At 45.0% G+C, this 57,671-nt stretch carries 50 protein-coding genes (2 of these 50 cut by a window edge); 19 read left to right on the top strand and 31 right to left on the bottom strand.

Annotation, left to right across the window (positions count from 1 at the left end; all coding sequences use genetic code 11):
- Positions 1-535, top strand: the 3' portion of a protein-coding gene (gene frr, locus CLV31_RS09860; protein WP_111392730.1) for a ribosome recycling factor. 26 nt of this gene lie to the left of the window's left edge; only the last 535 of its 561 coding nucleotides appear in the window; its start codon lies off the left edge, out of view; its stop codon occupies positions 533-535.
- 47 nt (positions 536-582) lie between these two features.
- On the opposite strand, the gene CLV31_RS09855 is transcribed toward frr, so the two are convergent.
- Both CLV31_RS09855 and clpB read right to left on the bottom strand, forming a co-directional pair.
- Complete coding sequence (locus CLV31_RS09855; protein WP_111392729.1) at positions 583-1,143, bottom strand: pyridoxamine 5'-phosphate oxidase family protein; 561 nt, start codon at positions 1,141-1,143, stop codon at positions 583-585.
- A 183-nt stretch (positions 1,144-1,326) separates the two neighbouring features.
- Entirely contained in the window at positions 1,327-3,948 is a 2,622-nt protein-coding gene (clpB, locus tag CLV31_RS09850; protein WP_111392728.1) for an ATP-dependent chaperone ClpB, read from the bottom strand.
- 230 nt (positions 3,949-4,178) lie between these two features.
- Between clpB and CLV31_RS09845 the strand changes: the two genes are divergently transcribed.
- From CLV31_RS09845 to CLV31_RS09835, 3 genes are all read left to right on the top strand, one after another.
- Positions 4,179-4,445, top strand: coding sequence for an ORF6N domain-containing protein (locus CLV31_RS09845; protein WP_111392727.1), 267 nt, complete (start codon positions 4,179-4,181; stop codon positions 4,443-4,445).
- A 79-nt stretch (positions 4,446-4,524) separates the two neighbouring features.
- A complete protein-coding gene (locus CLV31_RS09840) occupies positions 4,525-4,782 on the top strand; it encodes a DUF6364 family protein (protein WP_111392860.1) in 258 nt (85 codons plus the stop codon).
- Positions 4,779-5,207, top strand: a complete 429-nt coding sequence (locus CLV31_RS09835; protein WP_111392726.1) for a type II toxin-antitoxin system VapC family toxin — start codon at positions 4,779-4,781, stop codon at positions 5,205-5,207. The genes CLV31_RS09840 and CLV31_RS09835 overlap by 4 nt, the downstream gene beginning before the upstream one ends.
- 45 nt (positions 5,208-5,252) lie before the next feature.
- On the opposite strand, the gene CLV31_RS09830 is transcribed toward CLV31_RS09835, so the two are convergent.
- Positions 5,253-6,503 carry a dipeptidase gene (locus CLV31_RS09830; protein ID WP_111392725.1) on the bottom strand — a complete coding sequence of 417 codons (1,251 nt, stop codon included), beginning with the start codon at positions 6,501-6,503 and terminating at the stop codon, positions 5,253-5,255.
- Between the two features lie 258 nt (positions 6,504-6,761).
- Between CLV31_RS09830 and CLV31_RS09825 the strand changes: the two genes are divergently transcribed.
- The 4 genes from CLV31_RS09825 to CLV31_RS09810 all read left to right on the top strand — a co-directional run bounded on the left by CLV31_RS09825 (position 6,762) and on the right by CLV31_RS09810 (position 11,103).
- Positions 6,762-7,640 (top strand): SMP-30/gluconolactonase/LRE family protein, encoded by an 879-nt coding sequence (locus CLV31_RS09825; protein ID WP_111392724.1) that lies wholly within the window; start codon positions 6,762-6,764, stop codon positions 7,638-7,640.
- Positions 7,641-7,830: 190 nt separating this feature from the next.
- Positions 7,831-8,829 (top strand): acyl-ACP desaturase, encoded by a 999-nt coding sequence (locus CLV31_RS09820; RefSeq protein ID WP_111392723.1) that lies wholly within the window; start codon positions 7,831-7,833, stop codon positions 8,827-8,829.
- A gap of 59 nt (positions 8,830-8,888) precedes the next feature.
- The gene (locus tag CLV31_RS09815) at positions 8,889-10,181 is read left to right on the top strand and encodes a Zn-dependent hydrolase (protein ID WP_111392722.1); all 1,293 of its coding nucleotides are present in this window, start codon (positions 8,889-8,891) and stop codon (positions 10,179-10,181) included.
- A gap of 67 nt (positions 10,182-10,248) precedes the next feature.
- On the top strand, positions 10,249-11,103 hold the full coding sequence (locus tag CLV31_RS09810; RefSeq protein ID WP_111392721.1) for a pirin family protein: 855 nt from the start codon (positions 10,249-10,251) through the stop codon (positions 11,101-11,103).
- On the opposite strand, the gene CLV31_RS09805 is transcribed toward CLV31_RS09810, so the two are convergent.
- The 10 genes from CLV31_RS09805 to bshC form a co-directional block, all read right to left on the bottom strand.
- Positions 11,100-11,873, bottom strand: a complete 774-nt coding sequence (locus CLV31_RS09805) for a Rossmann-like and DUF2520 domain-containing protein (protein ID WP_111392720.1) — start codon at positions 11,871-11,873, stop codon at positions 11,100-11,102. The genes CLV31_RS09810 and CLV31_RS09805 overlap by 4 nt on opposite strands.
- An 86-nt stretch (positions 11,874-11,959) precedes the next feature.
- Entirely contained in the window at positions 11,960-13,357 is a 1,398-nt protein-coding gene (gene lpdA, locus CLV31_RS09800) for a dihydrolipoyl dehydrogenase (RefSeq protein WP_111392719.1), read from the bottom strand.
- Positions 13,358-13,487: 130 nt separating this feature from the next.
- Positions 13,488-15,005: a 2-oxoglutarate dehydrogenase complex dihydrolipoyllysine-residue succinyltransferase gene (gene odhB / locus CLV31_RS09795; RefSeq protein ID WP_111392718.1), complete on the bottom strand. Its 1,518-nt coding sequence runs from the start codon at positions 15,003-15,005 to the stop codon at positions 13,488-13,490.
- A 101-nt stretch (positions 15,006-15,106) separates the two neighbouring features.
- On the bottom strand, positions 15,107-17,896 hold the full coding sequence (locus CLV31_RS09790; RefSeq protein ID WP_111392717.1) for a 2-oxoglutarate dehydrogenase E1 component: 2,790 nt from the start codon (positions 17,894-17,896) through the stop codon (positions 15,107-15,109).
- A 153-nt stretch (positions 17,897-18,049) separates the two neighbouring features.
- Positions 18,050-18,982 (bottom strand): hypothetical protein, encoded by a 933-nt coding sequence (locus CLV31_RS09785; protein WP_111392716.1) that lies wholly within the window; start codon positions 18,980-18,982, stop codon positions 18,050-18,052.
- Between the two features lie 18 nt (positions 18,983-19,000).
- Positions 19,001-20,653 carry a SusD/RagB family nutrient-binding outer membrane lipoprotein gene (locus CLV31_RS09780; protein ID WP_111392859.1) on the bottom strand — a complete coding sequence of 551 codons (1,653 nt, stop codon included), beginning with the start codon at positions 20,651-20,653 and terminating at the stop codon, positions 19,001-19,003.
- Positions 20,654-20,671: 18 nt separating this feature from the next.
- A complete protein-coding gene (locus CLV31_RS09775; RefSeq protein WP_111392715.1) occupies positions 20,672-23,908 on the bottom strand; it encodes a SusC/RagA family TonB-linked outer membrane protein in 3,237 nt (1,078 codons plus the stop codon).
- 445 nt (positions 23,909-24,353) lie between these two features.
- The gene (locus tag CLV31_RS09770) at positions 24,354-24,851 is read right to left on the bottom strand and encodes a hypothetical protein (protein ID WP_181452602.1); all 498 of its coding nucleotides are present in this window, start codon (positions 24,849-24,851) and stop codon (positions 24,354-24,356) included.
- A 115-nt stretch (positions 24,852-24,966) separates the two neighbouring features.
- Positions 24,967-25,536: a 5-formyltetrahydrofolate cyclo-ligase gene (locus CLV31_RS09765; RefSeq protein WP_111392713.1), complete on the bottom strand. Its 570-nt coding sequence runs from the start codon at positions 25,534-25,536 to the stop codon at positions 24,967-24,969.
- Positions 25,537-25,641: 105 nt separating this feature from the next.
- Positions 25,642-27,204 carry a bacillithiol biosynthesis cysteine-adding enzyme BshC gene (gene bshC / locus CLV31_RS09760; protein WP_111392712.1) on the bottom strand — a complete coding sequence of 521 codons (1,563 nt, stop codon included), beginning with the start codon at positions 27,202-27,204 and terminating at the stop codon, positions 25,642-25,644.
- Positions 27,205-27,392: 188 nt separating this feature from the next.
- Here bshC and CLV31_RS09755 point away from each other — a divergent pair, with 188 nt between their 5' ends.
- The 4 genes from CLV31_RS09755 (at position 27,393) to CLV31_RS09740 (ending at position 30,384) form a co-directional block, all read left to right on the top strand.
- Positions 27,393-28,634 carry a M16 family metallopeptidase gene (locus CLV31_RS09755; protein ID WP_111392711.1) on the top strand — a complete coding sequence of 414 codons (1,242 nt, stop codon included), beginning with the start codon at positions 27,393-27,395 and terminating at the stop codon, positions 28,632-28,634.
- Positions 28,631-29,113, top strand: coding sequence for a 2-C-methyl-D-erythritol 2,4-cyclodiphosphate synthase (ispF, locus tag CLV31_RS09750; protein ID WP_111392710.1), 483 nt, complete (start codon positions 28,631-28,633; stop codon positions 29,111-29,113). Before CLV31_RS09755 ends, ispF begins: the two co-directional genes overlap by 4 nt.
- The gene (gene mnmD / locus CLV31_RS09745; protein WP_111392709.1) at positions 29,110-29,805 is read left to right on the top strand and encodes a tRNA (5-methylaminomethyl-2-thiouridine)(34)-methyltransferase MnmD; all 696 of its coding nucleotides are present in this window, start codon (positions 29,110-29,112) and stop codon (positions 29,803-29,805) included. The genes ispF and mnmD overlap by 4 nt, the downstream gene beginning before the upstream one ends.
- Before the next feature lie 108 nt (positions 29,806-29,913).
- Positions 29,914-30,384 carry a Clp protease ClpB gene (locus tag CLV31_RS09740; RefSeq protein ID WP_111392708.1) on the top strand — a complete coding sequence of 157 codons (471 nt, stop codon included), beginning with the start codon at positions 29,914-29,916 and terminating at the stop codon, positions 30,382-30,384.
- A gap of 20 nt (positions 30,385-30,404) precedes the next feature.
- Here the strand turns inward: CLV31_RS09740 and CLV31_RS09735 are convergent, their stop codons facing one another.
- The 6 genes from CLV31_RS09735 to CLV31_RS09710 all read right to left on the bottom strand — a co-directional run bounded on the left by CLV31_RS09735 (position 30,405) and on the right by CLV31_RS09710 (position 35,021).
- A complete protein-coding gene (locus tag CLV31_RS09735; protein ID WP_111392707.1) occupies positions 30,405-30,911 on the bottom strand; it encodes a hypothetical protein in 507 nt (168 codons plus the stop codon).
- 67 nt (positions 30,912-30,978) lie between these two features.
- The gene (locus tag CLV31_RS09730) at positions 30,979-31,641 is read right to left on the bottom strand and encodes a phosphatidylserine decarboxylase family protein (RefSeq protein WP_111392858.1); all 663 of its coding nucleotides are present in this window, start codon (positions 31,639-31,641) and stop codon (positions 30,979-30,981) included.
- A gap of 75 nt (positions 31,642-31,716) precedes the next feature.
- Positions 31,717-32,994, bottom strand: coding sequence for a Glu/Leu/Phe/Val family dehydrogenase (locus CLV31_RS09725; protein ID WP_111392706.1), 1,278 nt, complete (start codon positions 32,992-32,994; stop codon positions 31,717-31,719).
- Positions 32,995-33,063: 69 nt separating this feature from the next.
- The gene (locus CLV31_RS09720; protein ID WP_111392705.1) at positions 33,064-33,903 is read right to left on the bottom strand and encodes a phosphatidate cytidylyltransferase; all 840 of its coding nucleotides are present in this window, start codon (positions 33,901-33,903) and stop codon (positions 33,064-33,066) included.
- A complete protein-coding gene (locus CLV31_RS09715; RefSeq protein WP_111392704.1) occupies positions 33,887-34,093 on the bottom strand; it encodes a putative signal transducing protein in 207 nt (68 codons plus the stop codon). The genes CLV31_RS09720 and CLV31_RS09715 overlap by 17 nt, the downstream gene beginning before the upstream one ends.
- The gene (locus CLV31_RS09710) at positions 34,068-35,021 is read right to left on the bottom strand and encodes a CPBP family intramembrane glutamic endopeptidase (RefSeq protein ID WP_111392703.1); all 954 of its coding nucleotides are present in this window, start codon (positions 35,019-35,021) and stop codon (positions 34,068-34,070) included. The genes CLV31_RS09715 and CLV31_RS09710 overlap by 26 nt, the downstream gene beginning before the upstream one ends.
- 37 nt (positions 35,022-35,058) lie before the next feature.
- On the opposite strand from CLV31_RS09710, the gene dusB reads away from it, so the two are divergent.
- Positions 35,059-36,054 carry a tRNA dihydrouridine synthase DusB gene (gene dusB, locus CLV31_RS09705; RefSeq protein WP_111392702.1) on the top strand — a complete coding sequence of 332 codons (996 nt, stop codon included), beginning with the start codon at positions 35,059-35,061 and terminating at the stop codon, positions 36,052-36,054.
- Positions 36,055-36,154: 100 nt separating this feature from the next.
- On the top strand, positions 36,155-37,051 hold the full coding sequence (locus tag CLV31_RS09700; RefSeq protein WP_111392701.1) for a DMT family transporter: 897 nt from the start codon (positions 36,155-36,157) through the stop codon (positions 37,049-37,051).
- Positions 37,052-37,067: 16 nt separating this feature from the next.
- Here CLV31_RS09700 and CLV31_RS09695 read toward each other — a convergent pair whose 3' ends face one another.
- From CLV31_RS09695 to CLV31_RS09665, 7 genes are all read right to left on the bottom strand, one after another.
- Positions 37,068-37,964 carry a M23 family metallopeptidase gene (locus CLV31_RS09695; RefSeq protein WP_111392700.1) on the bottom strand — a complete coding sequence of 299 codons (897 nt, stop codon included), beginning with the start codon at positions 37,962-37,964 and terminating at the stop codon, positions 37,068-37,070.
- 53 nt (positions 37,965-38,017) lie between these two features.
- Positions 38,018-39,094 carry a DUF3810 domain-containing protein gene (locus CLV31_RS09690; RefSeq protein ID WP_111392699.1) on the bottom strand — a complete coding sequence of 359 codons (1,077 nt, stop codon included), beginning with the start codon at positions 39,092-39,094 and terminating at the stop codon, positions 38,018-38,020.
- 12 nt (positions 39,095-39,106) lie between these two features.
- Positions 39,107-39,688 carry a NifU family protein gene (locus tag CLV31_RS09685; RefSeq protein WP_111392857.1) on the bottom strand — a complete coding sequence of 194 codons (582 nt, stop codon included), beginning with the start codon at positions 39,686-39,688 and terminating at the stop codon, positions 39,107-39,109.
- 76 nt (positions 39,689-39,764) lie between these two features.
- On the bottom strand, positions 39,765-40,508 hold the full coding sequence (locus CLV31_RS09680) for a ThuA domain-containing protein (RefSeq protein ID WP_111392698.1): 744 nt from the start codon (positions 40,506-40,508) through the stop codon (positions 39,765-39,767).
- Between the two features lie 87 nt (positions 40,509-40,595).
- A complete protein-coding gene (locus tag CLV31_RS09675; protein ID WP_111392697.1) occupies positions 40,596-41,348 on the bottom strand; it encodes a M15 family metallopeptidase in 753 nt (250 codons plus the stop codon).
- A complete protein-coding gene (locus CLV31_RS09670; RefSeq protein WP_111392696.1) occupies positions 41,345-42,109 on the bottom strand; it encodes an SDR family NAD(P)-dependent oxidoreductase in 765 nt (254 codons plus the stop codon). Before CLV31_RS09670 ends, CLV31_RS09675 begins: the two co-directional genes overlap by 4 nt.
- A gap of 231 nt (positions 42,110-42,340) precedes the next feature.
- Complete coding sequence (locus CLV31_RS09665; RefSeq protein WP_111392695.1) at positions 42,341-43,006, bottom strand: heme exporter protein CcmB; 666 nt, start codon at positions 43,004-43,006, stop codon at positions 42,341-42,343.
- Positions 43,007-43,208: 202 nt separating this feature from the next.
- Between CLV31_RS09665 and CLV31_RS09660 the strand changes: the two genes are divergently transcribed.
- The 4 genes from CLV31_RS09660 to CLV31_RS09645 all read left to right on the top strand — a co-directional run bounded on the left by CLV31_RS09660 (position 43,209) and on the right by CLV31_RS09645 (position 48,459).
- Entirely contained in the window at positions 43,209-44,009 is an 801-nt protein-coding gene (locus CLV31_RS09660; RefSeq protein WP_245943375.1) for a sterol desaturase family protein, read from the top strand.
- Positions 44,010-44,036: 27 nt separating this feature from the next.
- Positions 44,037-46,166 (top strand): outer membrane protein assembly factor BamB family protein, encoded by a 2,130-nt coding sequence (locus tag CLV31_RS09655; RefSeq protein ID WP_111392694.1) that lies wholly within the window; start codon positions 44,037-44,039, stop codon positions 46,164-46,166.
- Positions 46,163-47,017: a glycoside hydrolase family 16 protein gene (locus CLV31_RS09650; RefSeq protein ID WP_111392693.1), complete on the top strand. Its 855-nt coding sequence runs from the start codon at positions 46,163-46,165 to the stop codon at positions 47,015-47,017. The genes CLV31_RS09655 and CLV31_RS09650 overlap by 4 nt, the downstream gene beginning before the upstream one ends.
- Before the next feature lie 131 nt (positions 47,018-47,148).
- Positions 47,149-48,459 carry a DEAD/DEAH box helicase gene (locus tag CLV31_RS09645; RefSeq protein ID WP_111392692.1) on the top strand — a complete coding sequence of 437 codons (1,311 nt, stop codon included), beginning with the start codon at positions 47,149-47,151 and terminating at the stop codon, positions 48,457-48,459.
- Positions 48,460-48,481: 22 nt separating this feature from the next.
- Here the strand turns inward: CLV31_RS09645 and CLV31_RS09640 are convergent, their stop codons facing one another.
- Positions 48,482-48,772, bottom strand: a complete 291-nt coding sequence (locus CLV31_RS09640) for a hypothetical protein (protein ID WP_111392691.1) — start codon at positions 48,770-48,772, stop codon at positions 48,482-48,484.
- A 93-nt stretch (positions 48,773-48,865) separates the two neighbouring features.
- Complete coding sequence (locus CLV31_RS09635) at positions 48,866-50,806, bottom strand: tetratricopeptide repeat-containing sensor histidine kinase (protein WP_146250882.1); 1,941 nt, start codon at positions 50,804-50,806, stop codon at positions 48,866-48,868.
- 217 nt (positions 50,807-51,023) lie between these two features.
- Between CLV31_RS09635 and CLV31_RS09630 the strand changes: the two genes are divergently transcribed.
- Positions 51,024-52,166, top strand: a complete 1,143-nt coding sequence (locus CLV31_RS09630; RefSeq protein WP_111392689.1) for an acyl-CoA dehydrogenase family protein — start codon at positions 51,024-51,026, stop codon at positions 52,164-52,166.
- 220 nt (positions 52,167-52,386) lie between these two features.
- Here the strand turns inward: CLV31_RS09630 and CLV31_RS09625 are convergent, their stop codons facing one another.
- The 3 genes from CLV31_RS09625 to CLV31_RS09615 all read right to left on the bottom strand — a co-directional run.
- On the bottom strand, positions 52,387-53,706 hold the full coding sequence (locus CLV31_RS09625) for an ATP-binding protein (protein ID WP_111392688.1): 1,320 nt from the start codon (positions 53,704-53,706) through the stop codon (positions 52,387-52,389).
- 169 nt (positions 53,707-53,875) lie between these two features.
- A complete protein-coding gene (locus CLV31_RS09620; protein WP_111392687.1) occupies positions 53,876-56,800 on the bottom strand; it encodes a S9 family peptidase in 2,925 nt (974 codons plus the stop codon).
- A 117-nt stretch (positions 56,801-56,917) separates the two neighbouring features.
- Positions 56,918-57,671 carry the final stretch of an amidohydrolase gene (locus tag CLV31_RS09615; RefSeq protein WP_111392686.1) on the bottom strand. 953 nt of this gene lie beyond the right edge of the window, so the window shows 754 of its 1,707 coding nt (coding positions 954-1,707); its start codon lies off the right edge, out of view; it ends in the stop codon at positions 56,918-56,920.

The raw sequence follows: 57,671 nt of genomic DNA, 5'->3' as shown, positions 1-57,671 counted from the left end.
CGAAGCCAAAGAACTCATGCAGAAAGCGGTGGATCATACCGCTGCAGAGTTGGTAAAAATCAGAGCCGGTAAAGCTATGCCCAACCTACTCGACGGAATCATGGTGCAATACTACGGCGCGCCTACTCCGCTCAATCAGGTATCTTCGGTCACCACCCCGGATGCACGAACTTTGGCCATCAAGCCTTTTGAGCGAAACCTGATCTCTGAGATCGAGAAGGCCATCATCAACTCTGATCTTGGTCTAGCTCCTCAAAACAATGGAGAAATCATCATTTTGACTATTCCAGCATTGACCGAAGAGCGAAGAGTTCAACTCGTAAAGCAGGCAAAATCTGAATGTGAAACCGGTAAAATTTCTATCCGCTCCGTCAGAAAAGAAACTAACGAGTCCCTGAGAAAACTTCAAAAAGAAGGCGTTTCCGAAGACGCGATCAAACGTGCCGAAGAGCAAGTTCAAAAATTCACGGACAATTACTCCGCTAAAATCGATGAGCTTCTGGTCAAAAAAGAAGCCGACATCATGAAAGTCTGAAACCACAAGCTCTGGAGAAATTCAGAGCTTTTTTTATTGAAAATAGGTCAGGGAACCAACCATTGACCTTGCCAGTCTTTTTCTTTTTCAAATTGGATTCGGAGGTGACCTTCTTTGCTCAATTGAAGGGCCTCGATTCGTTGAGGACTGATTTTCAATAGGGTGAAAAAGGATTTGTCATTTGTCTCCCAGCCCAAATCAGGATTAGAAATCTTATTTCCAGGTGGCAACATTCCCGTGTATTCTGACCTGCGGGCCTCAGGAATTCCTCTCCAATAACGATCTGCTAACTCATCTTGAAAATGAATCTCTGCCAAGGCCTCCACTCGGACTTGAAGCATTTTTTTGGGATGATAAAAATGTAGCGTCACCTGAGGAGAGTTCTGTACTTCTTTCACTTTCTCAGAACGGAAATCTGTAAAGACTAAAAAATTCAACCCCTGATTCACTTCACGCAATACCACCGTGCGAACCTGTGGAAAGCCTTTTCCTATAGTCCCCAAATTCACATACCGAAACGGATGCTTGGGATCGGAAGCTCCACGATGGAGTTCGTGCTTTATAGACTGCCAAATTTCAGTTGGACTTTCCGAATTTGAAAAGAGCATTTCGGTTGGAATTTTTGAAATAACTCCATTTAAGAAATAGAGTTTAAGAAGAGTCAACTGACGGAATTAACATTAATTCCGTCAGCGGGAATTATGAACAACTAGTAATTCTTCTATTGGGAGCGAAAAAAATTACCCTCGAATTCAAAGAACTCGAGGGTAATGGGCGAAATCTTAAATTGGTTACACTTCTACCGTCGCATCAATATTTTTGAAATACACTTGCTTGTCTGCATCCAAGTCTACCAAAACTGCCGAATCATTTTTGATATAGCCTGCCAAGATCTGCTTGGAAAGTTCATTCAAGATCAACCGCTGCATGGTTCGCTTCAGCGGTCTGGCACCAAAGTTTGGATCAAAGCCCACTTCGCCAAGGTAATCCAGGACTTCTGTGGTTGCTTCGATCTCAATGTTGGATTCAGAAAGACGCTTTTGGATTTCTTTCCACTGAATATCCACGATCTTTCTAATGATCTGCTTATTCAGCGGCTCAAACATGATCGTTTCGTCGATACGGTTCAGGAATTCTGGACGGACTGATTTTTTGAGCAACTCAAATACTTCCGCTTTGGTCTTTTCCAAAATCTCCTCCTTATTCCACTCTTCCATCTCGGCAAATCGCTCCTGAATCAGGTGTGAACCGATATTCGTGGTCAGAATGATAATCGTATTCTTGAAATTGGCGATTCGGCCTTTATTGTCGGTCAAACGACCATCATCCAAGACCTGAAGTAAGATGTTGAACACATCCGGGTGAGCCTTTTCAATTTCATCCAAAAGGATCACTGAGTAAGGCTTTCTTCTCACGGCCTCGGTCAACTGACCGCCTTCATCATAACCCACATAGCCTGGAGGTGCTCCCACCAATCGGCTGACGGAGTGACGCTCTTGGTACTCGGACATATCGATCCGCACCATGGCGTTATCGTCATTGAAGAGGTATTCGGCGAGTGCCTTGGCCAATTCAGTCTTACCCACACCGGTCGTACCCATGAAGATAAAGCTCCCGATCGGACGCTTAGGGTCCTGCAATCCGGCACGGCTTCTTCTCACCGCATCCGAAAGTGCGGCAATCGCTTCCTGCTGACCTGCTACTCTTCGACCCAATTCGTCTTCGAGATGAAGTAATTTTTCACGCTCGGATTGGATCATTTTGATGACCGGAATACCTGTCCATTTAGATACCACCGCAGCGATGTCTTCAGTATCCACTTCCTCTTTGAGTAGCGGCGAACCAGCCTGCATTTCTGCCAATTGGGATTTGAAGGATTCCAGCTTCTTCTCCGATTCGCCGATTTTTCCATATCGGATCTCAGCTACTTTCCCAAAGTCGCCGGCACGTTCTGCCTGTTCAGCTTCAAGTTTCAGCTTTTCGATAGCTTCTTTTTCCCGCTGAATACCCATGATCACGGCCTTTTCGCTTTCCCATTTGGCTTTGACGGACTGTCTTTTTTCACCCAATTCAGCGATCTCTTTACTCAAAATCGCTTCCTTGTCTTTGTTGTTTTCTCTGCGAATCGCTTCCCGTTCGATTTCAAGCTGCATGATTCTACGATTCAGCTCGTCTAGTTCTTGAGGAAGGGAGTCGATCTCCATTCTCAGTTTGGCAGCTGCCTCGTCCATCAAGTCAATGGCTTTATCCGGTAGAAAACGGTCAGAAATGTATCGCTGCGAAAGCTCGACCGCTGCAATGACCGCATCGTCCTTGATTCTTACTCCATGGTGAAGTTCATACTTGTCTTTAATTCCCCGAAGGATAGAAATCGCATCGGCAGCATCGGGTTCATCCACGATGACAGCCTGGAATCGGCGCTCGAGGGCCTTGTCCTTCTCAATGTACTTTTGGTATTCCTTCAGCGTCGTCGCACCGATCGCATGGAGTTCGCCACGTGCCAAGGCTGGTTTGAGCAAGTTGGCAGCATCCATAGCTCCTTCTCCTCCACCTCCGGCTCCGATCAGTGTATGGATTTCATCGATAAAGAGGATGATTTCTCCATCCGAGTCCGTCACCTCTTTGATTACCGCTTTGAGTCGCTCCTCAAATTCCCCCTTGTACTTGGCGCCTGCCACGAGCAAGCCCATATCCAGGGAAATCAAAGTTTTTGACTTTAGGTTTTCCGGCACGTCACCGGAGACAATTCGCTGAGCCAAACCTTCGACAATGGCAGTTTTACCCACACCAGGCTCTCCGAGCAAAATGGGGTTGTTTTTGGTACGCCTCGCGAGGATTTGCAGCACTCGTCTGATTTCTTCATCACGGCCGATGACGGGGTCGATTTTACCCTTTTTGGCCAAGTCGTTCAGGTTTTTGGAATACTTTTCCAAAGCCCTGTACTTGCTTTCTGCGTTGGGATCAGTCACTTTATTTCCTTTTCTTAGTTCCTTGATAGCTTCGATCAGTGGCTTCTCGGCCAATCGCTGATCTTTCAACAGCTGGGCAATCGAATCACTGCCAGCTAAAATTCCCAAGAGCAAATGCTCAATGGCGACGTATTCATCCCCAAAAGTCTTGAGGTAATCCTTGGCCTTAATCAAGGCTTGATTGGTCGCGCCTGAAAGGTATGGCTGCTGATTAGCGCCACTGACTTTGGGAAGCTTGGCGAGTTGCTCGTCCAGCTTTTGCTCGATCAACTGTTTATTTGCTCCGAGTTTCTTGAAAATAAAGTCGGTTACATTTTCATCCTCAGCGAAAATACCTTTGAGTAAATGAGCTGTCTCGATATTGGGCTGACCTGCACTGGTGGCGAGTTCGGCAGCCTTTTGAATCGCCTCTTGAGACTTGATGGTGAATTGTTTAAAATCCATAGTGGTTGTTAGTGGTTAGTTGGTCTTTTCCTCTTGGATCAAATGCTTAGCCAAGGCGGTTTCTAAGTCAGAATGGCTGGAAACCAGGTTGAAATAGGGAGGAAATGGAAATTTTGGCAGGAAAGAGAGGGGTTCCGCGGATAAAAACTGGCCAAAAATTCAGGCCCTGAATTTCAGAAAAAGGAACAAATCAAGTAGTTTAGACCGGCAACTTTTCAACTTTACCGCTTATGAATGAGCTTTTAACTGAGGAACGGGTTTTACAATTGATTCATAAAATCAGAAACCAAAAAGTGATGCTGGATAGTAAACTTGCAGAGATGTACGGTATCCCGACCAAGAGACTGAATGAACAAGTAAAACAAAATCTGGATCGTTTTCCGATAGATTTTATACTGCAGTTGAATCAGGAAAAAGGGGAAAACTTGAAGTCGCAATTTTCAACCGCAAGTTGGGTCAGAACTTTAAAAACAGAAGCGAATCCAAGGATAGACTGAATATAATTTCAGTTTTTTGGAACAGATCATTTCTCTTGCCGTACAATTTTTTAAATTCGATACGTCAAATATTTCTCAAATGGACACCAAACTCACGATTCGATTAAACGCTGAGGTTATTGAAAGGGCAAAGATCTATGCGTCAGAGCAAAAAATCAGTCTTTCAAAACTAGTTGAAAGCTATTTGGACAATATTTCAAAGCCCAAAACAGAAATATCAGAGGATATCCAAATAACTCCCTTTGTCAAAAGCCTTATGGGCGCAGCTGGCTCTTTACCAGATAATTACGACTACAAAAAAGAATACAGGGATTATCTTGAAAAGAAGTATCAATGAAGAATGTGTTTATTGATACCAATATCCTTATCGACTTTTTGACTAACAGAAAGCCATTCGATTTGAAGGCGGGTAAAATTTTTTCACTTTCCGAACAAAAAATCCTGAACTGCGGAGTTTCCTCTCTTTCCATTGCCAATACTCATTATCATCTACTCAAGCTATTAAAAACTGAAGCCGCCAATGAATTGCTTCGAAAATTCAAGATTCTTTTAGTGGTTCATCCTTTGAATGAAAAATTGATCGATTTGGCGTTGAACACTTCCGATTTCACCGATTTTGAAGATGCGCTTCAGTATTTCACAGCACTGGAATTTGGGTACGAAGCAATTTTAACACGAAATCAAAAAGACTTTAAAAATTCGACTATCCCAATCTTAACTCCTGACCAGTTTCTGGAAATCTATAAAAAGTCAGAGCCCTGACCAAAAGACATCAGGGCTCCGATTAAGAGGATTTTTTTGATTGGTTTACTTCTGACTAGCCGCATAATCCTCCACAGCCTTCCAGACTCGGAACACATTTTTGTAGCAGATCTTTTCAATATCCTCTCTAGAATATCCCCGCTTCAATAATTCCGCAATCAGATTAGGAAACATAGAAACGTCCTTCAGTCCAGTGGGAAGTGAATCCCCCACTCCATCAAAGTCCGAACCCAATCCTACATAATCAATCCCAACTAACTTGACCACATGATCAAAATGATCAGCCACGCGCTGAACAGTCGGGAATGGATTATTTTTTTCTGAATATTCTTTGATATACGCCTGCGCAGCAGAATCACTTCGGGAAAGATTGTTTTCAGCCAACCAATTCACGATGTGCTCACGCACTTTTGCCGAACCAGCCGCATACGCTGAATCAATAAAAGAACCACCGAAATTGATCATCATCACCCCTCCGTTTTTTGCCATGGCCTGAATCAGTTCATCACTCATATTTCGCTCAAAGCCCGGAGTGAATTTTCGGACAGAAGAATGCGAAGCGATCACTGGAACTTTGGTTATCGCCAAAGCATCGCGAAAGGTATTGTCAGAGACATGGCTCAAATCGACCATAATTCCCACTCGATTCATTTCAGCCACTACTTTTTCCCCAAACTCACTTAATCCCCCATAGGTACCCATGGTATCATAACTCGCATCTCCGATCAGGTTGTCCTTGCCATGAGTCAGCGTGATGTATCGGATTCCTCTTTTGTGGAAATATTCCACATTGGCCAAATCATCCTCGATACCGGCACCGTTTTCCATACCCATCGGCAATGAAATCAATCCTTTGTTGAAATTGGCTTCAATATCTGCCGGGCTGTATGCCATGGCAAACTTATCCGTAAACGTACTTGCCAAGCGCTCGGTCATCAAAATCAAGGAATCAGCCAACGCTTTGGACGCACCCGGAATCGCCTGATTGCCTGCTGGAATGTAGATGGACATAAAAGGCGCATCGAGGCCGCCTTCTTTGGAGCGGGGATAGTCGAAATTTCCGTCAGGAGTCCTTACAGAAACATCCAGAATTTCTCGCTGAAGTGTAAATCCACCCACTTTCATCCGATACGGCAGATCTACGTGACCATCTACCATGATGGTGGATTGGGCGATTTCCGTAGCGGCTTTAAGACGCTCTTCATCGGACATTTGAGTGTAATCTACGGTGGAGCCTGGATCAGCACAGGCTAAAAACAACCAAACAGGTACCGAGGCAAACAGAAGTTTTTTCATGAACTGGGCTAAATTTAATTTGGGTCAATTTAAGTTCTAATTCGGATTTGATCTGTAAAAATCCATCAATGGCAAATCGAATCTATAAGGCTATAAAAATCAACAGGCGAAATTTTTGATGGAAACCATCAATTAAAAAAAATGATAAGCCTGTTTTGGATAAACAATTCCTTGAAAAACAGATTTTATTTGGAAAGGAAAAATAACCAACTTTAAAGTCCGATTATAAAACAAACCATAACAACACCTTTATCAACTATGAAAAATCTACTCAAGTACTCCCTTCTTGGGATTTCAGCCACACTTCTTTTCTCAAACTGCGGACCTCAAAAGACCGAAGAGGTCGTAGAAGAAGTGGTAGAAGTAAAAACTCCGACCTTGACACTTCTTTGGGAAACAGCAGATTCGCTGATGACCAATGAATCTGTCCTTTTTGACGATGCTACAGGTACTATTTTTGTTTCAAATATCGAAGGCCAAGATCCACTTGGTAAAGACGGCAAAGGTTCAATTGGAATCATTTCCAAAGAAGGCAAAATCGTAAATCCAGCTTGGGTTTCTGGCTTGAATGCTCCTAAAGGAATGGCTATTTCCAATGGAAAATTGTATGTGACCGACATCGACGAATTCGTGGAAATCGACATTGCTACAGCCAAAGTTTCCAACAAATGGAAAGTAGAAGGTGCCCAATTCCTTAACGACGTTGCTGCTCACAACGGAACCGTTTATTTCACAGACATGACCACCGGAAAAGTACACGCCTACGCGGACGGGGCTATTTCCACCATTTCTGAAGGAAACGAATCAATCAACGGTATTGCAGTCGCCACTGATGGAACAATCTACGGACTTGATGCTTCAGGTTTGAAAAAATGGAACGCTGATGGAACAACTACTGTACTCAACACGAACGTAACAGGCGGTGACGGATTGGTAATTCTTGGTGACGGAAATTTTATAGCATCTAGATGGCAAGGAGAAATCTGGTTTGCCAATGACTCTACACAAACCTTAATGCTGGATACCAAAGCCGCAGAGTCCAATACAGCTGATATCGGATACAATGCTGCTGAAATGGTTGTCTATGTCCCTACTTTCTTCAAGAACAAAGTAGCTGCCTATAAACTCGATTATTGATTTTAAACCAGACACTTCAGTTTAGCCTCCTTCTGGAGGCTAAATTTTTTCTGTCAGAAATTGCCACTCGTGGAAACCCATATCCGAAATTGAGTTTTTCTATCACTTATCCGCGGATTTGTCCGTACCTTTCCCCTCAGTAACAATCAACTATCCAAAAGTTTTCCTTTTGGAATTATAAAGTACCCGAATGAAATCAGGAGAAATCAATTACGAATTAGAAAAAAACATGGAGGTCATCTCACAACTGGATGAACTCGTAGGTCACGCTGTGGACAATGTTTTAGTAGATCCGGACGAATGCTGGCAGCCGTCTGATTTTTTACCTGACCTTTCCAATCCTGAGGCGTTGGAAGACATCAAACTTTTGCAAAAAAGAGCAGAAGGAATTCCTGACACCGTGTTGACCTCGTTGGTCGGAAACATGATCACCGAAGAAGCTCTTCCTTCCTATCAAACTTATTTCAATCTGTTAGAAGGAATCAATGAGGAGCGAAGCCTTCTCTCTCCTTCGGGATGGGTAAGATGGTCCAAAGCTTGGACAGCAGAAGAAAACCGCCATGGAGACTTATTGAATAAGTACCTTTACCTTACCGGGCGAGTTGATATGCGAGCAGTTGAGCAGACCATCCATAGACTCATCTCCAATGGATTTGATCCTAAATCAGAATCAGATCCTTACCAGGCGATGATCTATACTTCTTTTCAGGAAAGAGCTACCAAGATTTCCCATGTAAATACCGGAAAACTAGCTGATAAAGCAGGCGACCATGTACTTTCCCGGATTTGTAAAACCATTGCAGGTGACGAAGCCCGACATGAAAAAGCGTATAAATCTTTCATGTCCCGCATCTTTGAGATCGATCCAAGCGGTGCAATCACTGCTTTCGAGAAAATGATGCGAAAGCAAATTGTCATGCCTGCCGTTTTGATGGGTGAAGGAGGAAACAGACCAAATCTGTATAAGGATTTTTCGGAAATCACTCAGAAAGTTGGGATTTATACCGGTTGGGATTATGCCCGGATTATCGAACACCTAGTGGAATTCTGGAAAATAGAAACACTAACGGGATTGGATGCCATGGCAGCAAAAGCTCAGGATTACCTTTCCAACCTTGCCGATCGATACATGAGACTGGCTGACCGAATGAAAGCACCAGATGAAGTTCGGCTCGCATGGCTTAAATAAATACACCAAGTCCTTCTCCAAAGAGGGACTTTTTTTGTGCATTCACCCAAAAAATCAAAATGAAAAACCTAATCCTAATATCGGCTTGCCTTCTTTTCTATCAATCCCTAATTTTTGCTCAAACGCCCCAAGTCAACGCAGATCGACTTCATGGGAACTTGATGACTTTAGCCACTTTTGGAAAAAATGCGCAAGGAGGATCAGATCGAGTTGCTTTTTCGACTCATGATGTGGAAGCCAGAAAGTTTGTCAAATCTCTGATGGAAAAGGCAGGATTAGAAGTTTCCATTGATTTTGCAGGAAATCTGATAGGCAGGAAAGCAGGCAAAAACCCAAATCTCAAACCCATTTCCTTTGGCTCTCATATCGATGAAGTGCCCAACGGAGGAGACTATGATGGGCCTGTTGGCTCTTTAGGTGCCATAGAAGTCGTCCAATCGCTTTCCGAAAACGGATACATCACCGATCATCCATTAGAGGTAATCATTTTCACCAATGAAGAAGGCGGAGTGGTAGGAAGCCGGGCGATAGTGGGAGCGCTGAGTCAAGAAGCCCTTCAGGTCGTCAGCAATGCCGGAGTGACACAAGCCGAAGGAATCAAATTACTCGGCGGAGACCCAGAGAGAATTTCCGAAATGAAGCGAAGTCCAGGTGATGTAGCTGCTTTTCTCGAGCTGCATATCGAGCAGGGAGGTAATTTGTACAATGAAAAGTTGGACATTGGAGTCGTGGAAGGGATTGTGGCTATCGAGTGGTGGGAGATATCTTTCAAAGGCAAAGCGAATCATGCAGGAACGACACCCATGGATTTGCGAAAAGATCCCATGCTACCCGCGGCCGAGTTGATCTTGGAAGTGAATCGAATCGTCAATTCGTATGAGGGTAGACAAGTTGGAACTGTAGGAAAAATCCAAGCTTTCCCCGGTGCGGGAAATGTGATCCCAGGTGAAGTGAAGCTCAATCTGGAAATCCGAGACCTTTCTTCCGAAAAAATCTGGACGATCTATAAAGAAATCGAAGGCAAAGCCAAGGTATTGGCCGAAAAAAGCGGTACTCAATTGGAAATCAAGCATATCGAAGTAGCCAGCAAACCCGCTTTGGCTGACCCAATGATCCGAGAAGTAATCAAAAATCAGGCAGATAAATTGGGATTGACTACCAAAAGTCTTCCAAGCGGAGCCGGACACGATGCGCAGGAAATGGCCCGAATTGCTCCGATGGGAATGATTTTTATCCCCAGTAAAAACGGAATCAGCCATGCGCCTGAGGAGTTTTCGACCAAACAAGACATTGCGAACGGGGCAAATGTTCTACTTCAGACCATCCTGGAATTGGATAAACGACTCAAGTAAAAAACCACTTTCCAGCAAACTTTTTTGATCAGATTTGTATTTAATGTATATACAAACAATTTGAGCTATGCGAACCATCAAACGAATCCATAAAGCCGAATATCGTCCCATCGCCGATTTGGTGACCTACAGTCCGATGCCTACCCGATCTCTTCAACAGATCGATCCTTTCATTTTCCTCAATCATCATGGCTTCCAAACCTATCCCGAGCGAAACCAAGGTTTGCCTTTCGGCCCTCACCCCCATCGGGGAATGGAGACCGTGACTTTTATTCTGGAAGGAGATATCATGCATAAAGACTCTTCAGGACATGAGTCGGTCATTGGGCCTGGTGGAGTACAATACATGACTGCAGGTCGTGGCTTGATTCATGCCGAAGTTTCCAGCACTGAATTCAAGCGAAATGGCGGTGACTTGGAGATATTGCAGCTTTGGCTTAATCTGCCTGCTGCAAAAAAAATGATCACTCCAAACTATGTTGGATTGCAAAAAGAGGAAATTCCGGCATTTGACTTAGATGGAGGGAAAATAAAAGTCCAGCAATTATTCGGAGAATGGAATGGAGTCCAGGGTGCTTTTGAAGGAACTTTTCCCTTGACCATGAGCACGATTTATCAGGAAAAAGGAGGAAAATTTGAAAAGGTAATCCCTAGTGAGGAGAATATCTTTTTCTATATCGTCCGAGGAGAACTTAAGGTTAATGGTGAAGAAATTCAGTTTAGAAACCTGGTAGAATTCACCAATTCTGGAGAAAAAATCGCAGTGGAAGCACTCGAAGATGCAATTTTAATTTTGGGTCACGCCAAGCCTTTCAATGAACCCATGGTAGCTCAAGGACCATTTGTGATGAATACGCAACAACAGATCTACGAAGCCTATCAAGATTATCAAGCCGGGAAATTTGGCTCTTGGGATCATTAACTGTCAATAATATCCTGGGAGACCAGCCGGTAGATTTCAGCGACTTGCTCGTTGTAGTTCAAAAATCGGTGATGATCTTCCAGTGTTTCGTAATCCTCTCGAATTGCAGGCCCAGTTTGGGCCTTTTTTGCGCCCAATTGAAGACTTTTGGAAATGGTCTCGATGATGAGTGGCTTCAGCATTTCAAAATCCAAGCCTTGGCGTCGCATGATTTCTTCCGCAATCCGGATCATGTGATTGGTGAAATTACTGGCGAAAACTGCAGCAATATGAACAGCTTTTCGGTCTTTGGATCGTACGGTATAGACCAAAGGAGATAAGCTTTTAGCCAATTTTTTCAGTTTTTGCAGCGTCTCTTCATCCTCTGCTTCGAGCAAAAAAGGAACCTCATCCAATTCGATTTTCTTTCCCTTGGTAAACGATTGTAAGGGATAAAAAATCCCTGTGTAACTCGCCGAACTGTACCCCAAAATATCCAAGGACATGGTTCCGGAGGTATGAACCAAAATGCTGTTTTCGGGCAAAATCACCGAATCTGCCACTTCAGGAATCGCCGAATCTTTCACTGCCAAAATGAAAATCTGAGCCTTGCTTTCCGAAAAATCCAAGTCATCCTTTGGCTCGGCACTGTAAACCCGTTCGGTAATTTCCTGTGCTTTTTCTAGATCCCTGGCATAAATCTCCGTGATCTCATGTCCGGCATCTTCCAATGCCGGAGCCAAATGCCAAGCGACATTTCCCGCACCCAAAATGGCTATTTTGAACTTCATGAGGGAAGTAAGCTATTTTTTAAAGAAAATGAAAAAGCCACTCTCTGAGAAAGAGAATGGCCTTATGAAATTAAGAGCATTTCCGCTTATACGTGTAGTGCACGATTATCTGTAGCAGCAAGACAAGCTTCTTTGAATGCCTCAGTATAGGTCGGATGCGCATGAGACATTCTGGAAATATCTTCGGCAGAAGCTCGATACTCCATCGCAACGACCGCTTCGGCGATCATATCAGCGGTCCGCGGACCGATCATATGGACACCCAAGATTTCATCGGTCTCGGCATCAGCCAAAACTTTCACCAATCCATCGGTATCCATGGAAGCTCGAGCTCGACCCGAAGCCAAGAATGGAAATTTGCCCACTTTATATTTTCTTCCTTGTTCTTTCAATTGCTCCTCGGTATATCCTACTGCAGCCACTTCCGGCCAAGTGTAAACTACACCAGGAATAAGCAGGTAATTGATATGCGGCTTTTGACCAGCGATAGTTTCAGCTACGTACACACCTTCTTCCTCTGCTTTGTGGGCCAGCATGGCACCTTTCACCACATCACCGATTGCATAGATATGTGGTACGGAGGTTTGAAGGTGATCATTGACTTCGACTTGTCCACGATCGGTTAGCTTCACACCAGCGGCTTCAGCATTGAGTCCATCGGTATAGGGCTTTCGTCCAATAGAGACCAAGACGTAATCGCCTTTGATCTCGATGGTTTCACCTTTTCCATTATCGGCTTTGACTACCACTTCTTTGCCGGTATTTTCTACCGCAGTTACTTTGTGCTTCAGGTAAAAGTCAAAACCAAGCTTTTTCAAGGACTTCTGAAGCTCCTTGCCCATGGTTTTGTCCATAGTTGGGATAATGGAATCCATAAATTCCACGACAGAAACTTTAGCTCCCAATCGGCCATACACCGATCCGAGTTCCATCCCGATCACACCACCACCGATCACGATGAGATGCTTTGGAATTTCCTTCATCTTGAGCGCTTCCGTGGAAGTGATCACCCGATCTTTGTCCAACTTGATAAATGGAAGTGAGGCCGGTTTGGAACCTGTTGCGATAATGATGTTTTTGCCCTGAATATCCGATGAGGAGCCGTCCTCTTTGGTCACCTTGACGGTATGGGCATCCACGAAAGAACCTAATCCATGGTGCACATCGATCTTGTTCTTTTTCATCAAAAACTGGATCCCGTCCACATTTTGCTTGACCACATCGTCCTTTCGGGAGATCATTTGAGCCAAATCGACCTTTAAATCCTTCAGGTTGATTCCGTGGGTTTTGAAAGTATGGGCAGCATTATGGTAATGCTCGGATGAATCCAAAAGTGCCTTGGAAGGAATACAGCCCACATTGAGACAGGTACCACCCAAGGTGGAATATTTTTCTACGATAGCGGTTTTCATCCCAAGTTGAGCAGCGCGGATGGCAGCCACATATCCACCAGGACCAGAACCGATTACTATGACATCATACATTTTGAATAGAATTTAGTAGCAAGTATCAAGTATCAAGACTTTCACTCACCAATGATTGATAATCTAGTACCAAGAGTGAGTAAATTGGAGTCCTCACTCTTGATACTTATGTCTAGCGACTAGATACTTCTCAGACTCCAAACAAAAGCCTGGTAGGGTCTTCCAACAATTGCTTTACACGTACTAAGAAGCTTACAGATTCCCGACCGTCAATGATTCGGTGATCGTATGAAAGTGCCACATACATCATCGGAAGGATTTTCACTTCACCGTTTACAGCCATTGGACGCTCCACAATATTATGCATACCTAAAATAGCAGACTGTGGAGCATTGATGATCGGTGTGGACATCATGGATCCGAATACACCACCATTGGTGATGGTAAAGGTACCTCCGGTCATTTCTTCGATAGAAAGTTTGTTATCTCTGGCTTTTCCGGCCAATCTGACCACTTCTTTTTCGATCTGGTCAAAAGACATAGCTTCCGCATTCCGGATCACAGGAACTACCAAACCTTTTGGAGCAGATACGGCTATAGAAATATCACAGAAGTCATTGTAAACAATCTCGTTGCCATCGATCATGGCATTTACTGCTGGCCACTCCTGAAGTGCCACACAAACTGCCTTGGTAAAGAAGGACATAAAGCCTAATCCTACCCCGTGTTTTTCTTTAAACTGATCTTTGAATTTAGCTCTCAGATCCATGATTGGCTTCATGTTGACCTCGTTGAACGTAGTCAACATCGCCGTTTCATTTTTCACTGCTACCAATCTTCGGGAAACAGTCTTTCTCAAGGAAGACATTTTCTCTCTTCGTACATTTCTGGATCCGGGAGCGGCTGCAGGGGATGCTGATTCTTGTACTTTAGGTGCAGGCTTTTCAGCCGCAGGTGCTGGAGCAGATTTCTTAGCAGAAAGCGCATCTTCTTTAGTAATTCGGCCATCTTTTCCAGAACCACTCACTGACTCGGGAGAAATTCCCTTTTCCGCCAATATCTTTGAAGCAGCAGGTGACGCATGGCCTGCAGCATAAGAGCTAGAGGCAGAAGAAGAGGAACTTGCTGTTGGCTCGGCAGGGGCTGACTCAGTCTTAGCCGGAGCTTCTTCAGTCACCTCGATCTTGCAGATCAAGCCGCCGATTTCGAGGACATCGCCTTCTTTGGCTACGTGTCGCAAAATACCGGTAGCCTCAGCAGGAAGCTCGAAAGTAGCTTTGTCAGAATCGACTTCTGCAATAATCTCATCCAAAGTCACGAAGTCGCCATCTTTTTTGATCCAATTGGCCAGGGTCACTTCAGTGATTGACTCACCTACTGTAGGAACGATCATTTCCTTAACCTCTCCGCTTGCCGATGCTTTTGCAGCAGGAGCGGGAGGCTTTGATTCCGTGGCTGGCTTACTAGCAGCATCAGCCTCTTCGATCACACAGATCAAACCACCGATTTCGACGGTATCTCCTTCTTGCGCTTTGATTCTCAAGATCCCGGCAGCCTCAGCGGGGAATTCAAAAGTTGCTTTGTCAGATTCCAATTCGCACAACACTTCATCGAGTTGCACTTGGTCGCCGTCTTTTTTAAACCACTGACCTACTGTCACTTCGGATATCGATTCGCCTACAGTAGGCACTCTCATTTCTTTGCTCATGGTTTTATATGTTGTCTTTTCAGGTTGAGGAAAAGAAGATTTTACAATTGATTGAAAATTAAAAACAACCCCGGAATTCTAATCCGGGGTGTAATTTAAGATTAAAGCTTTAAAGCCCGAGAAACAATAGATTTCTGTTCTTCCACGTGAACTTTGTTATATCCGGTCGCTGGAGAAGCACTGGTTTTACGTGCGATTACGTCCATAGGTAGGTCCTTGTAAAGCAATCGAAGCAGGTAATTCCAATAACCCATGTTTTCAGGCTCTTCTTGTACCCATACCACCTCGGCACCTTTGTACTGCTTCAAGATTTCAAGAATCTGATTTTTCGGTAGCGGATGGAGCTGCTCAAGTCGGATGATTGCGACATTTTTAACCTTTTCTTTTTCTCTGGCTTCATCCAGATCATAGAACACCTTACCAGAACAAAGAATCACTCGCTTGACATCTTTTGCCGCAACAGTAGTATCAGGTAATACCTCTCTAAATCGACCTGAAGTAAACTCAGCAAGCGGAGAAACTACCTTGGGATGTCTCAACAGTGACTTTGGAGACATGACGATACATGGCTTTCTGAACTCCCAAGTTAACTGTCTTCTCAGCAAATGGAAGAAATTGGAGGGCTCAGTAATATTCGCGACCACCATGTTGTATTCTGCCGAAAGCTGCAAGAAACGCTCCGGACGGGCATTGGAGTGCTCCGGTCCTTGGCCTTCATAACCGTGAGGAAGTAACATCACCAATCCGTTCATTTTCTGCCACTTGGATTCGCCTGAAGAAATAAACTGGTCAATCATGGTCTGAGCACCGTTGGCAAAATCACCGAACTGGCCTTCCCAAATCGTCAGGGAGTTTGGATTTGCCATGGCATAACCATACTCAAAACCAAGGACCGCATATTCAGATAACAGGGAGTTATAAATATGAAACTGCCCCTTTCTTTCCTTCATTTCTTTCAATGAATTGAAAGGTTGATTGGTGTTGGCATCATGGATGACCGCATGTCGGTGAGAGAAGGTACCTCTTTGTACGTCCTGACCAGTGATACGAACTGTTTTTCCTTCCAAAAGGAGAGAACCGTATGCCAGCAGTTCAGCAGATGCCCAGTTTAGTTCTTTGGTTTCAAAAAACATTTCCTTTCGCTGCTTCATCTGCGCTTCGATCTGCTTGATTGGCTTGAATCCTTTAGGGATAAAAGTCAAGGCCTCCGCAACTTTCTCGATTTTATCTTCAGAAATGAACGTTTCGGGTGACTGTTCAAAATCCTCCGGTGTCGATCTGCGAAGACTTCCCCACTCCCGCTCAAACTTGGTAGCCTGATAAGGCAGCGGCTTCTCCTTCACCATATTCAAGCGATCCTGGAGCAACTGACGGAATTCTTCGTCCATTTGAGCTGCTATTTTTGCATCAAAGTCACCGCGCTCTGTCAAACGCTTCACATAGATCTCTCTAGGATTCGGATGCTTGGAGATGATGTTGTAAAGCTCAGGCTGGGTGAATTTAGGTTCGTCAGACTCGTTGTGTCCGTGTCTTCTGTAGCAAACCATATCCACAAAGATGTCTTTGCTGAACTTCTGACGGAACTCAGCTGCCAACTTCGCTGCAAAAACTACCGCCTCTGCATTGTCCCCGTTGACATGGATCACGGGCGCATCAATGATTTTGGCAACGTCAGTACAATAAATTGAGGTACGGGCGTCATCGAAGTCTGTCGTAAAGCCCACTTGGTTGTTAATAACAAAGTGGATGGTACCTCCGGTATTGTATCCTTTCAGACCAGCCATTTGAGTCACCTCATACACGATCCCCTGACCGGCCACAGCTGCATCTCCATGAATCAGGATTGGTAGTGCTTTCTTGGCATCACCCTTATGTTCGTGGTCGATTTTTGCTCTTACAAATCCTTCCACCACCGGATTTACTGCTTCCAAATGTGAGGGATTAGGAGCGAGTTTGAGGTGAACTTTATTTCCTTCGGGAGTAACGATATCAGAAGAATAGCCCATGTGATACTTCACATCGCCGTCACCCATGGTCAGGTCAGGCTTGGCAGTCCCCTCAAATTCGGAGAAAATCTGTTCATAGGTCTTGCCCATGATGTTGGCAAGTACATTGAGGCGGCCACGGTGCGCCATACCGATCATCACTTCTTCCACGCCATGAACGGCCGAAGTATTAATCACTGCATCTAAAAATGGAATGGTACTTTCACCTCCTTCGAGTGAGAATCGCTTTTGACCAAGATACTTGGTATGTAAAAAGTTTTCAAAAACTACCGCCTGATTAAGCTTAAATAAAATTCTTTTTTTCTCGTCAGTTGACGGGTTGAAGGCTAGCGCCTCTTTTTCCACCTTGGTTTTGAACCAATCCAACATCTCGGGATCACGGATGTAAAGGTATTCGAAACCCATCGGACCTTCATAGATGGTCTTGAGTGCTGAAATGATTTCCGAAAGTTTGGCATTGCCAATTCCAATTTCATGTCCGGCTTGAAAGACCGTATTCATGTCCGCATCTCCCAATCCGAAATCCTGCGGATCGATCAGGGCTTTCCGGTCTCTTCGCTCACGAACAGGGTTAGTTTTGGATCTCAAGTGAGCTCGGGAGCGGTGGGCATGAATCAAAGCGCGAACTTTGATTTCCTTCGGAAGCTGCTCCATATCCATAATGGTACCTGGAGTAGCCAATGAACCATTCGGTGATGGCTTACCGGTCGGAATTTGAGGTGCCGAACCATTTTCTTCCTGACCATAATTTGCCAAAGCAAAGTCGAAACCTTCGAAAAATTCTTTCCAGCTTGGGTCTATTGATGCAGGATCGTTTTTGTAGGAAGCATACAACTCATCAATGTAAGACACGTGAGCGTTTGCGATGTAGGAGAATTTATCCATGGTTAGTTTTTGAGAACAACACAAATCTAAGCCCTATTGTTTGGATTTAAAAATTGCTTATTTGCTTTTCCAAATATGTATTTATTGGCAACCAGTTAAAAAAAAAAGCGACGTCTATGGACGTCGCTTTTTAGGAAAATTATAGGAGATGAATTATCTCAATGATGGCCAAGGTTTGCCAGTATTTGATTTTACTGCCACGGTTCCAAATTCACCGTAAGTGTTTCTCCACTCAAAGGTAAGTACTTGAGGCGTAACACTTTTCACTACCATAGAATAACTATCCCCATACTTATCTGTACCAGTCATGGTCAATCTACCGCAGGCATCATTTATTCTGACATTTCCATTACCCCATGTATCGGGATAACATTGCTGCCAAGAACCAAATGTACCATCTGACACAGTGTAGGAACCAGGGGTGGCAGCAACTGCAGTCCACGTGGTAGAACCTGCGAAGGTCTTGCCACAGAAGGTCTCAATATGATCAAATTGGTAGGTGCCTGCCAAATCCGATGGACAGATCACTGAAACCGGATATTGGAAAGGTGAATCATAGAAAGGCGCACCGGCTACGTTTGTAGTCACGTTGTCGGAGCTGAATCTTCTTCCAAACTTATCATTGAGCACCAATCTGAATTCAAACACATCCCCACCCTCAATTTGTGCAGAAGTCAACCCAACAGCTGCAATTGCCTCAGCTGCAGTAACCTCAAATGAAGCCCTAAGGAATCTGGAGGTTTGGTTTGGCTGAAAATCAGAAGCCTGAAGGGTTTTCACTACTACATCATTCTGAGGAGTGTATCTCAAACCTACACCGGGAATCAATCTTCGGTGACGTACACGGATTTCAACTGTCTGAACAGTTTTACCGTCTTCGATGTCCACTGCCTCAAGGGTAAGGGCAAACTTTGATGCCCCAAGGTTGAAGAAGTTGAACGAAGTACTTGTTCTGGCGATCGTTCTCAAATAAGCACCTGTATCAAAATCTTTGTAAGGCACATTTGGCTCTACAAAATCTCTACAAGAGCTTAGAAAGATGAGTGCACTAGCCAACAAGCCGAAACTATATCTTAGCATTTTCATTTTTTCTAAATTAATTGGTTAATAAATCCAAGGTGAAGCAGGATTTTTATCCCAGAACACTTGTACCGCAAGATTTTGTTTCTGAACCGCATTTGTATTGGTCACCATGTAGTTAACAGGATACAGGAATGATCTTACAAACGGACCTGGAGTAGCCTCAAGTGCAGGCTGCATTCTGGCTGGCTTACCTGTTCTTCTGTAGAGGTTGAAAGCTTCCATACCATTACCATACAATGACAACCAATATTCTCTACCAATCACATTCATTCTTCCATCATTGTTTGCTTGGGCATCATATTGGTTTCCGACAAATGCGAGGTAGTTGGTCACACGGGCAGTAAAGGTAGCCGCCGGTTCGAAAGCAGTGATCACAGCACCTTCAGCACCTGCTACCGCAAATGCTCTCACATAGTTCATATGCTTTTGAATACCTGAAAGCAACAACGCTTTAGCATCGCCGGTTGTACCCAATGTCAAAGCTGCTTCAGCCAACATAAAGTCTACATAGGCAGCCAACATGATTGGGTGAATTCCAGCCCCTCTCATACCCAGGTTGATATTACTTACCGGAGCTCCTGAGTCGTTGTCGAATCTACCCCCAGAAGGGAAAGGACCATAAGCAGTTCTTTTCAAACCATCTGGTGGAATACCGTCGGGATCGAGGTGATCTCTACCCCAGAATCCTCGGTTTCCTGCCGGATTACAGTACGGATAATTTCCTACCAAATAATGCGGAGGAGCAATTTGAGAAATACACTCTTGCTCATCTACATTGGTCGTATTGGTCAACACTTGACGATAGAGGTAATATCTGGTCCTTGGATCATCAAAACCCTTTTCCACGGTCAGGTGATGCATGAAATCCGTAGACTGATAGTCACCGCCACCGTTGGTGTATTGTCCTGCAAATTTAGGATGTCTGGAATCCGGATCCGCGTTGGTAGTACCGAATCGGAATACGAAATCATCTCCGGTACCTAAAAGCGCATTTCCAGAAATCAAGGCATTGATGCCGGTTCTTGACGCGGCCGCATCTACGAGCTTGGTATTGAGGTAATACTTCAACTTGAGCGTATTGACCAATCTTCCCCAACGTCCATAGTTACCTGCGTAGAAGTAATCATTAGGAGCACCGGCTGTGGTAGCGGTAAAGTGCGTAGAAGCTTCGTTCAACAGTGTCAAGGCTGCAGCGTATATGGCCTGACCATTATCAACCTTAGGGTTGAAATTAGCCGCATCCAATGCTTCTGAGAAGGGAACATCACCGTAGGTGTCTACCAAATCCATCAACACCATTGCTTTGATCGTCTTGGCAATCCCTAGGTGTCTTTGAAAGTTGGCGGTTTCTGCCAATGGAATAAGGAAATTGATGTCCGCCAACACGTTTGCGTAAGCGTTTGACCAAGTTCCATTTGTTGCATTGGGAGTATAGGCTGCCTCGTACAATGCAGAACCCTGATTTATCATTCGGGTCAATCTTGCTCCACGATCTGCGATTCCAAACCACAGATCTTTGTAATCCAATTGGATTCTGTTCAGAAGAAAATCAGGAGATGCAGTTTCTGCGTTTACTGCATTTGGGTTTTCCAACAGTTCATCCAATTTATCCGCACAAGACGAGGCCAGAACTAATCCTGCAGCCATCGTCAAGCCATATATAAATCTTTTCATTTTCATTTCTGTTTGGGGTTAGAAAGTAAGAGTCAACGTTCCACCCAATCTCTTAGAGCTAGGTCCAGTTACGAAATCAAATCCGAGACCATTACCCACACCTGTTCCCAACACGTCCACATCGAAGTTCATGTTTGGAGGGAAGTTAAGGGCCAAGAACCACAAGTTGGTACCGCTCAACGCCAAAGAAGCTCTTTTGAATGGAGTCTTAGACATCAGTGTGTTTGGCAAAGCATATGAAAGAGAAACTTCTCTCAACCGTACCATTGATCCATCAAACACGTTAGGTTCATCTGTTGCTCCCTGGTATCCAGAGAAGAAGTAATCAGACGCAGTGATTTGATAGTCATTTGGAATATAACGAGGAGAACCATCTGCGTTGGTACCATCCTGTCTCACACCCGGCATGATGAAGGTCATCTCTCGATCAGCTACTGGATCTTTGGTTACACCCCGTGCAAGGGTTGCAGTTACCGTGTTGGAATAGATCACTCCTTTATGGCGATACTCCATCATGGCACTAAGTGTAAAGCCTTTGAAAGAGAAGCTGTTGATCCAAGAACCTGTCCAAGCCGGATTAGGATCCCCCAAGATCACCAATTCATTGGTTGGCTTATGAACACCATTGGACAAGATAATAGGCTGTCCATCCGGAGCACGGTCAAAACCGGTTCCTTTGATGATGTTAAAAGGCTGTCCCGGAATGGCAAAGTTGGCCACATCATTAGTGAAACCTGCTACAATCACTTCCTCAAGGCCACCACCTAATTCCATTACAATGGATCGGTAGAGACCCCAGTTTACGGTAGAATTCCACTCAAATCCGGAAGCGGTAGAAACCGGAGTCACAGTAGCCTGGAATTCTGCACCACGGGTTCTGATTTTACCAATGTTGATTGCTGTAGAAGTAAATCCGGTTGCAGGGTCAATGGGAGCCTGAGTGATCAAGTCTCTTGTGTTTTTCTCATACAAAGAGAGATCAAATCTCAACTTGTTGTTGAACATGACACCTTCTACACCAAATTCCAATTCTCCGTGAAGCTCTGGCTTCAAGTTTGGATTACCCAAAATGTTTGATACCGAGTGTGTCGTGGTCACCGTACCATCGCGATCAAATGCTCTGGCATTTTGTACCAAAACATTTCGTGTATTGTATGGATTTGGATATCCCGCTGAAGTACCGTAACCCAATCTCAACTTCAAATCATTCAATGTGGAAGATCTCCAATCAAAAGCAGTTGTTGGGATAAAGGATACCGAACCCCCTGGGTAAAGAATACTTCTGTTGGGCTGTTCAACTGTAGAAGTCCAGTCATTTCTGGCTGACAGGTTTAAGAAAAGGAAATCTGAATAATCCAAGGTAACGTTGGTGTAGATACCGTATCTTCTTTCCTGCTGGATGTAGTTGAGTGTCCCACCCGAATAAGCATCCGAACTCGCTGAAGTTCTAAAGTTGGAGTGTCTGAACAATCCAAAAGCCAATTGACCTTGAGACGCGATACCAGACTGTTCGTAATCGTCAAAACGGGAGTTCGCACCCAATAAGGCGCTCATTCCGAATTTTTCAGAGAAGTCCTTCTTCCAATTCAAGATCAAGTCCTGATTCCAGATGGTGTTGTTGATGTTAATGGTTCTATAGTAACCATTTCTTGTCGCCAAGTTAGCTGTAGCACCACCCCTGTTATACATGATTTCTTGAGTCTCTGAATAAGTATCCAAACCCAACCGATACGTCATGGAGAAGTTATCGTTGAAGTCATAGTTCAAAGAAGTCGAGTTGAAGAAACGGTTTACATCAGATGTATTTTTATAATATCTCACCAACCAGTTTGGATTGGTAATATCATTACCACCTCTGAAATAAACTGAGCTTCTGTCTACAGGATTCTCAAACGGAAGATTCTCCAAATCCACAGAACGGGGAGTGAACAACACGTGACCAAAAACCGAAGGAATCGCACTACCTGACCCAAAAGAAGCGTTGGCAGGAGGAGATTGCAGATTGGTAATCGCAAAAGTGAAGGAGGAATTGACAGAAAGTTTATCTGTAATTGCCGAATTCAACCCAAGACCAAAATTGTATTTCTGAAGGTTGTTTCCTGGCACAAAGCCTTCCTCATCGGTGTAACCAAAGCTGGCAGTGTATCCGGTTTTATCAGACCCTCCTGCTACTTGGAGAGAGGTGTTTTTGATCAAACCTGTTCTGAAGAAGATTTCAGAAGGATCCTTATACGCTTTGTATTCATACTGCACAGGAGTTCCACCCACTACACCATTTACCCAAAATTGAGGGAAGGCATTACGGATAGCTGCAACAGAGGATGTCGCATAGGGATGGTTGATCGTCAATCCGGTATCCATTCTAGGACCGAAGTTGGAGAAGAAGAATCCAGGAGCTTGCTGGAAGCCATTACCATAGATCTGCCCATACGTAGGCAATGAAGCTGCCTTATTGGTAAATACAGACTGATTCAAGGTTACTTCAGCAGCCTTTCTTTTGGATGCACCGGACTTGGTTGTAATCAAGATTACCCCATTTCTACCTTGGTCACCATAAAGCACCGTAGCAGAAAGACCTTTCAGTACCGACATACTTTCGATGTTGTTTGGATCAATATCCAAGAATCGGGAAGAAGTAGTCGCACCACCTTGGGTAAATCCGTTCTGGGCATTGGTGTTGGTGTTGAAAGGAACACCGTCTACCACGAACAGGGGCTGGTTGGAACCGGTAGCGGAGGAATAACCTCTGATCACCATGTTGGTACCTGAACCAGACATACCATTGGTTGAAGTAATGTTCACCCCTGGCACTTTGCCCTGAAGTACGCGGGCCACGTCTGCTTCTGGACGGTTTTCCAGTTGCGAGTTGTCCACTGAGGTTACTGCATAACCCAGTGCTTTTTTCTCCCTTTCGATACCAATCGCCGTTACTACCACTTCGGATAGTTGCGACGCGTCGGTCGTCAGGGTGACATTGACTACGGACCGGTTACCGATCACCTCTTCTTTGGCCTTCAGGCCAACAAAAGAGAAAATCAGCACATCGGATCCCGCTGGTACGCTGATGGAGAAATTACCATCCAAATCGGTGGTAGTACCCACTGTCGTACCCTTCACGAGAACCGTTGCACCTGGCAACCCTAGACCGTCTTCCTCGGAAATTACCTTGCCGGTAATTACCCGTTGTTGCGCCGACACCTCATAACTGAGGGCCATGGTGAAAAGCGCAACAACAAAGAGTAAAGCTTTTCTCATAAGGTGTTTAGTTTAGTTGATCCGTAAATAAAATTTATTTGCCAGTAATTTCAAAAGCGGTAAAAAATTCGTTTCAACGGCTCGAAAAGCTTATTATTTGGCGCAAAGTCCGATTATTAACAAATATTAACCCAAAGACCATCCTTTTGACCTCAATACAGAACAAAATTTGGAAAAAAGACTAAAATCATTAATTTCAAAAAATCATTTCTTCTGAAAAAAATATTGAAAACTGTGTCAAAAGGGATTTTCTAACGCTTTTTTAACATAAAATAGAAGGTTTTGGGCATTTTTCATTATAAAATTCTTCACAAAGTGAATTTTAAAAAATCTAAAATCTAAATTTTCAAAAAATCGAAATTATTGGGTCATTTTTTACATTAAAAAGGATAATTTTTTGTCATTAAAACAAAAACCGGTTAATTTTTTAACCGGTTTTTCAAAATCAGAAGGAATATCTTAAGGTAAAGGATGCCTCGTCCCACCATAGTTTTGTAAAATCAACAAAATTATATGCGGGTTTCCAATCAAAACTTAAATAGATGTTTGTATTGTAAAAATTATATTCCAATCCTGCGATAAAATCTATCCCATAAGCTTTATAATCATCCGTTCCTTTATACACCCATGGTGGTTCGGCTTTGGGCTCTTTCCATATTCCATAGTGCGCACCTCCTCCCAGGTACCATTCCATTCCTCTAAATTCCCGGATGTCCATATGATGCTCATAAAGCAATACGGCGTTCCAACCTTTCCAACGGTTGAACGCCATCAGCTCAACTGCAGAATGGTCCGTGACAAATCGCTTGACAGATCCTCCCAAAGAAGTACCCGCACGAACTCCAACCATGGTATTGTAATCCCTCATTTGGAATTGAGCTCGAGCTTCTGACCAAAAGAAAAAACCAATTATGGCCCCAACAAATAACAATCTGTGCTTCATGATACCAATACTTTGCAAACCTGTCTTGAAGGCGGTTACCGCATCCATACTCACCTCTTGAAGTTAGACTTCTTGATTTTTTAAGAAATCAATCCGATTCGAAGGTCCAGACAGATCAAAAAGTAAACACTTTTTCTGGAGTAACGCAAAAATTCAAGGGGATATCATGCATCTCCCTCTTCACTTCCGGCTCTGGCTCAAAAAAACTCAATCCGATTTTTATCACATCAGCATTGAGTTTGGATAAAAAATGATCATAGTATCCTTTGCCAAATCCCACGCGATTCCCCTGACTATCATAAGCCAAAAGGGGAACCAAAACTACTTGGATTTTAGAAGGAGCCACGAGAATGGATTCTTGTGGTACAGGAATCCCCCATTCGTCCAGAAAAAAGGCCGCATCCTTGGGAAGCTTTAATGTATCCATATCCAAGGAATCTTTGCTTACCTGAGAGGTATAGATCACTTTGTCTTTTTGCTCCAAAAGCTCCATGATGTAGAAGGTATTTACCTCATTGAACCGGTCGATTGGGAAAAATAGGTGAAAGTGAGTGAGAGGTTCCCTTTCCGAAAGCCAACTCTCAAACTGTCGACGAATAGCGATTGATTTTTCTTTTACCTGATCTGGGGTGAGTTTTTTTCTCAACTGCCTGTAAGCTGAGCGGAGTTCCTGTTTGGTTTTCATCAACCTTTAATTTGTTTTCAATGGTCTGGTATCCTTCCTAATTTGCTTCTTGTACTTCTCAGACTCTTCATATTCTTCCCTACTGCTTCTTCGATTTGCCTGATTTCAAACAAATTCAAGCACCATCATTTGATATTCGAACGGGTCAAAAATTCCCACCAACTCCTCTACCAACTCCGGACGGGACAAGTAAAACTGCATCATATTGACTACCCTCTCCTGAGGACTTCCTCCGGGAGCCGCATACTCCATCACAGACTGAGCTCTATTCAGCTCGACCTGAAGTCTTCGCTCTTCCGCCTTTCTCAATTTTGCCCCCATTTGATCCAATACTTTGAGGCTTCTGACCTTGCCGGCTTCAAAAGCACTGACCAAACTCGTATCTAAAGAGGATGCTTCACTTGCTTTTCTATCGAATAAATCTTGGATCACCTTTCGCTCCTCTTCCAAATCGAAATCAAATTTCGACACTCCCTGAACAAACTCCTTTTTCCACTCTTTGAAATCCCTGAACAAATCATTGGGAGACCATCCTAGCTGTCCGATTTTTTTCAACACCGGTCTATCCAAAAGCAACGCGAAGTTTCTGGGCATCAACACCGGAAAGGGAGTTTCAAACTGGTCAAACACCCCCTTAAGCTGAAGCCAATAGACTACTTCTGCCGGACCACCTAAATAAGCGAGATTGGGAAGAATCATTTCTTGAAAAAGCGGACGAAGGACCACATTGGGGCTGAATCGCTCCGGGTGATTCTCTACTAAATTCTTCATTTTTTCCTCTGAAAAATTAAGACCGGAATTCACTACCTGAAAACCGTGGGCTGCACGCTCGATTCGCTCTCTGATTCCTTTGTCCAAGTAAAACAGATTGATTTCGCGTGGGAAGATCTGACTTTTATAACCAAGTTGTTCCAAAGCTTGGGTGGCTTCCTGAGCTTTTTGATAAGGAGAATGCTCAAATAAATCGGCCAGTATCACCTCCTTAAACAGGCTTTTCAAAGAGGCATCATTTCCATCCACTACCACCAACCCATAAGAACCAAAAAGGTGATTCACATATTTTCTCACCGCTTCTGCTAAGGTTTTACTGGAAGAGTAAGCCTCTTTGAAAAATAACGGGGTAAAACTTACCGACTTTAGAAATTCTTTAAACGAGGCATCCAACTCAAAATCCCCTACTGCCCCTTTTTGGTTACTTTGCCACTGATACTTTTTCCCATCCAGTTTGAAGTAATTGATTTCGTCAAAGTCGTGGTCTTCCGTTGCCATCCAATAGACAGGAACAAACCTGTATTCTGGATAAAACTCCTGAAGCTTTTTGGCCAGGTTGATGGTGGAGATGATTTTATATATAAAGTAGAGTGGCCCGGTAAACAAGTTGAGCTGATGACCGGTGGTCACCGTGAATGTTTTACCATCCTTTAGCGCTTCAATATTCAGCGTCACTTCTTCTTCAAGTACCATTCCGTCGTATTGCTGCTGCAAGGCACGGTGTAAAATCTGCCTTTTCTCTGTAGAAAACCCTTTGGCATCGATCGCTTCCTGAAAGCTCTCCACTTTTGGCGAGTGGGAGTAAAATGGCTTCAACTCCTCTTTACCTTGTATATAGTTTAAAAAAAAGGGGGAAAACTGGCCTGTTTTGCTCAGATCTACGCAGTGTTTTTTCATCGGGATGGGTGAGAAGTCTGTTTGGGAACTCTAACTTAGCGATCTGAACCAAAGTTCGGTTTTTTTTGTAAAAATCAGGACTTCTTACATCAATGGCAGGCAAACCGATTCCAAAAGAAAAATCACCGGTTGGAATCATAGCCCCTAAACAAATTCCTGCCCTTTGAACTTCCTTAGAAAACAAAACTATGCTCGACTATCACCGGTTTTTTCTTGACAACGGCATGGAAGTAATCGTCCATGAAGACCACAGCTCAAAGATTGCTGTGTTCAACCTGTTGTATAAGGTAGGTTCACGATTTGAAGAAAAAGGCAAAACAGGACTGGCACACTTCTTCGAGCACTTGATGTTTGGAAGTTCGGCCAATGTGCCGGTTTTTGATCGGGAACTCGAACGTGTCGGGGGTTCATGCAATGCCTTTACCAGTCCAGACATTACCAATTATTACATGACTCTGCCCGCTTCTAATATTGAAACGGCTTTTTGGCTGGAATCCGACCGGATGCTGCAGCTCACCTTAAGTGAGAAAACCATCGAAACACAGCGCAAAGTGGTCATGGAAGAATTTAAGCAGCGCTACCTCAATCAGCCCTATGGAGAGGTGTGGCATCAGCTGAGGGAAATGGCATTTGAAATTCACCCTTACCAGTGGCCAACCATTGGAAAAGATCTTGGCGACATCGAAGGGTACACCCGCGAGGATGTGTGGGATTTTTACAAAAAGCACTATCACCCCGGGAATGCCATTTTGGTCGTGGCGGGGGATGTTACCCGTTTGCAAATCGAGTCATTGGCAAAAAAATGGTTTGGACCTATTCCAAGCCAAAAGGAAATAGATAGGGTAATACCTCAGGAACTACCCCAACAAGGCAGAAGGCTTAAGGAAGTTCAGGCTAAAGTACCAACTGATGCCTTGTATAAAACCTATAAAATGCCGGCTAAAGGTGAACCGGGATACTTGGAGGCGGATTTGATCAGTGATTTACTTGGATTTGGAAAGTCCTCCATTCTGGAACAGCGATTAGTGAAAAACGGAAAAATCTTCGCTTCGGTCGGAGCCTATATCACCGGCTCAGTGGATCCTGGCTTGCTGGTCTTTTCCGGAAAAATGGAGCAAGGGATCTCTGCCAAGGAAGCTGAAAAAGCCTTGGATGACGTGATTGATGATTTCTTAAAAATGGATATTTCCGAACAGACCCTTCAAAAAATCAAAAATCAGGGAGAGGCTATGAAAACCTACGAATCCGTTCAGCTTCTCAACCGCGCCATGAATCTGGCCTATTTTGCCCATTTGGGTGATCCTGCCTTATATTGGCATGAGTTTGACCAAAAATCACAACTCAATCCAGATCAGATCAAATCCTGGGCAAATCAACTCTTACGAGAAGATCAATCTTCAGTACTTTATTACCAATCCCACCACGCATGACCCCATTTAGAATAGGTTTTGGATACGATGTGCATCAGCTGAAAGAAGGCTATGATTTCTGGCTGGGAGGCATCAAAGTAGAGCATACGAAAGGCGCTGTGGGCCACTCGGATGCAGACGTGCTCATCCATGTGATCTGCGATGCATTACTTGGCGCCGCCAATATGCGGAATATCGGATACCACTTTTCCGACAAAGACCCCAAATACAAAGGAATTGACAGTAAAATCCTCCTGCAAGAAGTGATGAAAATGATCCGGGAGGCAGGCTATGAAATCGGCAACCTTGATTCGACCATTTGCCTTCAACTGCCCAAACTCAATCCCCAAATCCCTGCCATGAAATCCTGCTTGGCCGAGGTAATGAATGTAGCTGAAGAGGCTATTTCCATCAAAGCCACTACTTCGGAATGGTTGGGATTCGTGGGAAGAGAAGAAGGTATATCTGCTTATTGCACTGCATTGATCTATAAAGTATGAGTAACCATCCAGTAAGAATCATTACCACCGAAGACGGTTCCCATTCGCTCTATCATGAAGGGCTTCAGGAGACTTACCACAGCTTTCATGGCGCCTATCGGGAATCAATCCATGTATTTATGCTTTATGGGCTGGATTCTTGGCTGGCCAGAAATCCAAGAAAATACCCGATCCGAGTATTTGAAGTTGGCTTTGGTACAGGACTCAATGCTTGGTTGACCTTAGTATGGGCCGAGCAGAATCAGATCCCTGTACTCTATCATACCATTGAGCCTTTCCCATTGGAAAAGGAAATATACTCCCAGCTCAACTATATCGAGCACGACCATGGCATTTGGCATTTCCACAAATACTTCGAGGCTTTGCATCAGTTCCCTTGGAATGAAGGAGGTCCGGTTTCGGAATATTTCAATATGAAAAAAGACAAAACCACCTTGGAAGAAGCACAGCTTTACCCATCGGATGTGGTATTTTTTGATGCTTTTGCTCCAAGCAAACAACCGGAACTCTGGAAAAAAGAAGTCTTGGAAAAAGTGACAGATTCGATGAAACCCGGAGCAGTTTTCACTACCTATTGTGCCATGGGCCAACTGAAGCGAGATCTCAAAGAACTTGGACTCGAAGTAGAAACTCTCCCCGGACCTCCGGGAAAAAAGGAAATGACGCGCGCCTGGACTACAAGTGATCAGTAAACTGTGGTCAGTAAAAAGGATGGAAGTATCCTCAATGGAAACTGAAAACTGACCACTTCGTACTGGTTTGGCTTGTGTTTTGCAAAAGCCAGCATAAATCAAACAGATATGCTGACTTTTATTTTCGCACTTTGGCTGAGTGTGTTCCAAGTAGACAGTACCGAGAGTGCCAAATTACAACGACTGATTCAGGAGCGAGACCAACTACACTCTCAATGGAAAGCCTCTGAAAGTAAAAAAACGGGGATTTTTGGGAATCGCACTAAAAAAGACATGATCGAAACCAACGATTGGCTGGAAAGAATCCTTCTCAAAGACAATCAAATCATGGATGAGCTGAGGATGCAGGGATCTATTGAAAAGGTTACTATTTCTCAGGAAAAAGAAGATTACAAATCCATCACCATGAAGCTGGAGCGGGATGTACAAATTCTTAAGCGTGCCCTTTCCGAAAAAGAGGCAGAAGTAGAAAAGAAAATCAGTGATCGAAGAACTTTTGAATGGACGACTCTGATATTTTTTCTAAGTACCGCCTTTCTAGCTTGGAGGGTCTATAGATCAAAAAGAGCCTCTTTTTAATCGAAAGAGGCTCTTTTAAATTAATTTACCCGAATATATTCTTCCAGAGGGAAGGGTAAGCAGTCCCGATCTTCGTTAAAAACTAAGCAGTTTGGTTGAAATTGGAAGATCCTTCGATCAGAAGAAAAGGTTAAAACACCTTCCGGTTTTCTAAAAAAATCAATTACCCCGGGCCTTAATTCTGACTTAGGAACATAGAGTGGAGCTTTTCCGTCCAAATGACCAAAATAAAATAATCCATCAGAATAATAATAGGTAAAGGTATTCCCATCTAAATTGTACCAAGAGGTAGTCACCAAACGATAACCTAAAGTGGGACCAGTCTCTGTCTCTCGGACGATACTGGAAAGATCAAAAATGCTGTCGTTTTTAAATTCCATGACATCTACAAACCAGAGATCTAAGGAATCTACAAACTGCCTTTTTTCCCAAGTCCCAATGAGTGGACTGGCTGGCTCTTCATTATCAGTGCAGGAGAAGAGCGTGACAATAAATGCCAAAATCGCAAATGGAAAAATCTTTTTCATGGGAGTAAAATTTGGTTGAAGTTACAACCATTACGAATGAACTAGTCTAAATGATACATCCACACACCTATTTTTTCAATCTTGCAATCGGAGTTCTTGCACCTTTGGTCACTTGATCCATTTGGCAGAGAATCTCAGCATCTAGCGGCAAATAAAGATCTACCCGTGAGCCAAACTTGATAAAGCCGAATTCACCCCCTTGCTCCAGAGGAGTACCTTCTTTCACATACCATTTGATCCTTCTTGCCAAAGCACCTGCGATCTGTCTTACCATGATTTTATTCCCTTTCGTGTCTCGGATCACCATGGAGGTTCTTTCGTTTTCGGTGCTGGATTTGGGATGCCAAGCCACCAAGTATTTTCCGGGATGGTATTTGAAGTATTCCACGATGCCTTTGACGGGAGAGCGATTCACATGCACATTGATCGGAGACATGAAGATGGAAACCTGCTTTCGCTTTTCTTTCAAATACTCATCCTCCACGGCCTCTTCGATCACGACCACCTTCCCATCGGCAGGCGCAAAGACAATCCCATCTTCCTGAGGGGGGTCAAAAACCGGATTTCTAAAAAATTGAAGCACGATAAGGTAAAGGATCACACTCACCATGATGGCCAAGTTCATCAGCAATCTCTCTTCCGGCAAATAATAGTAAAGCAAATAATTTAGCGCCACTAGGATGATCATCATCCAAAACAAAAGCACTCTTCCTTCTTTGTGTATCGTCATCATATTCTTTTCATTAAAAAGGCGTGGAGAAACTCCCCCCACGCCCAAAGTTAAAAGATTTGGTCTGAACTCGTCTCAGAAGCCTCCCCGGAAGGTGTAAGTCTTGGCCACTTTGTCTATTGCAACGATGTATGCAGCAATTCTCATGGGCACATTGTACTTGACCGAAGCTTCATACACATGGTCAAATGCATCCTTCATGATCCGGTCAGATCGTCTGTTGACCCGGTCAGCAGTCCATTTATAGCCCAGTCGGTTTTGAACCCACTCAAAGTAGGAAACGGTCACCCCGCCTGCATTGGCCAAAATATCCGGAACAGCCATGATCCCTTTTTCATTTAAAATAGCGTCAGCCTTGGCCGAAGTAGGTCCATTAGCCCCTTCTACGATCAGCTTAGCTTTGATTCTATCAGCATTGGCAATAGTGATCACATCTTCCACGGCAGCAGGGACAAGCACATCCACTTCCAAGGTCAGGAGATCGCCGGGATTTTCCATTTTATCTGCTCCTTTATACCCTTCCAGAACTCCATTGTTGGCGTCTCGGTATTCAATCGCTTCGATAATATTGATTCCTTTTTCATTGTAAAAAGCTCCGGTATGATCGGAGATAGCCACTACTTTCAATCCTCTTTCTTCCAAAAGTCTGGCGGCCCAACTACCCACGTTTCCGAATCCCTGAACGGCACAAGTAGCCTGGAAAGGATTGATTTTAAGTTTTTGCATCGCTGCAAGAGCGGACACCATCACCCCACGACCGGTAGCCTCTGTCCTCCCCAGTGAACCTCCCAAAACCAATGGTTTTCCGGTTACTACTGCAGGTACGGTCATCCCGTGAGCCTTTGAATATTCGTCCATCAACCAGGCCATTTCTCTCGGACCTGTGCCCATATCCGGAGCAGGAATGTCTTTATCCGGACCGAATACGTCGATCATTGCCATAGTATAGGCACGCATCAACCGCTCGATTTCACCCTTGGACATTTCTCTCGGATTACATCTCACACCGCCTTTTCCACCGCCATAAGGAATATCCACAACGGCACATTTCCAAGTCATCCACGCTGCCAGCGCTCTGACTTCGTCCAAGTGAACATCCGGTGCGAATCGGATACCGCCTTTCGCCGGACCTAAAATATTGGAATGAATGACACGAATCCCTTCAAACACCTGGATTTTCCCGTTATCCATCGTGATCGGCAGGGAAACAATTACTTGCTTGGCAGGATTTTTCAGCACGTTGTACACCTCATCTGACAAGCCGAGTTTTTCAGCCGCGATGTTGAATCTCTCCATCATTGACTCCAAAGGATTTTCTTTATCCTTAATCGGAGCCGGTTCTAGGTAAGCCATATTGGGTTTTTTTAATAAAGTGAAATGCGATACAAACTTAAGTAGTTTTTCAAACTGCCCGCCCTTGAATTAAAAGATTTTCAAAAAGGCAGTGATAAATGGGGCTGAAAGTAACAATCCGTCAAAACGGTCCATAAATCCACCATGGCCGGGAAGCCCGTTTCCGGAGTCCTTGATCTCAATCGAACGCTTAAACAAGGACTCGATCAAATCTCCGTAGGTACCTGCAATGATGATGATGCCGGCAATGACCAGCCACTTCCAATCTTCTAATACGGTAAAATACTGAGAAATGATAAAGGCCACGGCAATAGCGGAAAAAGCACCGCCCAGAAAACCCTCCCAGGACTTTTTCGGGGACACCCGCTCAAAAAGTTTGGTCTTGCCAAATTTGGTTCCTGCGAAATATGCTCCGGTATCACTGGCCCATAAAATCAGCAGGCAACCAATCAAAATTTCATAATGGTAAATCGCATCCACGGAAAACACAGCCAAATTCAAAAGAGAAAACGGTACAGCTACATAAAAAATCCCCAAATAGGTGAAAGCAACGCCGGTAAAGGGCTTTTTATCTGTTTTTTTATACAGCTTGATAAAAAACGTCAGCGATACCAGCGGAAAGATCAAATACAGATACTCGTGGGAAAGCCGCTCCTTTTCGATCATAAACGTCAAAGTGAAAATCATCAAACCCAGGAAGGTTCCGAAACTTTTCAAGGGAAGCATGCCGTCCAGACCCGAAAGCTTGTAAAACTCCATTTGTGAAAAGCCCAAAATCCCAGCAAAAATCAAAAAATAGGTCCAATCCGAATAGATCGAACCCAATACCACCACCAATCCCCCTACTAAGGCTGTGATAGCCCGCTGGGCCAGATTACTGTAGTTATTGATATTAAAACTCGATCTCATTTTGAATCAGTTGGAGTGCAAAGAGAGCCTGTCCATTGGGGACCAAGACTTGGTAAGTCCCGTTAAGCTGATACACTGTCTCTTTTTTGTTAAGAATCACAGCGGGGATTTCTTTTTCCTCCAACACTCCTTTCACAATCTCCGCTCTGATTTGATTCATATCCTCAAATACCTTGATCCAATTTTCCATGCTGACTCTGGTTGGCTTTTTTAAAGTAAAGGAATCCGAGTATAAGTACCAAAAGTCCGAACAAGGCCGCGGGGTAAGACACCGTGTCTGTAGACTCCAGATCGAAATCAATCTGCCCCTGATTGGATAAGTACACGAGCAGGACGGTCAGTGAATTGTTGAAGGCATGTGCCACAATCGGATAGATCAGACTTCCGGAATAATGGTACATGTATCCAAACAAAGCGCCGAGAAATACCCTTGGCAAAAACCCATAAAACTGCACATGAATCGCCGAGAAAATGATCGCAGTAATCCAAATCCCCCAATGAGCCGACTTGAAATAGTTTTTCATTTTAGGTTGGATCAGTCCTCTGAAAAACATTTCCTCTCCGATACCCGCAAATATTCCAATCACCAAAATACCGGTCAAAAGCTCCGGCACAGACTGGAAGTCGGTTAGAAATTTGGTCAATTCCATCAGCTGGGTTTCCATTTCCTTCATCCAGTTTTCCAACCCCGACAATGATTCCGGGAGTACCAACTGGGAATTCCAATACACCAACAGCCCGTTGAAAAACATGCCACCCAAAGTCATGCCCAAGATCAAACCCAAATATTTGGTAGTCACGCGGGAGTTTTGAATCTCCCAGTGCAAATCGGCTTTTTCAATAAAGCGGATGATCACCCAGGAAGCTACCCAAAACCCAAGACCTGAACCTAAGCCTTGAACAAACAACATGGCCATTCGGCCATTGGGCACATCATAGTTGCCATTGATGAGGCCCAAAAGGTCCTCAATCGAGATTTTGAAAAGAGAAGGAATGAGTGCCACCGCAAAACCCTGAAGGAGAACAAGCACCCCAAACGTAACTAAGACAATGACTACCAGGGACAAAAGCCAGTTCTTACGTTTGGCTATTTCGGATTGGGTTTCGTAAATCTCCATATTTGGGCTAAATTTACGCCAAATTTAGAATTGAGAAGTGGTTAAGATTGGAAATATAGAGTTGGGAGAGTTTCCGCTCCTGCTCGCCCCCATGGAAGATGTAAGTGATCCGCCCTTCCGAGCGGTGTGCAAGCAAAACGGGGCAGACCTCATGTACACCGAATTTATCAGCTCAGAAGGATTGATTCGAGACGCCGCCAAAAGTGTCCAAAAGCTGGATGTCTACGATTACGAAAGACCCGTGGGTATTCAGATTTTCGGGGCTGAAATCGAATCCATGCGCGAAGCCGCCGCCATCGCAGAAGCTGCCGGACCGGATATTTTGGATATTAACTACGGCTGTCCAGTACACAAGGTCGCCTGTAAAGGTGCCGGAGCAGGCATTCTTCTGGATATAGACAAAATGGTCTCCATGACTGCCGAGATCGTGAAGCGAGTCAATATCCCCGTCACTGTCAAGACCCGGCTAGGCTGGAGTCATGACACCATCCGCATCGTGGAAGTGGCCGAAAGACTACAGGACGTGGGTATCCAAGCCATCTCCATTCACGCCCGTACCCGTCAGCAGATGTACAAAGGCGAAGCCGACTGGTCCTATCTCAATCTGGTCAAAGACAATCCCAGACTCCACATTCCTGTCTTCGGAAACGGCGACATTGACTCTCCCGAAAAAGCAGCCGAATACCGGTCCAAATACAACGTGGACGGAATGATGATTGGCCGTGCTTCGATCGGCTATCCCTGGATATTCAATGAGATCAAGCACTACTTCCAGACCGGAGAAAAACTTACCGCTCCGGATTTGGCGGAACGAATCGCTGTTACTAAAAAGCATTTGGATTTTTCCATTGAATGGAAAGGGGAAAAGCAGGGAATTCTGGAAATGCGAAGACATTACACCAATTATTTTCGAGGAATGCCCAATTTCAAACCTTTTCGAACAGAAATGGTCACTGCAGACACCTATCAACAAGTTTGTGAAATTTTGGAAAGAGTGGCCGAAGCATACGCAGATTATGAATTTCAAAGCTGATACCAACCGAACCTCAGATTTTTGACCTCTGAGGTTCTTTTTTTAGCCGATTCTCTTTCAGAATTGTTTCCTTTGCAGGCAAAAAAGCCCCTTACACCCTATGAATTCTGCCACCTCCGAAAACAGTCTTAAAAATTGGACGCTTCTGGTGGTTTTGACCTTGATTTGGGGGAGCTCCTTTATCCTGATCAAACGTGGGCTGGAGGTATTTTCTCCGGGTGAGGTCGGTGCTTACCGAATGGTGGCTGCGGCAAGTTTACTTCTTCCGCTTTCCTTGCCCAGAATTAAGAATCTCAGCAGAACTCAAGTAAAAAATCTACTCTTGGCTGGATTACTGGGAAGTTTTATACCTGCTTTTCTGTTTCCTTTGGCACAAACTCAGTTGAGCAGCTCACTAACCGGAGTCTTGAATGCGCTCACTCCGCTTTTTGTAGTATTGGTAGGAGCTGTTTTTTTCAATACCCGGATTACCCGAAGAAATGCCTTGGGACTAGTAATTGCCTTTGTCGGTGTGATCATTTTGGTGACTTATAAAGAAGGCGGTGGCTGGGATTCTCTGGCCGGAATCAATGCATATGCACTCTTTGTGATTGCAGCCTGCATCTGCTACAGCTTCAACCTCCACGTGATCAAAACGAGATTTACCAAGCTCAAATCCATCGAGATTTCCTCCATATCCCTCTTGATGATCCTGCCTTTAGCCTTGATCTACTTATTTGCCGGCACCCAATTTTCCTACAAACTCGTGACCCATCCCCATGCCTGGGAGGCCTTGGGTTATGTCACGCTTTTGGGCATGGTCGGCACTGCGACGGCTCTGATTCTGTTCAACATCATGGTCAAAAGCGCCAGCCCATTCTTTGCCAGCCTGGTCACCTATACCATTCCGATTGTGGCGATCATGTGGGGAGTGTTGGACGGGGAAGTTTTGCTTTTGGGACATTACTTGGGAATCGCCGCGGTGATTCTCGGAGTTTGGGTCGGTAATCGGAAATAAAAAAACCGAATCAATTTTACTTGCCTTCCTGGTAAGTTTTCAATTCTTTTTTGCTCATCTCCAGCATCTTCACCTCTTCGGGATGTACGACTGAAAAAGTCACGTACTGTTTGATTTCCACATCGCCTTTATCACTGACGAATCGAACCGGAAACGGTTGATAAATCAGCCGGTCGTTTTCCTTGACCGTTTTGATGTTGATCATTCGAATATGAGGACCTTGAGAATAGTTTTCTCCCCCTGACTCTGCTAAAATATCTCCTGGAAATACCAGTTGACCCAGTTTCACTTTTTCCGAACCCGCCTTCAGGACCGTGAGTTTGGTAAAAGTCCCGTCTTCATGGTAAATCTCGATGAAGTTTTCTTCAGCGACAAAGCTCAAGTTGCTACCTGCCACATGGGCATCCATTTTCATGTCGGCGATGATCCCTTTTCTCGGAGCCACGACTTGAACGGGCTGATCAAACATAAAAGAGACCCCTACATAAGAACCTTTAGCGGATTCATCTCCCACCGTTGCAGCTAAGGGATTATTCAAGACTGCCTTGACGACCGTACCCTCTGACACTGGCACCAAATAGGATGGACTCACTTTAGACTTGGCATAGACATTCCCCTTGGCAAAGCTGAACGTATAGCGATAGCTGGTGCCCTGTCCTGCCAATGTCGGTTTAAGCGTAGCCACTTTAGTCCTTCCGGGATTTGCAACAGCGGTGGTGTTTCCACCTGCCGGCGTGGTCATGTTTTGTAGCTGGGAAAAGTTAAGAATGACGGAATAAGGAATCTCATTAGGATTGTTTGCATAAAAATTCACATTGTTTTCCTTGTCACGCTCGGTATCGATGGTGATTTGAGCCTGAAGTGAAGAGATGGATAAAACGAACAAAAGGCAAAAGCAGCGTAATTGAATCATTGGGTCGGAATTTAAAGCCTAAAACTAATCTCTTCTAGATCAATTCCAAAAACTCAATCTTCCAAATTCATTCTTTTCCTCCAGGCATAAGCCAACATGGGCAATTGTTGATACGAATTGACTCCAGCCTTGACTCCCTGGGTTTTCAGGAAAATATCATTGGACTTGCGGCTGATCTCGAGGGAAAATGGCTTGATCGCTTCACTGGCTTCCCGGATGGAGTTAAGGTCATTTCGAACTCCCCTGGAGAGTGTCCTAATCCAAGTCTTATAGTTTTCAGGCGCCATGCGGTAATAATCCCGCATTTGATATTGAAGGAGACGCAAATGTCCCGAATACCTCAACAGCGGGTCTTCCGAATTGGTACAAATCACCCAGGCGATAAAATTGGCTTCTCCTTCGTCAGTAACTCCATAGCTGTGTGCCATTTCATGGGCTATCGTAAATGGCTGCTCCAGGGCATGTAGAGTAGGATCAATATAGCTTTCGCCTGTGAAGGGAAAATAGATTCCCAAAATCCCCATTTTCCGCATAAATCCGGGAGGAGGAAACTGTTTGGTACGGGGTCTTCCGGTGAAATTCAACCCCAAAATCTCCAAATTCTCGCTCATATTGGATCTCACCAAGCGCTCCAATTCAGGATAGTCCAAAATCTCAGAAATTGCCAAGGTATCGGACTTGATTCGGTTTCTGTATTGCTCTACCAATCGTTGGGTAATCTGAATTTCTGATTCAAGCTGTTCCAAATTAAGGGACTTAGGCTTGAGTGACAGTTGCTGAAAAATGGGGGTTCGCTGATAATTAAAACCCCATAAGATTAAAAAGAAAAAAACCAATGCCCCAACTCCATTGGAGGTAGCCCGTACAGTGTAGACCGACTTGGATTTCCATCCCTTTTTTTGGAAAAATCTCCGAACAAAAACGACCAGTACCAACAGGACCATGCCAATAAATAAATAGACGCTGGGAAATGGGAGATGCCCCAGCGTCAGGTCGATGACATTTCTAATGCCCGGAAAGAACATTCTGGAATACAGTTCATCCGTGGCCTCCGGATATCGAATGGCAAAATACCGGATGACCAAAGCCAATATTCCAAGGAAGGCCCAGGACCAGTCTCTTTTGCCCATGTTTAATTCGATTTAGATACCTTCGGCCACTACTTCTTTTACTTCTGGAAGCATGCGGGTGAGAAGATTTTGGATACCGGCCTTCAGCGTGATGGTGCTGGAAGGACATCCGGAACAGGAACCCTGCAAAAGCACTTTCACTACTCCATCGGTAAAAGAATGGAAAACGATGGCTCCACCATCCTGCTCTACCGCGGGACGGATATATTCATCGAGAATTCCCTTGATTTTTTTGACGATCTCTGAATCATTTTCATCAAAAAGCGGATCCTTGTCGAAAGAAGCCTGAACCGCTTTCTGTCCGGACTCCAAATACTGCTTAATGTGGTCTCGGATGATAGTTTGGATTTCAGGCCATTCCACCTCCTCAGATTTGGTCACTGTGACAAAATTGGAAGCGATAAAGACGCGCTGGACTGCAGCAAAATTGAAAAGTTCTTTCGCCAATTGACTATTTTCAGCACTTTCGGCACTTGGGTAATCAAAACTTACCCCATCATCGACCAACATAAAGTTGGCCACAAATTTCAAAGAATTGGGATTTGGATTGGCCTCCATGTAGAGGTGAACAGGTCGTGCTTGAGCTTTCAGCATGGGATTACTTGATTGTGTATGCAAAGAAAAACCAAAAAAGGCCCCGGAAGTTCCGAGGCCTCTCTTTTTTAGCCAATTACTTTGGCAATTTTCCTTTAGCCGCATACCAAATGCCGCCATACAGATGCTTCAGGAAATCCGCATCTTCCCAAACTGCGTCCACATGACCCAGTGCCGTGTAGAAAACCCGGCCTCCGTCAAACTCGTGATACCAAGCCATCGGGTGATTGGCTCCCATCGCTTTGGCAGGCTCATAAGTAGTCTCATCTGCATTGATCAAAACTTTGATATTGGGGTTGACATTTCTGAATTCATATAGCTCGTCAGTCCAAAGAAAGTTTTCCGGCAAATGCCATGTGGACGGATGATTTTTGTCCACTACTTGCAGACGAAGGGTCTGATTGCGTGGATGAGCCAGGAAGTAGGCGCCAATCAGCTGATTGTACCAAGGCCATTCGTACTCCGTATCAGTGGCGGAGTGCACCCCTACCACACCTTTTCCGCTTTGAACAAATTTCTGGAAAGCCGCTTTTTGAGCTTCGTTGAAGATCGTTCCCGTCGTGCTCATCAGTACAATCACATCGTAGCGAGCCAGATTTTCATCGGTAAAGTGATTGGCATCTTCAGTGGTGTGAACAGAGAACACATGTTTTTCACCAAGCTTTTTGATCGCAAGGACTCCATTGGGAATAGACTGATGTCGGAATCCTGCTGTTTTGGAAAATACCAAGACACGAAACTGCCCACCCTGCTGGGCGTAAGAGGCCACACTGACCAACAAGGCAAGAATAAGGGTAAGGAAGGTGGATTTGAGATTCATAGGTTAATGGGTTTTGATTTCGGATTTGGAATATCGGATTTCGGATTGGAAGAAACTTATTCTAATCTCCAAAATCCAGTGATGGAGCTATTTGATAAGTTGAAATTTTTCTCCGGCTTCTTTTCGTGAAAATGCATTGAAATGCCACCATTCGCTACCAATTCCTGTAAATCCTGCTCCTTTCATCACTTTTCTGAGGATTTCCCGGTTGGCAACATGGGTTTTGGTGATTTTTCCCTCGGCCACCATCTGCAATTCCCGGTCGGGATAGGCCGGGTAGCCAAAGTAATCATAGGCTGTACCCATGTCCAATGGCTTTCCTGACTCAGTATCAAAAATGGTCAGATCCACTGCTACGCCGAAGTTATGTAATCCTCCAATTTTCGGGTCTGAGACATACAAAGGCTTGATGCTGTCCGGCTTGTCCAAACTATCCCAAAGAATCTGCTGCACACTCAGCGGACGCACGCCATCATATACCAATAGGGTTAGGTTGGGATATTCCTTCTGAAGTTCGGATTGAGCTTTACCCAACATTTCCGCCACCACCGGCTGTAGATAGCAGCGCATATGATCTCCATAGACGTCTTGACCGAAAAAGTTGTCTTCCGTGGAGTACTTCAGCTCCACTTTGATGCCTGGAATCACTTTTTCAATGTCCACCAAACCCTGATCAATCAGGGTTTTCTCCAAAGCAGGTAGGTCAGCTTCTGCTGAAGTTGAGTCTTGATTTTCTTGCTCAAAAAGAGCTTTCCGCTGCTGTTCGGTAAAGATTTCCTGATCACTTTTGGGAGATGAGCAGGCGAAAGCCAAAGCTAGGAGGCAAAGATAAGTTCTCATGCCGGCAGGTTTTTCTTGACCAAAGTAGCTGCCGCTTGCGCGGTGGGGAGCACCACGATATCTGCCAATACGACGTGCGCCGGTCGGTTCACCACAAACTCAATAATATCCGCAATATCCTGAGCAACTAATGGCTCGTAGCCTTGATAGACCGTCTCGGCTCGTTTTTCATCCCCTTTGAATCGCACCAGGGAAAACTCCGTCTCTACCAATCCAGGATGAATACCAATCACTTTGATCCCAAAGGGGTTCAGGTCTAGGCGCATGCCTTTGGTGATCGCATCTACGGCATGTTTGGAGCCGCAGTACACATTTCCGTTGGGATAGACTTCCTTTCCTGCGATCGAACCGATATTGATGATGATTCCGGATTTGCGCTCGGTCATGCCTGGAATGATGGCTTTGGAGACGTAGAGCAAGCCTTTCACGTTGATGTCCATCATGGCATCCCAATCGTCCAAGTTTCCAGTCTGAATCGGATCTAGCCCATGGGCATTTCCGGCGTTGTTGATCAGTACATCGACTGCTGCCCAATTGGCAGGGAGATTTCCGAGAATTTCCCCGACTTTTTCCCGATCACGCACATCAAACACCAAAGGTAAAAATCTGACTCCTGAGGGTATTTCCTTCTCCAATTCATTTAATCGATCCTCTCTACGACCAGTGGCAATGATGTCATAGCCCATTTTGGCCAGGGTGATGGCAGAGGCTTTTCCGATCCCGGAGGTGGCTCCAGTGATTAGGGCGATTTTATTGTTCATGGGTTAAAGATAGACGTAATGATAAAAAAAGTCATCCTGAGCGGAATCTAAGGATTGAAAAATTGACTTTGCATAAGAGCCAAAAAAGATAAGCTTCGCAAGATATTTATCTAAGATAAGTTAAAGCAAAATAGGGTTCTGAAACAGATTCAACCCATGAAGTTCATCAGCCCCTCGCAAATCAAAAAATTGTACTGAGCGAAGTAGAAGTATCGTAATTCGTAAATCCAACTAGCTTCTCCACAAATAGGGAAACAGAATATATGCCGTCACGCCGACGATCGCATTGATGGCTAAAAGCGTTACCAATTTGTCCACACTTACACTCCAATCCAAGCCATCCAAGGCATTTTTGGAAATACGAATTGACATCAAAAGAATCGGTATAATCACCGGGAAACTCAAAATCGCCATCAAAGTGGCGTTATTTCCTGCTTTGGAAGCTATCCCGCTCACCATAGTCAGGCTGGCCGAAAAACCCACCGAACCCAACACCAAATTGAGCAAAAACAAACTTTGATCCTGCACGGGATTTCCAAGGATCACCGAGAACACTCCGTAGCCCAACAAGGACAAAATCAACGTCAGTCCGGTGTTATAAAAAATTTTCGAAAGGATAATCGACTCCGGAGAAGCGATCATGTAGTAATACAATTGGCGGCCTTGGTGTTCCTGCACAAAGCTTTTGGCTACGGCATTCACCGCCGAGAAAAGGATGATGATCCAGTACAAGGCATTCCAAGTGGGGATGGAAAGGTTGCCCATTTTGGCGCCCACACTCAGATACGTGATGAAAACTGCCGAAACCACGTAAAGCAAAATCCCATTTAAGGCGTATTTCTGCCTCCACTCGAGGGTGATTTCCTTGCGGATGAGGACTGAGATTTCTTTCCACATGGATCAAAGGTAGGTACTTTTTTTTGCCACAAAGACCCTAAGGCACAAAAGGATTTTTTGGGATGGATTTAGAAAGTGAAAGCTTCAAAGTCCTGAAAAACATCCCTAAGTCTTTGAATATTCGTTTCCTAAAGGAGACCAAAGGCATCATTTGGTTTGGAAAGGATTCTCTGACTAACTTAAGAGTCTTCAATGCTAGATTATGATTTGGGATGATTTCTTGTTTAGATGGACTAGGATTGCCAGCAATGTCACCTTTCGCTATTTCCTGATTGCAGGCACAGTATTCTTTCTTTTCTACTTTATTCTACATGGTATTTTGGCTAGCCGTAAGATGCAGGCCAAATTCCCCAAGCTCAAAGATTATTCAAGAGACATCGCTTATTCCTTGATCACCATTCTGATTTTTGCCACCATGGCGGCGGTGGTTTTTGTTCTTTTAGATCCCTACACCTTGTATTACCGCGAGGTGGAAAAATACGGTTGGACCTACTTTTACCTAAGTTTTCCCTTGATGTTTTTGATCCACGATGCCTACTTCTATTGGGCTCACCGAATGATGCACCATCCCCGATTGTATAAAGCCATCCACAAAGTTCACCATCAATCCACCAATCCTTCTCCTTGGACGGCTTATGCCTTCCATCCCTTTGAAGCTGTGGTGGAGGCTGGGATTATTCTGGTTTTGGGATTTGTGCTGCCGGTTCATCAGGCCGCATTTGGTTTATTCATGCTGTTTCAGTTTTCCTATAACGTCTACGGACACTTGGGCTATGAGCTTTATCCCAAAAACTTCCAGCGAACCTGGATCGGAAAATGGATCAATACCGGCACGGCACACAACCAACACCATCAGTATTTCCATGGCAACTACGGGCTTTACACCCTGATTTGGGATCGACTTTTCGGTACACTCCGAGAAGATTATGAAAAAAAGTTTGATCAGGTGACCCAAGCTAAAACAGACTCGAAAGTTCAAAATATGGAAAAGCACCTCGCCTGAGTTTATCGAACCTCAAAATTCACCCAAATGACCTTCCCAAAATCACTCCTAGTTGCAACCTGCTTTTTGGCTTTTGCCTGCGCTGAAAAAGCACCGGAAATCGACTACACCAATTGGTCGCATTATGGTGGCCCGGAAGATGGTTCGAGGTATTCTGCCTTGACCCAAATCAACAAAGAAAATGTCTCCCAACTCGAAGTGGCTTGGACCTATCACACCGGAGACGCCACCGAGCGAAGTCAGATTCAATGCCAACCCATCGTGGTGAATGGACTGCTCTATGCCTCTACTCCCAAACTGAACGTCTTTGCCTTGGATGCGGCTACTGGAGAGGAAGTCTGGCGCTTTGACCCTTTTCAAATACTAGGAGGAGAAAATTCCTGGGCAGGCACCAACCGGGGAGTCAGTTATTGGGAAGAGGGCGAAGACAAGCGGATTTTGTTCACGGCAGGCAATTGGCTTATGGCGGTAAATGCCCTGACCGGAGAGCCGATTTTGAGTTTTGGGGATCAGGGAAAAGTGGATCTCAGAAAGGATCTGGATACCGACTTAGAAGATTTTCTGATTGTCTCCAATTCTCCCGGAGTCGTCTTTGAAGACAAATTGATTTTGGGGATGCGTCTTTCCGAAGGTCTGGATGCCGCTCCCGGGCATATTCGAGCTTACCATATCAAAACCGGAAAGCGGGATTGGATTTTTCACACCATTCCTCAGGAAGGCCATGCCGGCTACGAAACTTGGGACTCGAAGCACATCAGACAAATCGGAGGTGCTAACAACTGGGCCGGGATGACGGTAGACTATACCCGGGGGATCGTGTTCGTTCCTACAGGTTCGGCAACTTATGACTTTTGGGGAGGATATCGCACGGGGGATAACCTGTACGCCAATTCACTTTTGGCGCTCGATGCACGGACAGGCAAACGGATTTGGCACTTTCAGGCCATTCACCACGATGTTTGGGATCGGGATTTTCCCGCCAATCCCAATCTGATCCGAATCCAAAAGAACGGCAAATGGATCGATGCAGTCGCTCAGATTTCCAAGCAAGGATATACCTATGTGTTTGACCGGGAAAGCGGTGAGCCGATTTGGCCGATCATTGAAACTCCAGTGACCCAAAGCGTGATGCCCGGAGAGGTCAGTTCCAAAACCCAGCCGATTCCCTCACTTCCTGAACCGTTTATGAATATGGTTTTTGAGGAAAAAGATATCCTCAATTTGACTCCAGATTGGGAAAATGACATTCGAAATCAACTCAGCAACGCCATAATCGGTGACACTTGGGCTCCTCCACATCCGGAGAAACCCATCGTACTTTTTCCAGGCATGGATGGTGGGGGAGAATGGGGCGGAGCATCCTTTGATCACGAAACTCAAACGATGTACATCAATGCCAATCAGATTCCGTGGTTGATTTCCATGACTCCCAATGCGAGTTTCGACAATGTGGGCCTATCTATTTACAGCAATTACTGCAGCAACTGTCATGGCCTAGATCGAAAAGGCAATCCACCTGCTTTGCCGAGTTTGCTGGGGTTGAAAGACAAATACACGGCTGATTCCCTGGATCAATTGCTCCGCAAAGGGAGGGGCGCTATGCCTGCTTTTTCCCATATTTCGGCTGAGGAAAGAGGAATCCTGATCGACTACTTACTAGGTAAAGCCGACGCCGGAGACAAAAAGGAGCTGGAAGCCGAAAGCTCCAAACTTTATCCCCGCTACTACATGAAAGGCTATCAGCGTCTCACTACCCAAGAGGGAATCTACGGTTCCAATCCTCCATGGGGACTTTTGACCGCAATTGATATGAATACAGGATTGAAAAAATGGCAAATTCCGCTCGGAAGTATCGATTCTTTGAAAACGATGGGATTTGAAAATACCGGTATCGAAAATTATGGCGGGCCTGTGGCCACAGCCGGTGGAGTACTTTTCATCGCTGCTACCAAGGATGAGAAAATCCGTGCTTTCGATAAAGAAACCGGAAAACTCCTTTGGGAAGCCCAACTCCCCGCGGCAGGTCATGCCACTCCGGCAGTTTATCAGATAAATGGCAAGCAATTCCTTGTCATTGCCTGCGGTGGCGGCAAAGGTACCAAAAGTGGAGATGCGTATGTGGCTTTTGCTTTACCGGACAATTTGATCCGGCCATGAGAAAATCATCGATTTTTACACTTCTCTTATTAAGCTTTCTGACGGCCATGGATTTTCCCCAAAGTGAAGGTTTCCGTGAGGACTTTGGCTCTTCGGACTTGACCCATTTTAGGTATGGTTCGACAGGGAGAAATTCCGCTTTCAAATGGCAATCGGGTAAATCACTCGGTCGAGAATATGAAGTGCTTTCGTTCAAACTTGACCCCAAGGAACAATCAGGTCCGGGAAAAGGACCTGAAATAATATCGAAGGACTTCACCCATTTTGGCACCTACTCGGCAAGACTGAAAGTGCCGGACCCCCGCCTCCATCAGCCCAAAGTGGGAGCAGTCGTGGGGCTTTTCACTTATCATGAGGATGATCAATTGGGGCTGAGTGAAATAGATTTTGAGTGGCTGATCGCAGATCCGACGGTCATTTACATGGGCACTTGGACAGGAAAATCAGGGGAACTCCGACGCGTGGGCCGCACGATCAATTTGGCAAAGGGACTGATTTACACCACCGAAGAAAGGCTCGATCATAAAAGTCAGCGAACCAAGCTAGTCGGAACCAAGCCAGATTTTATTGAAACCATCCCCAGATTTGATGCCTCTTCTGATTTCCACACCTATGGATTTGACTGGAAGCCGGACCGGATTCGGTGGTGGATGATTCATCCGGTCACCTCGGATACCTTAGTGCTTTGGGATTATCGGGGAGAAAGAGGAATTCCTCAGCATCCTTCCCGATATCGAGTCAACTTCTGGCATACAGACAACTGGAGCGTGGAGACTCGTCGGGACGCACTGGAGAAACCCAAAAAACGCTACGAACTCGAAGTGGACTGGATGGAGTATCGACCATTTTAAATCTTCGTCATTCGAAATTCGGTCTTTAGTCTTCCAACCCAAAATCAAAGGAAATTCGTCTACTGGCAGAAGAGCTTATAATCATGATTTCAAATTTCAAATGATGAATTTCAAAGCCCTACCTTTGCTGCATGTCAACCTCTCAAAAAAGCCAGTCAGAGATCCTTTCCAAGCTAGGAATCGAGCAGCTGAATCCCATGCAGCTCGCTGCAAAGCAAGCCATCGAATCCTCGAATGAGATTATTTTGCTTTCCCCAACCGGAACTGGAAAAACCCTGGCTTTTCTTTTACCGCTGATTCAGGAGCTTGATGCAACGTTGGAAGAAATCCAATTGATCATCATCGTGCCTTCCCGGGAATTGGCGATTCAGATTGAGCAAGTGATGCGGGAAATGGGAACCGGATATAAGGTGAATGCCGTCTATGGAGGAAGGGCAGGTTCCAAAGATCGGATCGAAATCAAGCATCGACCTGCGGTACTGGTAGGCACTCCGGGAAGGGTGGCAGATCACCTGAGACGGGAAGCTTTTGACACCGGTTTTATCAAAAATCTAGTGCTGGATGAGTTTGACAAGTCACTGGAAATCGGCTTCGAAAGCGAAATGAAGGACATTCTTCAGCTCCTTCCCCGAGTAAAGAAAATGATTTTGACCTCAGCTACTTACGGAGTGGAAATCCCACGATTTGTAGGCTTGAAATCACCGGTCACCGTGGATTTTTTGGAGGACAAAATCTCCCAGCTTCAAATCAAAAAGGTCCTTTCTCCCACCAAAGACAAGCTCGAAACCCTCCTTGACCTGATTTCGCACTTGGGTAATCAAAACGGGATCATCTTCTGCAACTTCAAGGATTCCATCGAGCGAGTGAGCGACTTTCTGAGCGAGAACGGGATTTCTCACGGGGTTTTTCACGGAGGTATGGAGCAGACAGATCGGGAACGCTCCCTGATCAAATTCAGAAATGGAACCCATCAGATACTCTTGGCTACCGACTTGGCAGCGAGGGGAATCGACGTACCTGAGCTCAAGTTTATCATTCATTACCATCTCCCGGTAAGGAGCGAGGAATTTACCCATCGGAATGGCAGGACCGCCCGCATGAACAGTGAAGGAACGGCCTATGTCCTCCACTTTGAAAAGGATCCCCTTCCTGATTTTATCGGAAATCTTCCTGTGGAAAAATTGACCCCCTCCCCACTTCCTCGCCCTTCAGAATGGAGTACGCTGTTTGTTTCGGGAGGGCGAAAAGACAAAATTTCCAAAGGCGATGTGGCGGGACTGTTTTTCAAGCAAGGTGGACTTGGCAAAGAAGACCTCGGCGTCATCGAGCTGAAGACTGATTGTGCGTTTGTAGGGGTGAAAACTGACGCAGTGGAAAGGCTCCTTCCCAAGGTCAACAACCTGAAGTTGAAGGAAAAGAAAGTAAGGGTGGCGGTGATTTAGAATTAAAGCAGGTTGTTGGCTCCTAATCCTTTTTCTCCCCTTTTTTCATCGCTTCAACTTGCAGTTTGATGAGTTCTAACTGGTCTTGGGTTAGCTCTTTTTGCTTTCCCAAAAAATCCACCTGATCTGAAAAATGTCCGGATCGCTCGAGCTCAAGTGCTACCAGACGTTGCAGATCAGCGATGCGAGCCTGGTGAAATTTGTCTTGTTTTTGGTACTCCCGGAAAAGCAAAAAATGCAGGAAAAGTACGCCAAATACCACCGCAAAGGCCAAAATCACTAATCCGCCATTTTCCAAAATCGAATAAATCATCCAGTCTCCAGGGAAAAATCAAAACTACCCAGAAGAGTTTTAGCGCGGAATACGTCAAATGGCCTATTTGATCTCAGCTCGCTTCAACCTTGCTTATTTTGAAGGCCAAGAAAGCTTTACACTTGTGCCCTGCCCCAATCCGGACTTGATCTCCACTTTTCCTCCCAGCTCCTCTGCACGTTTCTGCATATTGTAAAGTCCATTTCCGAGAAGTATTGTCCCTTGATCAAACCCCTTTCCGTTATCGTGAATGACACCTACGAAATCTTTTTTTGTAGCATGGAACTTGATCTCTACTCTTGAGGCATCGGAATACCTGACTGCATTTTGCACTGCTTCCTGGACAATTCGGAGAATCTGAATACTATCCGAAGAGTTCATCTTCGATTCTCGATCAATATTTTCTTCAATCAGGCAGTCAAATTGAATGGAAGACTTGGATTCTCGAGCTTTCTGCAGGTAATCCTGAATCCTCAATATCAAAGAATCCCAAGTCACCTGCCCACTGTTCATCGCCCAGATGGTATCCCGAAGTTCGGTGATGGTCTGTTTGGTAAAATTGGCGATGCTGTCATATCGGGAAGTCAGTTGCTCTTTGATCGGCTCGAAGTACTTCAGGTTTTCGATTGCCGAAATGATAAAGGTGAGCTGTGCCCCGATATTATCATGGAGATCCCGGGAAATCAGCATCCGCTGTTCTTGAAGCTTGTTTTGTGTTTCGAGTTGTGCCAAAGCTGCCTTCAGTTCGCCTTCCTGCTGAAGTTGGCGGTTTTTGAGTTTTTGCTGACTGTAAAGCAGATACCCAACTACGGCAAGAATCAAGGCCAAACCTAAAGAGCCAAATATCATCAGGTTCTGGTTTTTGATTTGAAGCTGTTGTTCGGCAATTTGAAGATCTTTGAGCTCGGTCTGATACTTGGTTTCCAATTCTGCCACTATTTCCTTCGACTCCTTTTCCACTTTGGTCCGTAGAGTTTGCTGGTATAGATTGGAATAAAATCGAGAGCTGTCAGCCTGCCCCAAGGAGGCATAAACGGAGATCAGTTCGAAATATGGAAACAAGACGTCTTCCTCGGAGCCTTGTTCCTGAAAGTTTTTTGCGGCAGCAATCAGCAGGGGTTTCGCTTCCCTGAATTTCCCTTTTGCATTGAGCGCAGAGCCTAAAGCGGTCTCCAAAGCAGCAACTTCGTATTGAGTATTCACTTGCCTGGCTACAACAAGCCCCTTTCTTGCAATATCCTCCAAATTGTCCAAGTCCCCTTTTTCCAATAGAAACATGGCATAAATCCGATACGAAATCGCCTGATTCATAGGGTCTTCAAGTTCGACGGATTTTGCAATCGCTTTTCGGAAATAGGTTTCTGCCTGATCAAAATCCCCCAAATACTTATAGACAGTTCCCAGATTATTGTAGCTGCCGATCACCGAACGAAAATCTTCCAAACGCTCCCGGATAGCAATGGCCTCTTCATAAGCCTGCTTGGCTTTCTGATAGTCCGGAAGATTTTGATAAATCACGCCTAGGTTGTTGAGAACGGCAGCGGCATTTAATTCGGCTTTTTCTTTTTGAAAAATCGGGAGTGCCTTCAAAAAATAGCCGATCGCAGAGTCAGTCTCATATTTACGTTGATGGATAAAACCCAAAGCATTGTAAGACTTGGCCATCCCCAAGGAATCCTGAATTTGCTCACGGATTTGCAAAGACCTCAGATATAAAACTTTAGACTCATCCAGGTTGCCTTTTTGCAGAATCCCACTTCCCAAATCCGAATAAGCTTGAGCCAAAATCTTGGGTTCACCGGCTTCCTCCGCTTTTTCCACGGCCATCTTTCCAAAAAATATAGCTGAATCTAGATTGATGGCAGCATATTGCCAACCCAGTTCTCCATACATATTGGCGAGCTGATCAGGGGGAAGTTTTTCCTCAACCCGCGACTTCAGACTGTCAATTATCTGTCTTGGACTCTGGCTAAACACGTTGGAGCCACTGCAAAGCAGGACTAGTAAAAAAGAAACAATGGTTAAATTCTTCACAGGCAGGAGATTTTTATAGCGCCAACAGAAGCAAATATTATGAAAACCAAAGAGAAAATCTAAATCAGAGTGTTCAGAAAAATCCCGATGTATCAAATTAAAATTGGTTTACTCGATACTTGATGACATCTTCTTTGGAATCGACTGGTTTGCTCAAGCCAAACTAATTCGGAATCTTACAGTTAGATTTAACAGAAATAAACCCAAAAAGTAACTCATGTTTGATTTTGCACTGAATGAAAATCAACGGATGATCGCCCAAATGATCCGTGATTTTGGAGCCAAAGAGATTACCCCGTTTCGCAAAGAATGGGACGACAACTCCCATTTTCCCATTGATGTTTTCAAAAAACTCGGCGAACTCGGCCTGATGGGTGTGCTCGTCCCGACCGAATATGGAGGTTCAGGCTTTGGCTACTTTGAGTACGTAACCGCCATCGCTGAACTCGCCAAACTTGATCCCTCTGTAGGCCTTTCTATGGCTGCCCACAACTCGCTATGTACAGGACACATTATGATGTTTGGTACCGAAGAACAAAAGCGAAAATACCTACCCAAACTCGCTACCTGCGAATGGCTGGGTGCATGGGGCCTGACCGAGCCAAATACCGGTTCGGATGCCGGAAATATGCGAACCGTCGCCAAAAAGGACGGGGAGTACTATGTCATCAACGGCGCCAAAAACTTTATCACGCATGGCTATTCAGGAGATGTGGCAGTGGTCATCGCACGAACCGGTGAAGTGGGAGACAGCCATGGCATGACTGCGTTTATTGTAGAAAGAGGAACTCCCGGCTTCAAAGGTGGTCGTAAAGAAGACAAGCTCGGCATGCGCGCTTCGGAGACAGCTGAAATAATCTTCGAAGATTGCCGAATTCATGAAAGCCAAGTGCTTGGAGAGGTCGGAGAGGGATTTATCCAATCCATGAAAATCCTCGATGGTGGTCGAATCTCGATCGCCGCGCTTTCTCTTGGTATTGCAGAAGGTGCGCTGGAAGCAGCCATCCAATATTCCAAAGAGCGTCATCAATTCAACAAACCGATCTCCAGCTTTCAGGGGATTTCCTTTAAGTTGGCAGATATGGCGACACAGGTCGAGGCAGCAAGTCTGCTGACTTTCAAAGCTGCGGACTTGAAAAACAAAGGACAAAAAGTAACCCTTGCCGGAGCGAAGGCCAAACTTTACGCCTCGGAAGTGGCTGTATCAGTTGCCAATGAAGCGGTGCAGATTTTTGGTGGCTATGGCTTTACCAAGGACTATCCGGTGGAAAAATACTACCGCGACGCCAAGCTTTGTACAATTGGAGAAGGTACTTCCGAGATTCAAAAGCTGGTGATTTCAAGAGAAGTTTTGAAATAAAAAGCCGGGAGGCTGAAAAATACCTTATGCGGTTCTATATAAAGTAGCCTGTCTCAAATTTAGTTACAATGTCAGCCTGAGCGGAGTCGAAGGCCGTTTCCAGTTATCTGGATCACATTTCGACTTCGCTCAATAAGACAAACTCACCTTTGAGACGGCCTCTTTTTGCAGGAATTCTAAATAGTATTAAACTTCACCTGAGTGGCTTAATCTTATCATTCTAGTCCTTTTTTCTGGATTCTAAAATCCACTTCCAAACAGGCATCACCTCGACTTTGACTCCATCAAACTCCAAGGAGTCGGATTCCTCGAGTGTCAGGATCAGTCCTTTTTTGACTTTTGCATAAGCGCAGGTTTTTAGGACACCTTTGATCTCTCGGTCCCGAGTATGCAGCTGTTCCAATGACCAAGCAACCTGTATGGGAAGTGGTTCTTCGTTTTCGTTCAGAACGACGAAGTCACATTCGTGCGACTGATCCGAGTAGTAAAATATCCGCTGCTGATAGATCGAGCCGTAGAGTCTGTAAAGCTGTTGGAAAACTAAATTCTCCAACATTATCCCGTTTCTTTCCGGCTGTATCCCGACCAAGGCATTCAATAGTCCGTTGTCCAGCCAATAGGCTTTCTTGTCAGACTTCTCTGATTTTCCCTGTGAGTGATCAAATCGGCCGATTCTTTTGAAAAGATAGGCGTCTTCCGCATGGTTGAGTACATCATAAAGCGTGTTCAAGCCCACAGAGTAACCCATGGACTTGAGCTGGTTGAAATACCTTCTGACCGAGACGGGCTGTCCCACGCTGCCTGCCACCAGTCGAAAGAGTGATCTCAAATACTGGAAATTCGAAAGCTGATGATACTCGATGATGTCCCTCAGGAGCATGGTATTGTAGTATTCTTGGAGATAGGCTATTTGCAGGCTAGGCTCGGTCAAGCGTGTGAGTTCAGGATACCCGCCCTGATGAAGGTACTTTTTGAAATAGGCTTCGGTAGTGCTTTTCTCTGGGCCATACACCACAGGCTGATGGGCGTAAAACCTGCAAAACTCCTGAAAAGAAAGGGGCAAAAGCTCTAATGCGATACTTCTTCCTCGGAGCACGGTATTGACTTCGGTATGCAGCAGCCGGCTATTGCTCCCCGTGAAGCAGATTTTCTTGGTGTAGGTCTCGCTGATACGGTTGAGAAACTTTTCCCATCCCAAAACAGCTTGGACTTCATCAAAGAAAAAATAACAATCTGCCAAATGAACCTCAGGATGCAATTCCCTCCAAGACTGTAGGATCAAATCGAGCTGTTCCGGTAGAAAGTGAACCCGTTCGTCCTCAAAGTTGAAATAGACGAGTCGGGAGGGGCTTATTTCTTTGGATTTTGAAAGTTCCTGCATGTACAGGTTCATGGCGGATGTTTTTCCTACCCGTCGAGGCCCGAGGACTGCTTGCATTTTGGGCAAGTCCACATGCAGCTTGGTATCTCTTAGGACCAATTCTTCCCGGAGTTGCCGGGTTGAATTTTCTGTAAGGATATCTTTCAGGATCTCTTTCATACTCTAAAGGTAGAAAAAGTATTTTCATAAGTGACAAATATTATAAAAATGTCTTTTTAAAAAAGACAAAAATTTAAAAATTGTCACTAAAAAATCCCCGATGAACCAACATCGGGGATTTTTTAAGCTTTCAATTCTTAGAGTTAATCCGAAATCACAAATCCGGACTTCAAAAAGCTCTTTCTTCTAGATGTTCACCCAACTTCAATCTTGGAACACCCTTGCTCATCCAATCCGGTGCAGGAAGCCCTTTCAGATGGTGATCGAAGAATTCCATCATTCGGACGCTGTAGTCTTTCCGATTTTCGAGTTTGCCAAGGCCGTGATTTTCACCTAAATACTGAACCATGATCACCGGTTTTTTCAAACGTCGAAGGGCATTGTAGTATTCCACCCCTTGGGTAAAGTCCACTGCACCGTCTTTGTCATTGTGCAATAAGAGCAGTGGTGTCTGTACTTTTTTCACATGATAGATCGGGCTGTTTCGCTCATAAGCCTCCCAATTTTCCCAAGGACCACCCAAGAATCTGCCCTGAGAAGCTTCGAAGATGGACATATTTCCACCTCCCGTATTCCAATAAATCAGGTCATACATGGAAATCATGTTGGTTAAAGGTGCACCAGCTGCCGCTGCTTTGAAGCGGTTGGTTTGGGTGATCAGGAAGGAAGTCTGGTACCCGCCCCAGCTGTGACCATGAAGTCCCATTTTGCTTTCATCGATTACCCCAGTTTTGATTGCGGCATCGACAGCCGGTAGTACTGCCCAAACAGCAGACATGCCGGGATCATCCATTTTGTACACGATATCCGGGATCAGGACCGCATACCCATTGCTGGTGTAAAGCGATGGACTCCAGCCCGTACCGCTGTAGCCTGGATTGGACCAGTTGTGTAAAGTCTGCGAAAGCTTTTCGTAGTAATATACCACTGTCGGGTACTTTTGGCCTTCCACATATCCTGCGGGAAGGAAAAGTGCAGCCTGCAAAGAATCCCCTTTGGCAGTGACATAATCAATCAGTTTTACTCCCGAAGACCAAGCGAATTTGCCTGCATCGGGCGCATTTTCGGTGATTTGCTTAGGATTAGCCAAGGTGGCATCAGCTAAGAATACCTGCGTGGGCTGGTTGAATTTTTCTTTGGTAAAGGTATAAACTCCGGCTTTTTTGGCTTTGGTCAAGCCTTGGATATTGGCATCTTCCCAAAGCAGAAACTTCGCTCCTGCGGTTAAGCCCATTTTGGCTGGCGCTAAAGTAGCGATTCCGCTTTTCTTGGTGTTTTCGCCATAGGTCCGTAGGTACACCGTCTTGGTCAGGTCAATTCCCTTTTCTTCAGGATCCAGGCTAATCCGGTACTGATAGCGGATTTTATCCTTCTTCCCGTTTTGGGTCAAATTGAGCGGAATTTCTTTGGAGGACATGGGGATTTGCCAGATATCCCAGCCGTCACGCACGAGTACATAGCGGCTATCGCTGCTCCAGCCAAGTGGGTTATAGAGTGGCTTGATCACATTGTGGTCATCTTCCACATCCACCACACTCACAGGAAGCTTTTCGGTGATGTTGGTATGGGTTCTGGTTGTAATGTCATAGACATAAAAGTGACCGTCTTTGCCATACAGGAGTTTCTTTCCATCGGTGGAAGGACGAGGCATGGAGGCAAAAGAAGGCTGGTAAAACTTCTCGAAAAGCGGAGTTTTTGCACCAGTCTTAAGGTCAATGATAAAATAATCCCGATAATTTTGACCATTGAGGTTGATGTCCAGTTCATAAGTTTGCTGATCAGAACCAAGGGCAAAATGTTGGAATGGCAGAATGTTCAGATCCCTCATACTGCTGTCTTGAAGGGCGATGTGCTTTTTACCCGCTACATCGTACATGGCCCAGAAACTATAGTTTTTATCCATATTTTCCATCACCTGCTGACGGGATTGAAGGCGGTCGTCATTCCAGTGCCAGATGGTCATTTCCGGCTTTTTGGCATCATTGGATTTTTTGTCGTCTGACTTGCCGGAGTTGAGTTTTCCGATGGCTTTTTGCAAATCCGAAATGGATTTGATGGTCGTGTCGGCCATGATTTTAGCCAGATTTTCAGATTCGTCTTTTTTCAGGGAATCAGTATTGACTTCCTTCTTGGGGCTTTCTTTTTCTGCCAAAACCAAAGGATGAATACCGTAGAATAATCGGGTCAAATCCTCTGACCACATCGGTCTGCGATTTGGTGTGATGGTGTATTTCTGATCAAAGCCGGTCGAGTCTTTTGCAGGTTCGTAAAGCGTAACCTGAGGATTGGAAAGGTTTTTCACTCCTAACACTGCCCCTTTGTCCTGCTTGTACTTTTTGTCTTTTTTCATTTTCAAGACGGCAAAGGCATCCCCTTTTTCGGTCCAGTTGATACTCTGATAGCCTGCCTCGTCCGAATCCAGGACTTGGATGGAATTGCTCTCCATGTTCAGGAGGTAAAGACCATTTCCTTGTGAATTGGCAGCATCGACCGTGTAGGCAAGGTGAGTTCCGGCTTTATTTACCGCTTGTTCCCGCACATTGCCGAGGTTCTGGGATTTGCCGGTGGCAAGGTGATAAATCAAAAGGTCAGCACCTTTGGCTTCTCCATTTCCTTCTTTGGGAAGGTTGATGACCAAGTGAGAGGCAGCTTCTCCATTGAAAGAAAATCCTCCGACTCCTTCAAACGTCTTTTTGTCTTCGGTGCCGAGTTTGATCAGGTGGAGTTTTTCCTTTAGCGGTTTACCTTTTGCCTTTTCGTTGGCTTGCTTTTCGGCAAACTTAGGGTATTCCTTGAAGGCGATCCACTGACTGTTTTCGCTGAATTCAAAGCTCGCGAAATTGGCATTTCCTATCGGGAAGGACTTTTTGCTGGCCGGATCTGCGGTCTTTTGGAGGATCAGTTCACCATCCACTTCGATTCCGGTGAGGACATAGGCCATCCATTGTCCGTCGGGCGAAAGCTTGTATCCTCCACCGGGCATGGATTTCCAAGTGGCGACGTCTTTCCAGGACATGGGTTTGGGTGCATCTTGGGCCATTGCCAACTGAAAAGTCAAGGCAAATAGCCAAAGAATGAGTAGTTGTTTTCTCATGGTAAGTAGATTAGGTAGGGAAAATAAGGGATTTACCTCATATCTACGAACCGTTAAAAAAAAGAAGGCCTGCATGGAGACATGCAGGCCTTTCTAACTACCTCAAAGAGATTAAACTTACTTTTTCTCAAAAACCACTTTTCCTCCCACGACAGTCATCTGAACTTTGGCCTTCAGAATCTCATCCTCAGGGATTTCCATAATGTTTTTGTCAAAAATGGTGAAGTCAGCTGCTTTTCCTACCTCAATAGATCCTTTGAAATTTTCTTCAAACTCCGCATAGGCGCCATCCAAGGTGTAGGACTTCAGGGCCTGCTCACGGGTCATTTTTTGTTCGCCTTCGTAGCCTCCCTCCGGAAGTCCCTGAAGGGTCTTGCGGGTCACCGAGGCATAGAAAGAAGGAATCGGATCTACGGGTTCCACGGGGGCATCGGTTCCGTTGGCAATGCGGGCGCCGGTCTTGAACAGACTCTGCCACACATAGGCCCCATCGATGATGCGCTTTTCGCCCAAGCGATCAATCGCCCAAGGTCGGTCCGAACTCAAGTGAATCGCCTGCATGGCCGCAATCACGCCCAACTGACCAAATCTCGGAATATCATCTGGATGCAAATGCTGGGCATGCTCGATGCGGAAGCGATGATCTTTGGCCTCGGGATTTTTGGCAAAAGCCGCTTCGTATCGATCCAAAATCTCCTGATTGGCTCGGTCCCCGATCGCATGGGAGCAAACCTGAAAACCGAGCGGCAGGGCCTTTTCGGAAACCTCAGTCACCACAGACATCGGAAGTGTTTCATGGCCTCGATGACCGGGCTTGTCAGAATAATCTTCCAGCAACCAAGCTCCCCAAGGACCAAGAGCCCCGTCGCAG

The organism is Algoriphagus aquaeductus (genome assembly GCF_003253485.1).
GTDB classification, from domain to species: Bacteria; Bacteroidota; Bacteroidia; order Cytophagales; family Cyclobacteriaceae; genus Algoriphagus; species Algoriphagus aquaeductus.
The sequence above is the reverse complement of the archived record's forward strand: the minus strand, read 5'-3'. Positions and strand labels throughout refer to the sequence as shown.

Coding starts and splice junctions, on each gene's coding strand:
- CLV31_RS09855 (WP_111392729.1), bottom strand. CDS start 1,143: ATGCTCTTTTCAAATTCGGAAAGTCCAACTGAAATTTGGCAGTCTATA.
- clpB (WP_111392728.1), bottom strand. CDS start 3,948: ATGGATTTTAAACAATTCACCATCAAGTCTCAAGAGGCGATTCAAAAG.
- CLV31_RS09845 (WP_111392727.1), top strand. CDS start 4,179: ATGAATGAGCTTTTAACTGAGGAACGGGTTTTACAATTGATTCATAAA.
- CLV31_RS09840 (WP_111392860.1), top strand. CDS start 4,525: ATGGACACCAAACTCACGATTCGATTAAACGCTGAGGTTATTGAAAGG.
- CLV31_RS09835 (WP_111392726.1), top strand. CDS start 4,779: ATGAAGAATGTGTTTATTGATACCAATATCCTTATCGACTTTTTGACT.
- CLV31_RS09830 (WP_111392725.1), bottom strand. CDS start 6,503: ATGAAAAAACTTCTGTTTGCCTCGGTACCTGTTTGGTTGTTTTTAGCC.
- CLV31_RS09825 (WP_111392724.1), top strand. CDS start 6,762: ATGAAAAATCTACTCAAGTACTCCCTTCTTGGGATTTCAGCCACACTT.
- CLV31_RS09820 (WP_111392723.1), top strand. CDS start 7,831: ATGAAATCAGGAGAAATCAATTACGAATTAGAAAAAAACATGGAGGTC.
- CLV31_RS09815 (WP_111392722.1), top strand. CDS start 8,889: ATGAAAAACCTAATCCTAATATCGGCTTGCCTTCTTTTCTATCAATCC.
- CLV31_RS09810 (WP_111392721.1), top strand. CDS start 10,249: ATGCGAACCATCAAACGAATCCATAAAGCCGAATATCGTCCCATCGCC.
- CLV31_RS09805 (WP_111392720.1), bottom strand. CDS start 11,873: ATGAAGTTCAAAATAGCCATTTTGGGTGCGGGAAATGTCGCTTGGCAT.
- lpdA (WP_111392719.1), bottom strand. CDS start 13,357: ATGTATGATGTCATAGTAATCGGTTCTGGTCCTGGTGGATATGTGGCT.
- odhB (WP_111392718.1), bottom strand. CDS start 15,005: ATGAGCAAAGAAATGAGAGTGCCTACTGTAGGCGAATCGATATCCGAA.
- CLV31_RS09790 (WP_111392717.1), bottom strand. CDS start 17,896: ATGGATAAATTCTCCTACATCGCAAACGCTCACGTGTCTTACATTGAT.
- CLV31_RS09785 (WP_111392716.1), bottom strand. CDS start 18,982: ATGAAAATGCTAAGATATAGTTTCGGCTTGTTGGCTAGTGCACTCATC.
- CLV31_RS09780 (WP_111392859.1), bottom strand. CDS start 20,653: ATGAAAAGATTTATATATGGCTTGACGATGGCTGCAGGATTAGTTCTG.
- CLV31_RS09775 (WP_111392715.1), bottom strand. CDS start 23,908: ATGAGAAAAGCTTTACTCTTTGTTGTTGCGCTTTTCACCATGGCCCTC.
- CLV31_RS09770 (WP_181452602.1), bottom strand. CDS start 24,851: ATGAAGCACAGATTGTTATTTGTTGGGGCCATAATTGGTTTTTTCTTT.
- CLV31_RS09765 (WP_111392713.1), bottom strand. CDS start 25,536: ATGAAAACCAAACAGGAACTCCGCTCAGCTTACAGGCAGTTGAGAAAA.
- bshC (WP_111392712.1), bottom strand. CDS start 27,204: ATGAAAAAACACTGCGTAGATCTGAGCAAAACAGGCCAGTTTTCCCCC.
- CLV31_RS09755 (WP_111392711.1), top strand. CDS start 27,393: ATGCTCGACTATCACCGGTTTTTTCTTGACAACGGCATGGAAGTAATC.
- ispF (WP_111392710.1), top strand. CDS start 28,631: ATGACCCCATTTAGAATAGGTTTTGGATACGATGTGCATCAGCTGAAA.
- mnmD (WP_111392709.1), top strand. CDS start 29,110: ATGAGTAACCATCCAGTAAGAATCATTACCACCGAAGACGGTTCCCAT.
- CLV31_RS09740 (WP_111392708.1), top strand. CDS start 29,914: ATGCTGACTTTTATTTTCGCACTTTGGCTGAGTGTGTTCCAAGTAGAC.
- CLV31_RS09735 (WP_111392707.1), bottom strand. CDS start 30,911: ATGAAAAAGATTTTTCCATTTGCGATTTTGGCATTTATTGTCACGCTC.
- CLV31_RS09730 (WP_111392858.1), bottom strand. CDS start 31,641: ATGACGATACACAAAGAAGGAAGAGTGCTTTTGTTTTGGATGATGATC.
- CLV31_RS09725 (WP_111392706.1), bottom strand. CDS start 32,994: ATGGCTTACCTAGAACCGGCTCCGATTAAGGATAAAGAAAATCCTTTG.
- CLV31_RS09720 (WP_111392705.1), bottom strand. CDS start 33,903: ATGAGATCGAGTTTTAATATCAATAACTACAGTAATCTGGCCCAGCGG.
- CLV31_RS09715 (WP_111392704.1), bottom strand. CDS start 34,093: ATGGAAAATTGGATCAAGGTATTTGAGGATATGAATCAAATCAGAGCG.
- CLV31_RS09710 (WP_111392703.1), bottom strand. CDS start 35,021: ATGGAGATTTACGAAACCCAATCCGAAATAGCCAAACGTAAGAACTGG.
- CLV31_RS09700 (WP_111392701.1), top strand. CDS start 36,155: ATGAATTCTGCCACCTCCGAAAACAGTCTTAAAAATTGGACGCTTCTG.
- CLV31_RS09695 (WP_111392700.1), bottom strand. CDS start 37,964: ATGATTCAATTACGCTGCTTTTGCCTTTTGTTCGTTTTATCCATCTCT.
- CLV31_RS09690 (WP_111392699.1), bottom strand. CDS start 39,094: ATGGGCAAAAGAGACTGGTCCTGGGCCTTCCTTGGAATATTGGCTTTG.
- CLV31_RS09685 (WP_111392857.1), bottom strand. CDS start 39,688: ATGCTGAAAGCTCAAGCACGACCTGTTCACCTCTACATGGAGGCCAAT.
- CLV31_RS09680 (WP_111392698.1), bottom strand. CDS start 40,508: ATGAATCTCAAATCCACCTTCCTTACCCTTATTCTTGCCTTGTTGGTC.
- CLV31_RS09675 (WP_111392697.1), bottom strand. CDS start 41,348: ATGAGAACTTATCTTTGCCTCCTAGCTTTGGCTTTCGCCTGCTCATCT.
- CLV31_RS09670 (WP_111392696.1), bottom strand. CDS start 42,109: ATGAACAATAAAATCGCCCTAATCACTGGAGCCACCTCCGGGATCGGA.
- CLV31_RS09665 (WP_111392695.1), bottom strand. CDS start 43,006: ATGTGGAAAGAAATCTCAGTCCTCATCCGCAAGGAAATCACCCTCGAG.
- CLV31_RS09660 (WP_245943375.1), top strand. CDS start 43,209: ATGATTTGGGATGATTTCTTGTTTAGATGGACTAGGATTGCCAGCAAT.
- CLV31_RS09655 (WP_111392694.1), top strand. CDS start 44,037: ATGACCTTCCCAAAATCACTCCTAGTTGCAACCTGCTTTTTGGCTTTT.
- CLV31_RS09650 (WP_111392693.1), top strand. CDS start 46,163: ATGAGAAAATCATCGATTTTTACACTTCTCTTATTAAGCTTTCTGACG.
- CLV31_RS09645 (WP_111392692.1), top strand. CDS start 47,149: ATGTCAACCTCTCAAAAAAGCCAGTCAGAGATCCTTTCCAAGCTAGGA.
- CLV31_RS09640 (WP_111392691.1), bottom strand. CDS start 48,772: ATGATTTATTCGATTTTGGAAAATGGCGGATTAGTGATTTTGGCCTTT.
- CLV31_RS09630 (WP_111392689.1), top strand. CDS start 51,024: ATGTTTGATTTTGCACTGAATGAAAATCAACGGATGATCGCCCAAATG.
- CLV31_RS09625 (WP_111392688.1), bottom strand. CDS start 53,706: ATGAAAGAGATCCTGAAAGATATCCTTACAGAAAATTCAACCCGGCAA.
- CLV31_RS09620 (WP_111392687.1), bottom strand. CDS start 56,800: ATGAGAAAACAACTACTCATTCTTTGGCTATTTGCCTTGACTTTTCAG.